The organism is Streptomyces sp. NPDC015661 (genome assembly GCF_043077765.1).
In the GTDB taxonomy this organism is placed as follows: Bacteria; Actinomycetota; Actinomycetes; order Streptomycetales; family Streptomycetaceae; genus Streptomyces.
On sequence record NZ_JBIBST010000005.1, the window covers coordinates 875 to 57,809 of the forward strand.

Consider the following 56,935-nt stretch of genomic DNA (forward strand, 5'->3'; position numbering starts at 1 on the left):
CGAGCGTCCGTCGTTCCGTCGGGACGACCGTCCCTCCTACGGACAGCGTGACGACCGCCGTGACGACAACCGCGGTGGCGGCTTCCGCCGTGACGACCGTCGTGACGAGCGTCCTTCGTCGTTCCGTCGGGACGACCGTCCGTCGTACCCCTCGCGTGACGACAGCCGTGGCGGCGGTGGCTTCCGCCGTGACGACCGTGGTGGCGACAACCGCGGTGGCTTCCGTCGTGACGACCGCGGTGGTGACAGCCGCGGTGGTGACAGCCGTGGCGGTGGCTTCCGCCGTGACGACCGTGGCGGTGACAACCGCGGTGGCGGCTTCCGTCGTGACGACCGTCGTGACGAGCGTCCTTCGTCGTTCCGTCGGGACGACCGTCCGTCGTACCCCTCGCGTGACGACAGCCGTGGCGGCGGTGGCTTCCGCCGTGACGACCGTCGTGACGAGCGTCCCTCGTCGTTCCGTCGGGACGACAGCCGTGGTGGCGGGTTCCGCCGTGACGACCGGGGCGGCGACAGCCGTGGCGGCGGCTTCCGTCGCGACGACCGCGGTGGCGACCGCGGTGGGTTCCGTGGCCGTGACGACCGGGGCGGCGAGCGTGGCGGTTACCGCGGTCGTGACGACCGGGGTGGCTTCGGGCGCCGTGACGACCGGGACCGTGGCGACCGCGCTCCCATCAAGCGTCTGCCGATCCCGCCGGAGGTCACCGGTGAGGAGATCGACCCGGATGTGCGCCAGGAGCTGATGAGCCTGCCCAAGGGGCTCGCCGAGGACGTCTCGCGCAACCTCGTCATGGTCGCCCAGCTCATCGACGAGGACCCGGAGAAGGCGTACGGGTACTCCCGTGTCGCCCTGCGGCTCGCCTCCCGTGTCGCGGCCGTCCGCGAGGCCGCCGGCTTCGCCGCGTACGCCACGCAGAAGTACTCCGAGGCGCTTGCCGAGTTCCGTGCCGCGCGCCGGATGAGCGGCGGTGTCGAGCTGTGGCCCGTCATGGCCGACTGCGAGCGCGGCCTCGGCCGGCCCGAGCGTGCCCTCGCCATGGCCGGTGAGCCCGAGGTGCAGAAGCTGGACAAGGCCGGGCAGGTCGAGATGCGGCTCGTCGCCGCCGGCGCCCGCCGGGACCTGGGGCAGCTGGACGCGGCCATCGTGACGCTGCAGAGCCCCGAGCTCGCCTCCAGCGCCGTGCACCCGTGGACCGCGCGCCTGCGGTACGCGTACGCCGACGCGCTGCTCGCCGCCGGCCGTGAGCGCGAGGCCCGCGAGTGGTTCGCCAAGGCCCTGGAGGCCGACAAGGACGGCGCCACGGACGCCTCCGACCGCCTCGCCGAGATGGACGGCGTCGAGTTCGTCGACGCGTTCGACGAGTCCGACGACGAGTCCGACGAGTCCGATGAGTCGAACGACTCGGATGTTGTCGACATCGAGCTCGACATCGAGGACGAGGACGAGGACGACGAGGACGAGGACGACCGGGACGGCGACAAGGGCTGATCCGGGCCGGTAGTGAGAAGGGCGGCACCCGTCGGGTGCCGCCCTTCTTCGTTTGTGTGCGTTCCTTTGCCTGCGGTCAGTCCAGCGCCAGGCTTCTCAGGACCAGGCCCGTCGCCGGCTTCGGGCCGAACGAGGTCGACTTGCGGGGCATCGTGACGCCCTGGCGGGCGAGGTCGCGGACGACCTCCTCCCGTACCGGGTGCATGAGGACCGCCGTACCGCCCCGGCGTTCCGCCTGGGCGACCGCCGCCTCCGTGTCGTGGATGTAGGCGATGTCCTCGGGGGCGTCCGGGATGTGCCAGACGTGCTCCAGGAGGGTGGAGTGCAGGACCGTCGCGTCCAGGGTCCGCCAGGCCTGGGGGCGGTCCGTGCGGATCGTGCGGTCCAGGAGGGCGGGGTCCGGGCGGTCGAGCAGGTGGAAGGTGCCGTCGCCCGCGAGGAGGAACGCGTTGCCCTCGGCCGTGGCCGCCTCCAGGGCCTCCAGGGCCACCGGCAGCGGCCGGTCGATGCGGCGCACCCGGAAGGAGTCGCCGAGGGCCGCGAGGGCGTCGGCGACCGGCAGACGGTTGAGGAGACGGTGGATGGCGCGGACCCGCAGCGGGTAGCGGGCGGTGTCGATGAGGAGGACCAGGCCGTAGTTCCAGGGGCCGGGTGCCGCGTGTTCCTCGCGAAGACGCAGGTATGTCGCCCAGCGGTGGTGGCCGTCGGCGATGAGGGCCTGATGGCCCGCCAGTTCGTCCGCGACCGCGGCGAGTTCGGCGGGATCCGTGACCGACCAGAGGCGGTGCTGGAAGCCGTCCTCCGTGGTGGTGGAGAGCAGCGGTTCGCGCCGGACGGCGCGCTCGATGACGGCGTCGGCGCCGCCCTCGTCCGCTCCGACGTATGTGAGGAGCAGGGGCTCCAGGTTGGCGGCCGTGGTCCGCATGAGGGCGGCGCGGTCCTCGACGACGTGCGGCATGACGTCCTCGTGGGGGAGGACGATGCCCTCGGCCGGGGTGGAGAGCTCCAGGGCGCCGATGATGCCGCGCTGGAGGATGCCGTCGCCGTACTGCTCGTACACGTAGAGCGCGGGCTCCGGGTCCGGGGCGAGGACGCCGTCCGCGAGCCAGCGGTCGAGGGTGACGGCGGCCTTGCGGTGGCGGGTGCCGGCGGTGATCGCCTGAGGGAGGATCAGCCGGACGATGTTGTGCGGATCCGCGGACTCCAGATGGAGCAGTCCGTCAGGTCGTACGACGACGTCGTAGGGCGGGGACGTCACGGCGGCGAGGCTGCCGACCCGCTCGGGGACATAGCGGAGTCCGCGGAACGGGGCCAGGCGCAGGCCTGTGGCGTCGTCGCGGACGTCGTCGGCCGCGTGACCTGAGGTGTTCATCCTGTCATCGTATGTGGGCGGGCATGAGCGATGATCGGAAGAGTGGGGGAATTCACCCGGTGATCTGAGGAGTGTGCGGTGACGGTGCGGAACGGCCAGGGACGGCGCGAAGGCGGCAGGAAGCACCCCGGTGGCAGCGCGGTCGCGCTGAGCGAGGCGTACGACACGGCGCTCCTGGACCTGGACGGTGTCGTGTACTTCGCGGGCGGGGCGGCGATCCCGTACGCGGTGGAGGCACTGGGGGCGGCGCGGGCCGGCGGGATGCACCTGGCGTACGTCACCAACAACGCGCTGCGGACGCCCGGTGAGGTGGCGGAGCACCTGACGGAGCTCGGAGTGCCGTCGGAGGCCGGGGACGTGATCACCTCGGCGCAGGCGGTGGCCCGGATGATCGCGGACGAGGTGCCGGCGGGGTCCCGGGTGCTCGTCGTCGGCGGCGAGGGGCTGCGGGTCGCGCTGCGCGAGCGGGGACTCGTACCGGTGGAGTCGGCCGACGACGACCCGGTGGCGGTCGTGCAGGGGTACGGCGGGCCGGGGATGCCCTGGGCGCGGTTCGCGGAGGCGGCCTACGCGGTGGGGCGGGGTGTGCCGTGGTACGCCTCGAACACGGACCTGACGATTCCCGGGACGCGGGGGATCGGGCCGGGGAACGGGGCCGCGGTGGAGGTCGTACGGATCGCCACCGGGCACCGGGTGGAGCCGAAGGTCGCGGGGAAGCCGCTGCCGCCGATGCACCGGGAGACGGTGCTGCGGACGGGGGCGGAGCGGCCGCTGGTGGTGGGGGACCGGCTGGACACGGACATCGAGGGCGCGTTCAACGGCGGGGTCGACTCGCTGCTCGTGCTGACCGGGGTGACGGACGTGGCGCAGCTGCTCGCGGCCGTGCCCGAGCACCGGCCCACGTATGTGGCGGCCGATCTGCGGGGGCTGCTCGTGGGGCAGCCCGAGGTCGTCGCCGACGGGGACGGGGGCTTCGTGTGCGGGGGGTGGCGGGCCTCCGTGAGCGGCGGTGAGCTCGTCCTCGACGGCGCGCGGGGCGAGGGGGCGGACGTACTGGACGCCGCGCGGGGCGAGGGGGCGGACGTACTGGACGCCGTGCGGGCGCTGTGCGGGGCGGCCTGGTCGGAGGCGGACCGGCCGGGCGGCGGCGTGCCGGACGCGGGGAAGGCGCTGGCGCTGCTCGGGGTGTGAGATCCCGGCACCCCGGGCAGAGTGTGAAGTTGGGTAGGCTAACCTAACTTCGCGTGGGTCGTGGTCGTCACCGCCGGCATGACCACGGACGAGAAGCGGGAGTGCGGGTATGGACGGTCGGCAGCAGCAGCGCCTGAGCGCGGAATCGGTCACCCTGGCGTACGAGCAGCGGGTCATCGCCCGCGAGCTGTCCGTCGCGATCCCCGACAACTCGTTCACCGTCATCGTCGGGCCCAACGCCTGCGGCAAGTCCACCCTGCTGCGCGCCCTCTCCCGGATGCTGAAGCCCAGCGAGGGCCGCGTCCTGCTCGACGGGCAGTCCATCCACGCGATGCCCGCCAAGAAGGTCGCCAAGACCCTGGGGCTGCTGCCCCAGACCTCCGTGGCCCCCGACGGCATCACCGTCGCCGACCTCGTCGCGCGCGGCCGCTACCCGCACCAGGGGCTGCTGCGCCAGTGGTCTCCGGAGGACGAGCGGATCGTCCGGGAGTCGATGGAGTCGACCGGTGTCGCCGAGCTCGCCGGGCGGTACGTGGACGAGCTCTCGGGCGGGCAGCGCCAGCGCGTCTGGATCGCGATGGCGCTCGCCCAGCAGACGCCGCTGCTGCTGCTCGACGAGCCCACCACGTACCTCGACATCCAGCACCAGATCGACGTCCTCGACCTGTGCGCCGAGCTGCACGAGACGCGGGGGCGGACGCTGGTCGCCGTCCTCCACGACCTGAACCACGCGGCCCGGTACGCGACCCATCTGATCGCCGTCCGCGACGGCGGGGTCGTCGCCGAGGGCCCGCCGTCGGAGATCGTGACCGCCGAGCTGGTCGAGCGGGTCTTCGGGCTGCGCTGCCAGGTCATCGACGACCCCGAGACGGGGACGCCGCTGGTCGTACCGGCGGGGCGGAGGGCGCGGGGCCGGGTGGCCGTGCCGGCGCAGTCCGAGGAGCCCGCCGCGCAGCAGCCCGTGCTGCAGAAGTGAAGCCCCGTGCGGCAGGGGCCCCGCGCTGCGGGGGCGACCGCAGGCGCAGCAGCCCGTGCTACAGAAGTGACCGCAGTTTCAGGAGGTCGCGGAAGCCGGCCTCCAGTCTGACCCGGCCCGCGGCCCAGGCCTTCGCGAAGTTCAGCTCGCCCGCCACCATCGCCACCAGGTCGTCGCCGGTCATCGACAGCCGGATCTGCGCCTTCGTCGTCGGCGGGCCGTCCACCGTCCCTTCGACCCGGATCCGGCCGTCCGCGAGACGGCCCGTGAACGTCGTGTCGAGGTCCGTGATGTGGCAGCTCAGGCTGCGGTCGAGCGCGGCCGCACCGCGCACGCCCTCGTCGGCCCGCGCGAGATTGTCCGAAAGTCTGTCCAGTGCGCCGCGGCACTCCGTGATCGTCGCCATCGCCGTCGACGGTACCCCAGGGCTTCGCGGTAGCGTCGGGGCATGAGCGTCGCCACCCCCGAAGCCCCGCGGGAGCAGGACCCTGCCGAGACGTACGAGCCCGCCGGGCCCGCGCCGCTCGGTGTCGCCATCGAGCTCACCGGCCATCCCGCCGTCGACGCCGGCCTCGCGCGTCTCGCCGAGGTGGACCACCTCCCGGCGGACGGACACCTGGAGGTGTACGAGGATGTACACGGTGGACTGCGCGCCGAGCTGACCTCGCTCGACACGCACCCCGCCCCCCGTCCGTACGACAACAGGAGCTGAACCGAACGTGGCAGGAGTGGCACGCCGCCGTCTCGACGCCGAGCTGGTCCGGCGCAAGCTCGCGCGCTCGCGCGAGCACGCCAGCCAGCTGATCGCCGCGGGCCGGGTGACCGTCGGCAAGACCGTCGCCACCAAGCCCGCCACCCAGGTCGAGACCGCCGCGGCCATCGTCGTCGTCCAGGACGACTCCGATCCCGACTACGTCTCGCGCGGCGGCCACAAGCTCGCCGGGGCCTTCGCCGCCTTCGTGCCCCGGGGGCTGAAGGTCGAGGGCCGGCGGGCCCTGGACGCCGGAGCCTCCACCGGCGGCTTCACGGATGTCCTGCTGCGCGCGGGCGCCGCCCATGTCGTCGCCGTCGACGTCGGTTACGGACAGCTCGCCTGGTCGCTGCAGAGCGACGAGCGCGTCACCGTGAAGGACCGCACGAACGTACGCGAGTTGACGCTCGACGCCATCGACGGGATCCCGGTCGACCTCGTCGTCGGCGACCTCTCCTTCATCCCGCTCGGTCTCGTCCTGCCCGCCCTCGCCGCCTGCACGGCGCCCGGCGCCGACCTCGTCCTCATGGTCAAGCCGCAGTTCGAGGTGGGCAAGGAGCGGCTCGGGACGGGCGGGGTCGTACGGTCCACCGAGCTCCGCGCGGACGCCGTGAAGAACGTGGCCCGGCAGGCCGGCGAGCTCGGCCTCGGTGTCCTCGGCGTCACCGCGAGCCCGCTGCCCGGGCCCTCCGGCAACGTCGAGTACTTTCTGTGGCTGCGGGCAGGCGCGCCCGCGCTGGATCCGGCGGACGTCGACCGCGCCGTGGCGGAGGGACCTCGTTGAGCTCAACGGCAGCAGCACCATCGGGAACAACACGCACCGTCTTCCTGCTCGCGCACACCGGCCGGCCGGCCGCCGTGCGCAGCGCCGAACTGGTCGTCCTGGGGCTGCTGCGCAGCGGCATCGGCGTCCGCGTCCTGGAGGCCGAAGCCGCGGACCTGCCGCTGCCGCCGTCCGTCGAGAAGGTGCCGGAGGCCTGCTCCGACGCGCTCGACGGCTGTGAACTCCTCGTCGTCCTCGGCGGCGACGGCACCCTGCTGCGGGGCGCCGAGTTCTCCCGCGCCTCCGGCGTGCCCATGCTCGGCGTCAACCTGGGGCGCGTCGGCTTCCTCGCGGAGGCCGAGCGCGACGACCTCGACAAGGTCGTCGACCGGGTCGTCACCAAGGCGTACGAGGTCGAGGAGCGGATGACCCTCGACGTCACCGTGTACGAGAACGGCGACGTCCTGCACCGCGACTGGGCGCTCAACGAGGCCGCCGTGCAGAAGGTCTCGCCCGAGCGGATGCTGGAGGTCGTCCTGGCGATCGACGGGCGCCCGGTGACCGGCTTCGGCTGCGACGGGGTGATCTGCGCGACACCCACCGGCTCCACCGCGTACGCCTTCTCGGCGGGCGGCCCGGTCGTCTGGCCCGAGGTCGAGGCGCTGCTCATGGTTCCGATCGGGGCCCACGCCCTGTTCGCCAAGCCGCTGATCACCACCCCCCAGTCGGTGCTCGCCGTCGAGGTCGAGCCGCACACCCCGCACGGGGTGCTGTGGTGCGACGGGCGGCGGACCGTGGAACTCCCGGCGGGCGCGCGCGTCGAGGTGCGGCGGGGCGCCGTGCCCGTGCGGCTCGCCCGGCTGCACCACGCCTCCTTCACCGACCGGCTCGTCGCCAAGTTCGCCCTGCCCGTCTCGGGATGGCGGGGCGCACCGCACTGATCCCCGGGGGTGTCCGGAAAGTCCCGCGCAGTACCCCCCGGCCCGCTCCGTAACGAGTGGTGCTCCCGGGGGTTACGCACGGGGGCGATGTCGCATCCGACCCGGGAAACCTCGTATGGTCTGGGGCGTGCTGGAGGAGATGCGGATACGGTCGCTCGGGGTCATCGACGACGCGGTGGTCGAGCTGTCACCGGGCTTCACCGCCGTGACCGGTGAGACCGGTGCGGGCAAGACGATGGTCGTGACCAGCCTGGGGCTGCTGCTCGGCGGACGTGCCGACCCGGCCCTGGTGCGGATCGGCGCGGCGTCGGCCGTCGTCGAGGGGCGGATCAGCGTGCCCGCGGGCGCGCCCGCCGCCGTACGCGCCGAGGAGGCCGGTGCCGAGCTCGACGAGGGCGTGCTCCTCGTCAGCCGTACCGTCTCGGCCGAGGGACGCTCGCGCGCCCACCTCGGCGGGCGCTCCGTGCCCGTCGGGCTGCTCGCCGAACTCGCCGACGAACTCGTCGCCGTCCACGGCCAGACCGACCAGCAGGGCCTGCTCAAGCCCGCCCGGCAGCGCGGCGCGCTCGACCGGTACGCGGGCGAGGCCGTCTCCGTGCCGCTCGCCGCCTACGGCGAGGCGTACCGGCGGCTGCGCGCCGTCACCGCCGAGCTGGACGAGATCACCACCCGGGCCAGGGAACGCGCCCAGGAGGCCGATCTGCTGCGCTTCGGGCTCGGCGAGATCGAGGCCGTCGCCCCGCTGCCCGGGGAGGACGCCGAACTGGCCGCCGAGGCCGAGCGGCTCGGGCACGCCGAGGCCCTCGCCTCCGCCGCCGCGCTCGCGCACGGCGCGCTCGCGGGCAACCCCGAGGACCCCGAGGCCGTCGACGCGACCACCCTGGTCGCGGGTGCGGGCCGGGCCCTGGAGGCCGTACGGTCGCACGATCCGGCGCTCGCCGGGCTCGCCGACCGGATGGGCGAGATCTCCATCCTGCTGTCGGACGTGGCGCAGGAACTGGCCGGTTACGCCGACGACCTGGACGCCGACCCGCTGCGGCTCGCCGCCGTCGAGGAGCGGCGGGCGGCCCTCACCCAGCTGACCAGGAAGTACGGCGAGGACATCGCCGCCGTCCTGGCCTGGGCGGAGGAGAGCGCCGGGCGGCTCGGTGAGCTCGACGGCGACGACGACCGGATCGAGGAGCTCACCGCCGAGCGGGACCGGCTCCGCGACGAGCTCTCGGTGCTCGCGCAGGCGCTGACCGACGCGCGCACGGAGACGGCCGCGCGGTTCGCCGACGCGGTCACCGCCGAGCTCGCCTCGCTGGCCATGCCGCACGCGCGCGTGTCCTTCGCCATCGCGCAGACCGAGGACGAGGAGGGCGTGGAGGTCGGCGGTCGCCGGGTGGCCTACGGCCCGTCCGGGGCCGACGAGGTGGAGCTGCTGCTCGCCCCGCATCCCGGTGCCCCGCCCCGGCCCATCGCCAAGGGCGCCTCCGGTGGTGAGCTGTCCCGCGTGATGCTCGCCGTGGAGGTCGTCTTCGCCGGGGTCGACCCGGTGCCGACGTACCTCTTCGACGAAGTCGACGCGGGCGTCGGCGGCAAGGCGGCGGTCGAGATCGGCCGCCGGCTCGCCAAGCTCGCCAAGTCCGCGCAGGTCGTCGTCGTCACCCACCTCCCGCAGGTCGCGGCCTTCGCCGACCGGCAGCTGCTCGTCGAGAAGACCAACGACGGCTCCGTGACCCGCTCCGGCGTCACCGTCCTGGAGGGCGAGGAGCGGGTCCGGGAGCTGTCCCGGATGCTCGCCGGCCAGGAGGACTCCGAGACGGCCAGGGCCCACGCGGAGGAGCTGCTCGCCACGGCCCGGGCGGACGCGTGACCCCGGCCCCCGGGACCCGCGCGGGGCGCGGGGGTCCCGGGCGGATCGGGACCTTCGCCGCGGCCTTCGGCGCGTGCCGGCTCGCGTACGGGCGGCTGAGGCGGCGGCCGCCGGGGAACCCGAAGAGCTGGGACCGGACCAACTACGGGGGCCGGCCGGTCTCCCTGCTGGCCGGTCCGGCCGTCGCGTTCGGCTCGGCCGCCGCCGTCCTGCCCGCCGCGCCCGCCGCCTCCCTCGCCGTCGCCGCGGCGGCCGTGTGCGGGCGGTACGACGACCTGCGGGGCGACCACCGGCGCGGGTTCCGGGCGCAACTGGGAGCGCTTCGGGGCGGTGAGGTGACCAGCGGGGCCGTGAAGCTGTTCGGGATCGGTGCCGCCTCGCTCGTCGCCGGGGCCCTCCTCAAGGAGAAGCCCCTCGACAAGCTCCTCGCCGGCGTCGTCATCGCCGGCACCGCGCACCTGGTGAACCTCGTGGACGTACGGCCCGGGCGCGCGAGCCTGCTCGTGCTGGGGCTCGGCGCGCCGGGGCTGCTGCGGGGGTCGCTCGCGGCCGCGCCGATGGGGGCCGCGGCGGCGCTCCTCGGCGAGGACCTCGGCGAGGAGACCATGCTCGGCGACCTGGGCGCGCACGCGCTCGGTGCCGCCGTCGGCAGTGCCGTCGCCGCCTCCAACGGGCGGCTCGGGCTCGCCGCGCACGCGGGCGGTCTGGTCGCCGCCGCCGTGTGGGGGGAGCGCGCGGGCTCCGGCTGAGGGGCGCGCGCGTGGTGCGGGGAGAGCGGGCCGCGTACCGGGGCGCTCACCCTTGTGGGTGAACCCGTGGGATGTGTGGCCGCCCCGTACTCCTTCCGCACAGGGGAACGACGCCACTTCGGTGCCGGAACGTGCGTACGGTCGGGGGCACGGGCTGGCATCCTTGGGCGCGTGACACAGCTCCGTACGGTCCAAGTGCTGGGCGGCGGCGGCGCGGGCAGTAGCGCGCACGTCCGATCACTTGCCTCGGGGCTGGTGGCGAGGGGCGTGCGGGTGACCGTGTGCGCCCCGGCCGAACTCGACCACGCATACGACTACTTGGGCGCCGGCGCGCACTTCGTGCCGCTGCCCCGGCTCGGCGACCCCGCGACCATCACCGCGCTCCGCAACGCCTGCATCGGCGCCGACGTGGTCCACGCGCACGGCCTCCAGGCCTCCGTACGGGCCGCGCTCGCGCTCGCCGGTGGCGGCGGCCGGGCCCCTCTGGTGAGCACCTGGCACAGCCGGAACCACGTCGACGGGGCGCGGGGCGGGGTGCTGCGGCTCCTCGAACGGAAGACCGCGCGCGCCGCGACCGTCGTCCTCGGCACCTCCTCCGAACTCGTCGACCGGGCCAGGCGGCGCGGCGCCAGGGACGCCCGTCTCGCCCCCGTCACCGTGCCCGCCGCGCGCGGGCCCGTCTGCCTCCACGACGGCAAGGCCCGCGCCGAACTCGGCGCCGTCGACCGGCCCCTGCTCATGGCCGTCGGAGCGCTGGAACGCGGCCGGGGGTACCGGACGCTGCTCGACGCGGCACGGCTGTGGCGGGGACTCGATCCGGAACCGCTGCTCGTGATCGCGGGGGAGGGACCCGAACGGGCCTTCCTGCAACGGCGGATCGTCGAGGAACGGCTCGCCGTGCGGCTCATCGGCCGGCGGGACGACGTCGCCGAGCTGCTCGCGGCCGCCGACGTCGCCGTCCTGCCCTCGCGGTGGGAGGCCCGCTCCCTGCTCGCGCAGGAGGCGCTCCGGCTCGGGGTGCCGCTCGTCGCGACGGCCGTCGGCGGCGTACCGGAACTCGTCGGGGACGCGGCCGAGCTGGTGCCGTACGGGGACGCGGGGGCCCTGGCGGGGGCGGTACGGGGGCTGTTGGAGGACGCGGACCGGCGGATGGACCTGGCGGCGGCGGGGCGGGTGCAGGCGGGGTCCTGGCCCACGGAGGACGAGACGATCGCCCACGTGCTGTCGGTGTACGACGAGTTGTCGGGACGGTGACGTCCGTTTCCGTCATGGGCCGCGCCCCGCGCCCGTGTGGGCCATCGTCCCGCAGGGCGGGACGGGTGGGCACACGGGACGGCGCCCCTGGCGGCGCCTCCGCGTTCCGGGCCTGGACCCGCACCACAAGCGGCGGCGCACAACGTGGTGCGGGTCCAGGCACAGAAGCCTCTGGCGCCGGCAGGGCGCGGGTCCGTTGTGCCCACCCTCCCCCAAGCTCTCGGCTTCGCTCGAGCAGGGGGGACCCCCATCGCCCTGGCGGAACGCATGCCCACAACGGGTCGGCGCCTACGGCGTGTGGCGGCGGGCTCTGAGGGCCAGGGAGAGGGCCAGGACCGTCTGGGGGTCGTCCAGGTCCGTGCCCAGGAGTTCGGAGATGCGGGCCAGGCGGTTGTAGAGGGTCTGGCGGTTGAGGTGCAGCTCGCGCGCCGTCTCCGCCTTGCGGCCCGCGTGCGCCAGATAGGTCTCCAGCGTGGGGAGGAGCGGGGGACGGGACGCCTTGTCGTGGTCCCGCAGCGGGCCGATCGCCCGGTCCACGAAGGCCGCCAGGTCCGGGTGGTCGCGCAGGCGCCAGAGCAGCAGGTCGATGTCCAGGCGCCGGGCGTCGTACCAGGGGAGGTCCGAGAGGCCCTGCGCCGCCGTCGCCGTCTCCGCCGCGTGCCGCAGCCCTGCCGACGCCGCCGCCCAGCCACCCGCCACGCCGACCACGACGACCGGCGGGTGCACTCCGGCGCGTTCCAGGCCGGCCCGCTCCACGCCCGCGCGGAGCGCCGCCGCGACCCGGTCCGCGACCGCCGTGCGTTCCGATTCCGAGCGCAGGCCCAGGAGCAGCGGGACGCGCCCCTCCACGGGGCGGACGCCCAGGAGGGCCGGGACGCCCACCGAGGACAGTTCCTCCAGGACCGCCCGGGCCAGCAGCGCCCAGTTGCCCGAGGGGGAGAGCTCCGAGGCCAGGCGCATGACCACCGGGAGCAGGGGGCCGTCGCCCGGTTTGAAGCCCAGGACCCTCGCCTGTGCCGGCGCGTCCTCCGCCGAGATGCGGCCCTCCGCCAGGTCCGTCAGGAAGTCGCCCCGGCCGCGTGCCGCCAGCTCCTCCTCCTGGCGGGCCTGCATGAGGACGACCGCGAGGAGCCCCGCCGCCCGCTCGGCCGCCATCCGGTGGACGGGGGAGAGGGCGCCGGAGACCGCGAGGAGGACCAGGCGGGCCCGCACCGAGCCCGTACCGGGGCCGCCGCCGGGGACGTCGACGAGGACCGTGCCGGTGGGCGGGCCGGACTCGCGGGCCGCCCGCTGGCCGCGCAGCCCGTCCCACACCTGGAGCGGGTCGGCCGGCGCGGACTCGGTGCCCGCCGCGTACAGCAGCTGTCCGTCGGCGGTCTCCAGGAAGACCGGGTTGGCGGCGAAGTCGGAGAGGATGCGGAGGACCTGCGGCACTCCGCCGCCGCCGAGCAGCGCCTCCGTGCACTGCCGGTGGACCTCCTCGGCCTGCCGCTGGAGGGCGTAGTGGCCGTTGACGATCTCGGTGTGGATCTCCTCCGTGACGGCGACGAAGGGGACCTCGCGGTGGAGCTGGACGAGCGGCAGGCCGGCCGCCCGCGCGGTCTCCACTATCGTCGCCGGCAGGCGGGCGAAGCGCGGGCCGAGTTCGACGACGAGCGCCGCGATGCCCCGGTCGGCGAGCCGGCGGACGAAGGCCCGCTGCTCGGCCGGGCGGGTGCCCAGGCCGAGGCCCGTCGTGAGGAGTAGCTCGCCGCCCTTGAGCAGCGAAGCGATGTTCGGCACCTCGCCCGCGTGCACCCAGCGCACCGTGCGGTGCAGCCGGTCCGCGCCGGCCACCACCTCCGGGAGCCCGCCGCGCAGTCCGGGGAGTTCGAGCGCCCGCTGCACGGTGATCCCGCCCTGATTGTCCATGGGGCCGGACGCTACCCGCGTCCGTGTTCCGGCGACATCACCTGACGGTTACGGGACCGGACAGTTCGTACACCAGGGCGACAACTCGTCGCCCCGTGGCGGGAATTGTGCGACCGCATGTCGATTGTGGCCTACGTCACTCGCGAGGATCCTCTCGGCCCATGGCAGAGAATCCCACCCCAGAGGTCCACCGGCTCAAGGCGAACTCGGTCGGACTCGTCGGCGTCGTCTTCATGGCCGTCGCCACCGCCGCCCCGATCACGGCGATGACCGGAAACCTCCCCATCGCCGTCGGCTTCGGCAACGGTACCGGCGCCCCCGCCGGATATCTCTTCGCGACGCTCGTCCTGACCGTCTTCTCGGTCGGCTACGTCGCCATGGCCAAGCGGATCACGGCCGCCGGTGCCTTCTACGGCTACATCTCGCACGGCCTGGGCCGGATCGCCGGCATGGCCTCCGGCATGCTCGCCGTCCTCGCGTACATCGTCTTCGAGGCCTCGATCGTCGGCGTCTTCTCCTACTTCGCCAAGACGACCGTCGCCGACCAGCTCGGCGTGGACCTGCCGTGGATCCTGTACGCGGCGGTCATGCTGGCCGTCACCGCCGTCCTGTCGTACTTCGACATCAACCTGACCGCCAAGGCGCTGGGCGTGATGCTGGTCGCGGAGATCGCCGTCCTCTTCGCGGTCGCCACCGCCGTCCTGATCGCCGGCGGCGGCCCCGACGGCATCCCCGTCGAGCCGATCAACCCGAAGAACGCCTTCACCGGCACCTCCGCCGGACTCGGCCTCTTCTTCGCCTTCTGGTCCTGGGTCGGCTTCGAGTCGACCGCGATGTACGGCGAGGAGTCCCGCGACCCCAAGCGGGTCATCCCCAAGGCCACCCTGATCTCCGTCGTCGGCGTCGGCCTCTTCTACATCTACGTCTCGTGGATGACGATCGCCGGGAACGGCCTCGCCGGTTCCGTGAAGCTGTCCGCGTCCGCGAGCCCCCTCGACCTGTTCTTCGCGCCCACCCAGACCTTCATCGGCGCCTGGGCCGTCGACGCCTTCCAGTGGCTGCTGCTCACCGGCTCCTTCGCCTGCGGCATGGCCTTCCACCAGTGCGCCTCGCGCTACCTCTACGCCATCGGCCGAGAGGGCTTCCTCCACCCGGCGCTCGGCCGGACGCACGTGAAGCACGGCTCGCCGTACATCGCCTCGTACGTGCAGAGCGCGATCGCCGTCGCCCTCGTCGCCGCCTTCTGGCTCACCGGCCAGGACCCCTACATCCACCTCTACACGCTGCTCGCGATCCTCGGCACGATGGCGATCCTCATCGTCCAGACGCTCTGCTCCTTCGCCGTCATCGGCTACTTCCGCAAGAACCACCCCGAGGACCGGCACTGGTTCAGGACCCTCACGGCCCCGCTCCTCGGCGGCATCGGCATGATCGCCGTCGTCGTCCTGCTGGTCATGAACATGGAGACAGCGGCCGGTCTCGCGGCCGACTCCCTCTTCTTCAAGGCGATCCCCTGGATCGTCGGCGCCGTCTTCTTCGGCGGCCTCGGCCTCGGCTTCTACCTCAAGGCCAAGCGGCCCGAACGCTACGAGATCATCGGCCGGATCGTCCTGGAGGACGCCACCGAGCGCACCGACGAAGAAGCCCCCGAACCCGCCTCCGTACCCCAGAGCTGAATCCCCTCACCCTCCAGGAGCGCCCCATGGCACGCACCAACCCGATGCACCTCCTGAAGAACCTCGCCGCCGAGCACGCCGCCGCCCGCCGGCTCGCCATCCCCGTCGACGAGCTCCGCGGCCTGAGAGCCGACGCCCTCGGACGCCGGTCCCTCCTCAAGTACGCCACCGCCGCCGGCATCGCCGTCGGCGTCGGATCGGCCGTGCCCGCCGCGGCCGCCACCACACCCGCCCCGCCGGTGAAGAGCACCGCCCGGATCGCCGTCGTCGGCGCCGGGATCTCCGGCCTCACCGCCGCCCTCACCCTCCAGGACGCCGGACTGAGCCCGGTGCTCTACGAGGCGAACCCGTCCCGGGTCGGCGGCCGCATGTACACCCAGCGCGACCACTGGGCGTACGGCCAGACCTCCGAGATCGGCGGCGAGCTGATCGACACCAGCCACAAGAAGATCCTGGAGCTCTGCCGCCGCTTCGACCTCGCCACCGAGGACTTCCTCGGCGGCGGACCCAACGGCGCCGAGGAAGTCCTCTGGTTCGGCGGCACCTACTACCCGCGCGCCCAGGCCGACGAGGACTTCAACGCCGTCTACCAGTCACTGCGCCGCGACCTCTCCGAGGCGGGCGAGGTCACCTGGAACCAGACCACACCCACCGGCACCGCCCTCGACAACATGTCGCTGTACGAGTGGATCGAGACCCGGGTCCCGGGCGGACACTCCTCACCGCTCGGGAAGTTCATCGACGTCGCCTACAACGTCGAGTACGGCGCGGACACCACCGAACAGTCCTCGCTCGCCCTCGTCCTGCTCATGGGCTACCAGACCAATCCGGGCAACTTCAACATCTGGGGCCTCTCCAACGAGCGGTACCACATCGTCGGCGGCAACGACCGGCTCCCGAACGCCGTCGCCGGGGCGCTCGCCCCCGGCACCCTCCGCACGGGCTGGTCGCTGACCGCCGTACGGGCCAACGCCGACGGCACCCAGACGCTCACCTTCACCGAGGCGGGCGCCACCAGGACCGTCACCGCCGACCACACCATCCTGTGCGTCCCGCTGCCGATCCTCCAGCAACTCGACACCTCCCAGGCCGGGTTCGACCCGCTCATGCGGGGCCTCCTGCGGGACGCGCGCATGGGCTACTGCACCAAGCTCAACATGCAGTTCGGCACCCGGCCGTGGCGCGGCACCGGAGCCTGGCCCGGCGTCTCCGCAGGCGACTGCTTCACCGACACCGAGGTCCAGCAGACCTGGGACACCACCAAGGTCCAGGGCGGCACCGGCGGCATCCTCCTCCAGTACGGCGGCGGCAGCCTGGCCCGGAACCTGAACCCGGCCGGGCCGTTCTCCACCGAGTCCGACCCGTACGTACGGAACCTGGTCACCCGCTACCTGTCCGGCATCGACGCGTTCTTCCCCGGCACCTCCCGGGCGTACACCGGCCGCGCCCAGCTCTCGGCCTGGCACAAGAACCCGTACTCCCTCGGCGCGTACTCCTGCTGGCCCGTCGGCTACCTCCACCGGTACGCGAAGTACGAGGGCACCGCCCAGGGCAACATCCACATCGGTGGCGAGCACTGTTCCTACGACTTCCAGGGCTTCATGGAAGGCGGCGCGACCGAGGGCGAGCGCGCCGCCCGGGAGGTGATCGACGTGCTGCGATGAGCCTGCTCAGCCGGCCGGCACGATGTTCTGGTTGAAGCGGAACACGTTGTCCGGGTCGTACGTGGCCTTCACGGAGGCGAGCCGGCGGTAGTTCTCCTCACCGAAGGAGTTCACGATCCGCTGCTCGCCCTCGGCGCCGACGAAGTTCAGATACGTCGCGTCGAGCGCCCACGGCCGCACATCCGCCCGCACATCGCGCACCCACTGCGTCGCCGGCTCGTCCAGCGCGGGGTCCTCCCAGGTCGCGAACGGGTGCACCGCCCACGGAGCGGTGCGCCACGGCTGCGGAAACCCGGAGGGCCCCGCGGCCACGGCCCCGCCCATCAGGAACAGCACCTGCTGGGTGGCGGTCCCCGCCGGGATCCCCGCGCCACGGGCGCAGAAGACGTCCACGGCCTCGTCGGAGAACTCCCGCAGGTACTCGGCCGACCAGTAGTTCCGCAGCCCCGGCGGGTCGTCCATCATCGACTGCAGGTCCACGTACGGGATGTCCGTGACGATCTCCACCACCGGCTTCAGCGCGAACAGCGGCGCCGCGAACTCGCGGAGCTCCTCGACCGGCCCGGTGTACGTGAACAGCGCCCCGCAGACCAGCTTGCCGACCAGGTCCTCGGGGATGAACGGCTCCGGCGGTGCGGGCATGTAGATGGCGCCGCCGCCCATCTCGTCGGGCGCCACGGCCCCGAGATCACGGAAGGTGCGCACCACCTCGGGCGCGTTGTCCGGCAGGAACAGCAGCATCGAGACGCTCATCCGCGGCAGCGCGTGCAGGCGCATCGTCAGCGAGGTCGCCACCCCGAAGTTGCCGCCGCCGCCGTGCAGCGCCCAGAACAGCTCCGGGTTCTCCTCCGCGTCCGTGTGGACGTGCTTGCCCTCGGCGGTGACCAGGTCGGCGGCCAGCAGATTGTCGCTGGCGAGACCGAACTTCCGCTCCAGCCAGCCGGACCCGCCGCCCAGCGTGAAACCGCCGACGCCGGTGGTGGACACCCGGCCGCCGGTGGTCGCCACGTGGAACGGCTGGCAGGCGTGGTCCAGATGGGCCATCGTGGCCCCGCCCTCGATCCGGACCGTCATGTCCTCCGGATCCACCACGACGCCGTGCATCCGGCGCAGGTCGACGATCAGCGCGCCGTCGATCATGGAGGTTCCGGCGACGCTGTGCCCGCCGCCGCGGACCGCGATCGGCAGCTCGGCCTCGCGGCCGAACAGGATCGCGTTGGACACGTCGGCCTGCGTGGCGCACTGGGCGATCACCGACGGGCGCCGGTCGATCATGCCGTTGTGCAGGGCACGAGCCTCGTCGTAGACCGGATCACCGGGCGTGATCACCTCACCGGCCAGGTCCTCGACCAGTCCGGCCAGGGCGCTCTCGGAGACGTGGGGAGCCATGGGAGCCCCCCTTTCGTACGGGGGGACAAGGACCTTCTCATCGTAGGTCCGGCCCCCTGGGGGCGCCCCTCAGCCGCCGTACGCCCCGCTCGCCGTCAGCCGCAGCGCCGTGTCGATCAGCGGAACGTGGCTGAAGGCCTGCGGGAAGTTGCCCACCTGCCGCTGCAGCCGCGGGTCCCACTCCTCGGCGAGCAGCCCGAGGTCGTTGCGGAGCGCGAGCAGCTTCTCGAAGAGGGTGCGCGCCTCGTCGACCCGGCCGATCATCGCCAGGTCGTCCGCCAGCCAGAAGGAACAGGCGAGGAACGCGCCCTCGTCGCCCTCCAGGCCGTCCACTCCGGCCTCCTCGCCGGCCGTCGGATAGCGCAGCACGAAGCCGTCCTCCGTGGACAGCTCGCGCTGGATCGCCTCGATCGTGCCGATGACCCGCTTGTCGTCCGGGGGCAGGAAGCCCATCTGCGGGATCAGCAGCAGCGAGGCGTCCAGCTCCTGGGAGCCGTACGACTGCGTGAAGGTGTTCCGCTCCTTGTCGTAACCCTTCTCGCAGACGTCCCGGTGGATCTCGTCGCGCAGCTCGTGCCAGCGCTCCAGCGGGCCGTCGGCGTCCCCGGACTCGATCAGCTTGATCGTGCGGTCCACGGCCACCCAGGCCATCACCTTGGAGTGCACGAAGTGGCGGCGCGGGCCGCGGACCTCCCAGATGCCCTCGTCGGGCTGGTCCCAGTGCTTCTCCAGGTAGTTGATCAGCTTGATCTGGAGCAGCGAGGCGTAGTCGTTCCGGGACAGGCCCGTCATGTGCGCGAGGTGGAGGGCCTCCGTGACCTCGCCGTACACGTCCAGCTGGAGCTGGTTCGCCGCGCCGTTGCCGACCCGGACCGGACCCGAGTTCTCATACCCGGGGAGCCAGTCGAGCTCCGCCTCGCCGAGCTCCCGCTCACCCGCGATCCCGTACATGATCTGCAGGTTCTCCGGGTCCCCCGCCACCGCGCGCAGCAGCCAGTCCCGCCAGGCGCGGGCCTCCTCGCGGTAGCCGGTGCGGAGCATCGAGGACAGGGTGATCGCCGCGTCCCGCAGCCAGGTGTAGCGGTAGTCCCAGTTCCGTACGCCGCCGATCTCCTCCGGCAGCGAGGTCGTCGGGGCCGCGACGATCCCGCCCGTCGGCGCGTACGTCAGCGCCTTCAGGGTGATCAGCGAACGGACCACTGCCTCCCGGTACGGGCCGTGGTACGTGCAGTGCTCGACCCACTCGCGCCAGAAATCGGTGGTCGCCGCCAACGAACCCTCCGGGTCCGGCAGCGCCGGCGGCTCCTTGTGCGAGGGCTGCCAGGAGAGCGTGAAGGCGATCCGCTCCCCGGGCGTGACCGTGAACTCGGAGTACGTCGTCAGGTCCTTGCCGTGCGTCTCCACATCGGTGTCCAGCCACACCGAGTCGGGCCCGGCGACCGCGACCGTACGCTCCCCGACCTTGTGCACCCACGGCACGATCCGGCCGTAACTGAACCGCATCCGCAGCGAGGAACGCATCCGCACCCGGCCCGAGACGCCCTCGACGATCCGGATCAGCTGCGGCGCGCCGTCGCGCGGCGGCATGAAATCGATCACCCGGACCGTGCCGCGCGGGGTGTCCCACTCGGACTCCAGGACCAGCGAGTCGCCCACGTAGCGGCGCCGGTCGGCCGGGGCCGCCTCCGCGTCCGCCGGACCAGCCGGGCCCACCCGCCAGAATCCGTGCTCCTCCGTGCCGAGCAGCCCGGCGAAGACCGCGTGCGAGTCGAAGCGGGGGAGACACAGCCAGTCGACACTGCCGTCCCGGCAGACCAGGGCGGCGGTCTGCATGTCTCCGATGAGTGCGTAATCCTCGATGCGCCCGGCCACGTGCTTCACTCCAGTCGTACGGCCACGTCCGCCCCCGAGGGGGCGCTTGCTGCTGATGTGCGTGATGTCTGTGCGATGTCGGCAAGGCCAGTGTGCGGGACGAACCGGTCTGTTCGGCGGGTCGAACGGGCCGGCCCGACGTTTCGAGCGGGTCTGCCCGACGTTTCGAGCGGGTCTGCTCGACATGACGAGCGGGTCTGCTCGACGGGAAGGGCCTGCCTGAGCGGCGGGCGACGCCGGCCTCCTCGGCGGACGGTGTCCGAGCAGAATACGTGCCACCCCGGCGACCGCAGTGATCACACGGGCCGCCCGCTGCTCCACCCGGGTGAGCTGCGCCTTCCCCCGGCCCGGACGGCCGCGTCGCCGTCCGTGAACACCCGACTGCCGCGTGTGGCCGGAAGCGGTCTCCCGATGTCGCTGATACCCTGGTACCCCGTGGACCGGTGGGAAACGGCGACAGCCGAGGACCCCGAAACCGCAGCGACGGCACCCCCCGATTCTTCCGGAGGGGACGCCGGTACGCACCTCCAGAACGCGACCACGGGAGCCCCCTCTTGGCGATGCCGCCCAACACCACGACGACCAAGCACATCTTCGTCACCGGGGGTGTCGCCTCCTCCCTCGGCAAGGGCCTGACCGCCTCCAGCCTGGGTGCGCTCCTCAAGGCCCGCGGACTGCGGGTCACGATGCAGAAGCTCGACCCGTACCTGAACGTCGACCCGGGCACGATGAACCCCTTCCAGCACGGTGAGGTGTTCGTCACCAACGACGGCGCCGAGACCGACCTGGACATCGGCCACTACGAGCGCTTCCTCGACGTCGACCTCGACGGCTCGGCCAACGTCACCACCGGCCAGGTCTACTCGCAGGTCATCGCCAAGGAGCGGCGCGGCGAGTACCTCGGCGACACCGTGCAGGTCATCCCGCACATCACCAACGAGATCAAGGGCCGCATCCGCCGCATGGCGACCGACGACGTCGACGTCGTCATCACCGAGGTCGGCGGCACGGTCGGCGACATCGAGTCGCTGCCCTTCCTGGAGACCGTCCGCCAGGTCCGCCACGAGGTCGGCCGCGACAACGTCTTCGTCGTGCACATCTCGCTGCTGCCCTACATCGGCCCCTCCGGCGAGCTGAAGACCAAGCCGACCCAGCACTCCGTCGCGGCCCTGCGCAACATCGGCATCCAGCCCGACGCGATCGTGCTGCGCGCCGACCGCGAGGTCCCGACCGCCATCAAGCGCAAGATCTCGCTGATGTGCGACGTCGACGAGGCCGCGGTCGTCGCGGCCATCGACGCCCCGTCGATCTACGACATCCCGAAGGTCCTGCACACCGAGGGCCTGGACGCCTACGTCGTCCGCAAGCTCGACCTGCCCTTCCGCGACGTGGACTGGACCGTCTGGGAGGACCTCCTGGACCGCGTCCACAACCCGGAGCACGAGGTCACGGTCGCGCTCGTCGGCAAGTACATCGACCTGCCCGACGCCTACCTCTCGATCACCGAGGCCATGCGCGCCGGCGGCTTCGCCAACAAGGCCCGCGTCAAGGTCAAGTGGGTCACCTCCGACGACTGCAAGACGCAGGCCGGTGCCGAGAAGCAGCTCGGCGACGTCGACGCGATCCTGATCCCCGGCGGCTTCGGCGACCGCGGTGTGAACGGCAAGATCGGCGCGATCCAGTACGCCCGTGAGAACAAGGTGCCGCTGCTCGGCATCTGCCTCGGCCTGCAGTGCATCGTCATCGAGGCCGCGCGGAACCTGGCGGGCATCCCGGACGCCAACTCCACCGAGTTCGACCCGGCCACCGCGCACCCCGTCGTCTCCACGATGGAGGAGCAGCTGGCGTACGTCGAGGGCGCCGGCGACCTGGGCGGAACGATGCGCCTGGGCCTCTACCCGGCGAAGCTCGCCGAGGGCTCGATCGTCCGCGAGACCTACGCCGACGAGCCGTACGTCGAGGAGCGCCACCGTCACCGCTACGAGGTGAACAACACCTACCGCGCGGAGCTGGAGAAGAAGGCCGGCCTGGTCTTCTCCGGCACCTCCCCGGACAACAAGCTCGTCGAGTTCGTCGAGTACCCGAAGGACGTCCACCCCTACCTGGTCGCCACCCAGGCGCACCCGGAGCTGAAGTCCCGCCCGACCCGCCCGCACCCGCTCTTCGCGGGCCTGGTCAAGGCTGCCGTGGAGCGCAAGACGGCGAAGTAGTACGGCGTAACGTTGCCGGGGTGCGGGTCCCTCTGGGGGACCGGCACCCCGGTTTTCGTCTGTGGGAGGCAATTGATGCAGGTGCAGGACACCCCGGAGGAGTGGCGGGTCGTCGCCACCACCACCCCCTTCACGGGCAAGAAGACGAGTGTCCGCACGGACGACGTGGTCATGCCGGACGACTCCGTCGCCCGCCGCGACTACCAGGTCCACCCCGGCTCCGTCGCCGTCCTCGCCCTCGACGAACAGGACCGCGTGGTCGTCCTCCGGCAGTACCGGCACCCCGTGCGGCAGAAGCTCTGGGAGATCCCGGCCGGGCTCCTCGACGTGCCCGGCGAGAACCCGCTGCACGGCGCCCAGCGCGAGCTGTACGAGGAGGCGCACGTCAAGGCGGGGGACTGGCGGGTCCTGACCGACCTCTACACCTCGCCCGGCGGCTCCGACGAGGCCGTACGGATCTTCCTGGCGCGGGACCTCGCGGAGGCGGAGGGCGAGCGGTACGAGGTCTCCGACGAGGAGGCCGACATGGAGCTGGCGCGGGTGCCGCTGGGAGAGCTGGTGCGGGGGGCGCTGGCGGGAGAGCTGCACAACAGCTGCCTGGTGGCGGGGGTGCTGGCGGTGGTGGCGGCGCGGGCGGAGGTCGGCGGCCTGGAGGGGCTTCGCGAGGCGTCCGCGCCTTGGCCGGCGCGACCGTTCACGGCGTAGCGGGGGCCCCACGGCCGTGCGGGCCATCGTCCCGCTGGGCGGCGCCCACCCGCCGGGACGGCGCGCACCCCGCGTGTGGGCGGTCGCCCCGTACCCCGCCCACCCCCGTGTGGGCAACCGCCCCGCACCCCACCCACCCCCGTGTGGGCAACCGCCCCGCACCCCACCCACCCGCCCGTGTGGGCAATCGTCCCGCACCCCGCCCACCCGCCCGTGTGGGCGGAGCGGTTGCGCGCAACGCCGGTGGTGTGACGATCTGCTGATCCGATTGGGGGAACTGTCCGCCCTGCTCCGCCAGGTCCGCCTTCCGCCCTGAACTACGCTCGGGATCGCCCGTGCGGAGCCCCCCGCGGGATCGGCTCGTGCGCAGGTGGACGGGAGCGTGGCCCGTGACGGATCAGGCTGTGGCGGCGGCCGGCAGCCGGCAGTTCTTCGGTCGGCAGCGGGAGTTGAAGGCCCTGCGCGCCGACATCGAGCGAACCGGCCTCGACACCCTCACCGGCCGCAAGGCGCCCCGCGCCCGGGTCCTGCTCATCGCCGGCAAGCCCGGCTCCGGTCGGACCGCCCTCGCCGAGGAGCTGGCCGCCGGGCTCGCCGACCGCTACCCCGACGGCGTCTTCCGCGCCCGGCTCACCGAGCCCGGCGGTGATCCCGTCCCCACCGCGCGCGTCGCCCAGGAACTCCTCGCCGCGCTCGGGGTCGCCGAACCGCCCGGGGCCGGGGAGGACGAGTTGACCGAGCTCGTCAGGGGCGCGCTCGCCGACCGTCGGGCCGTCCTCGTCCTCGACGACGCCGTCGATGCCGAGCAGGCCGACCCCCTCATCCCCGACAACCCCGACGCCCTGGTCGTCGGGGTCGCCCGGGGTCCCCTCACCGGCATCCCCGACGTCCGGCCCTGCACCCTCGGCGGGCTCGACCCGAAGTCGGCGATCGAGCTGCTGACCGCCTTCACCGGCTCCGTCCGCATCACGGTCGACCCGCAGGCCGCCGAGACCCTCGTCGAGGAGTGCGGGGGGCTGCCCGCCGCCGTCGTTCTGGCCGGTGGCTGGCTGTCGACCCGGCCCAAGGCCTCGGTCGCCGATCTCGCCAAGCGGCTGCGTGGGCTCAGCGGCGATCCCCTCACCCGGACCTTCCTCCTCGCGCACGAGGCGCTGCCCGCCACCGCCGCCCGGATACTGCGATTCCTCGCCCTGGCCCCGCTGGGCCGGGCCGACGCCCACACCGCCTCCGCGCTGGCCGGCTGCTCGGTCTCCGCGGCCGCGACCACCCTCGCCGATTTCGCCGCCCTGGGGCTCGTCTCGGTCGGCGAGGACGGACAGTACGAGGTGCGTGCGCATCTCGTCCCCCTCCTTCGCGCTCAGCTGGAGGAGCGCGACCGGCCCGCCGAGGTGCAGCTCGCCCGGGCCCGGATGCTGGAGCGGACCGTACGGCTCCTCCAGTCCTGCCGTGCGGTCACCGAACCCGAGGGCTCGCCCTCCCGCCGCAAGCTGGCGGGCCTGCCGCGCGCCCTGCGCTTCCCGAGCGCGGCCGCCGGCGCCGCCTGGCTGGACTCCCGGCAGGCCGTACTCCTGGCCTCCGCCCGGCTGGCCGTCGCCGACGGAGAGCTCGACACCCTCGCCCGTCGGCTGGTCGCCTCGCTCGTCAGGGCGCTCGCGGCGCACCGGGGCGCCGAGGCCGCCGCCCCCGAGCTGTACGGCCTCCACCGGCTCGTCCTGGACGTGGCCGAGCGGCGCGGGCTGCACCGCGAGCGGGCCGCGGCGCTGCTGAACCTGGCCGATCTCGATGCCAGGACCGGCAGGACGAAGGACGCTCTGCTGCGATATCGGTCGGCTTTGGAGGCCGGACGCAAAGCAAATGACCCGTATGCGACCGGCCGCGCAATGGAATCCGTAGGTGGCTCGTATCAGGAGCTGGGGGACTGGCAGCGGGCCGGCGACTGGTACGGGCGGGCGCTCGCCCAGCGCCTGGCCCGGGACGAGCGCGCGGACCAGGCCCGGCTGTACGCCCGCCTCGGAGCCGTACAGACCTATGCGGGGCGGTACGGGGAGGCGCTGCGGAGCTGGCGCGCCGCCGCGGCCGGCTACCGGAGGCTCTCCGATCTCCCGGGCTACGCACGGGCGTTGAGCGAGGCGGCCCGGGTCCAGGAGTACGCCGGACGGCCCGAGGAGTCCCTGCGGACCTGTGAGGAAGCGGTGGAGTGGGCCCGCCGGGCCCAGGACACGCGGCTCCAGGCCGCGCTCCAGCTGCGGCTGGCCGACACCCTCGACCGGCTCGGCGACCCCGCGGCGGCCGGGCTGCACAGGGCGGCGGCCGAGAGACTCCTGGAAACGGAACCGACAGCCTACGAAATCCGCAGTGGCTCCGGCGAAGATTAGTACTTTGAAAGGCTAGACAGCGGGAACTCCTTCATTAGACTGGGTGCGCCGCGTTCGAACGTGGTCTGCCCCGGTGCGCCGCAGTGCATCCGGGTATGTATCGCAGTGCCCCAGTTATCCCCCTGATTCAAGGACCGTGATCGACGATGAAGGTCGGCATCCCCCGCGAGGTCAAGAACAACGAGTTCCGTGTGGCCATCACCCCTGCCGGTGTCCACGAGCTCGTCCGCAACGGCCACCAGGTCTTCATCGAGCAGAACGCCGGTGTCGGCTCCTCGATCACGGACGCGGAGTACGTCGCCGCCGGTGCCGAGATCCTCGCCACCGCCGACGAGGTCTGGGCCACGGCCGACCTGCTGCTCAAGGTCAAGGAGCCCATCGCGGAGGAGTACCACCGCCTCCGCAAGGACCAGACGCTCTTCACCTACCTGCACCTCGCCGCCTCCAAGGAGTGCACCGACGCGCTCCTGGAGTCCGGCACCACCGCCATCGCCTACGAGACGGTCGAGACCGCGAACCGCGCGCTCCCGCTGCTCGCCCCGATGTCCGAGGTCGCGGGCCGCCTGGCCCCGCAGGTCGGCGCCTACCACCTGATGCGCTCGGCCGGCGGCCGTGGCGTCCTCCCCGGCGGTGTCCCCGGCACCCACGCCGGCGAGTGCGTCGTCATCGGCGGCGGCGTCTCCGGCTGGAACGCCGTGCAGATCGCCATCGGCATGGGCTTCCACGTGACCCTGCTCGACCGCGACATCAACAAGCTCCGCGAGGCCGACAAGATCTTCGGCACGAAGGTCAAGACGATCGTCTCCAACGCCTTCGAGCTGGAGAAGGCCGTCGTCGAGGCCGACCTCGTCATCGGTGCCGTCCTCATCCCGGGCGCCAAGGCCCCGAAGCTGGTCACCAACGAGCTCGTCGCCAAGATGAAGCCCGGAAGTGTCCTTGTCGACATTGCGATCGACCAGGGCGGCTGCTTCGAGGACTCCCACCCGACGACCCACGCCGAGCCGACCTTCCAGGTCCACAACTCGGTCTTCTACTGCGTCGCGAACATGCCGGGCGCGGTTCCGAACACCTCCACCTACGCCCTCACCAACGCCACGCTGCCCTACATCGTGTCGCTGGCGAACAACGGCTGGGTCGAGGCGCTGCGCCGCGACGCCGCCCTCGCCCTGGGCCTCAACACCCATGACGGCAAGGTGGTTTACAAGGAGGTCGCCGAGGCGCACGGCCTCGAGCACGTCGAGATCGCCAGCCTCCTGGCCTGACCCCCGAAGGCCCGTTGACGCCGTCCCCGTCAACGCGTGCCGTCAATATCACGCACCCGGCCGGGCCTTGTTCGACAAGGTCCGGCCGGGTGCGTCTCGGGCCCGCCGAAACGTTCGGGCAACTCGCCTCGAACGTAACCCTTTAACCGTTTCGCACACCCCTGAAACGTGTGGATGCATGCCTGCGCACCCTTGACAGAGACGTGTTCGGTTGCCGACACATCGGGCCGGGTCCGGCGGATTGTGTTGCTGCGGAGCGGTGACACGCCATAGAGTCGCCAACCGTCGGCATGGTGCCACGCTGACCTATCGATAAATGTTCCTGGTCACATCCAAGGAGGTAAGACGACTTGTGAATGAGTCGACATTTACTCCCGGGAGCGGTGCGCCAGGTGCCCCGATCGGCTCCGTCGCGGTGCGGACCTTCGCGACGCACCAGCCCATGACGAGTGCCCACACGATGAAGACGATGGACGGCCTACACGTGAACGCCACGGCCGGCAACGAGATGGGCCGAGAGTCCACCCACTTCGCCGCCTACGACGAGGTGCCCGAGGGGCACTTCTACGACCCCGACGCCGAGTACGAGCCCGACCCGGAGTACGCGGCCACCCTCGCACCCGACGCTGCCCGCCAGCGCCGCGAGCGGATCGGCCCCACCGGACGGCCCCTGCCGTACTTCCCGATCCCGGGTCCCCTGACCGACCACGGACCCGCGAAGATCATCGCGATGTGCAACCAGAAGGGCGGCGTCGGCAAGACCACGTCGACCATCAACCTGGGTGCCGCGCTCGCCGAGTACGGACGACGGGTGCTGCTCGTCGACTTCGACCCGCAGGGAGCCCTGTCGGTCGGCCTCGGCGTGAACCCGATGGAGCTCGACCTCACCGTCTACAACCTGCTCATGGAGCGGGGCATGTCGGCGGACGAGGTGCTCCTCAAGACCGCGGTGCCCAACATGGACCTGCTGCCGAGCAACATCGACCTCTCGGCCGCCGAAGTCCAGTTGGTCAGCGAGGTCGCGCGCGAGTCCACGCTCCAGCGCGCCCTGAAGCCGCTGATGAACGACTACGACTACATCGTGATCGACTGTCAGCCCTCGCTCGGCCTGCTGACCGTGAACGCCCTGACGGCCGCTCACAAGGTCATCGTGCCGCTGGAATGCGAGTTCTTCGCGCTGCGCGGTGTCGCGCTGCTCACCGAGACCATCGAGAAGGTCCAGGAGCGGCTCAACCCCGAGCTGGAGCTCGACGGCATCCTCGCCACGATGTACGACTCCCGGACCGTGCACAGCCGTGAGGTCCTGGCGCGCGTCGTCGAGGCCTTCGACGACCACGTCTACCACACGGTCATCGGCCGCACGGTCCGCTTCCCGGAGACCACGGTCGCCGGCGAGCCCATCACCACGTACGCCTCCAACTCCGTGGGCGCCGCCGCCTACCGCCAGCTCGCCAGGGAGGTGCTCGCCCGGTGTCACGCCGAGTGAGTCTGCCCGGAGCCGACGAACTCTTCCGTACGACAGGGGGGACGGCGCTCCAGGCGTCCGCACCCCGCCGGGCGGTCCCGGCACCGGCGGCCGAGAGCGACACGGCGGCGTCCGAGGGCTCCGCCGAGCACGCCCCGGCGGACTCCGAGGCCACGGAGCCCCGTGCCCGGACGGCCGAGCCCGAGGCGCCGGCCGCCAAGGCCGCGCCCACCGCCTCGGTGCCCGCCCCCGCGGCGGCTGCCCGGCGGCGCGGCGCCCGCACCGCGAACCGGCGGCCCAGCGGCCGCGAGCGCCACGACGAGAAGATCACGGTCTACGTCTCCGCCGAGGAGCTGATGGACCTGGAGCACGCCCGGCTCGTCCTGCGCGGCGAGCACGGCCTGGCGGTCGACCGCGGCCGGATCGTCCGTGAGGCGGTCGCCGTGGTCCTGGCGGACCTGGAGTCCCGCGGCGACGCGAGCATCCTCGTCCGCCGCCTGCGCGGCCGCTGACGGTAGCCTGCGGGCTGCCGTTCTCCTCGTTCCCCCTGGACCCCCTGTGCACCACACCCCTGACGAAACGTCCCGCCCACGCCGCCGCCTCCTGGGCCGCGGCCCGGGCGCGACGGCGGGGGTGCCGGTGCCGGTCCCACAGCCCGCACCCGCCGCCGCGGCCGAGCACCCGGAGGCTTCCGGGCCGGTGGGGACGCCCGAGCCGTCCGAGGCGCCCGAGGTCCCGGAGGTTTCCGGGCCCGCGGAGCCGCCCGAGGTTCCGGAGGTTTCCGGGCCTGCGAAGGCGCCCGAGGTTCCGGAGGTTTCCGGGCCTGCGAAGGCGCCCGAGGTCCCGGAGGTTTCCGGGCCTGCGAAGGCGCCCGAGGTCCCGGAGGTTTCCGGGCCTGCGAAGGCGCCCGAGGTCCCGGAAGTTTCCGGGCCCGCGGAGCCGCCCGAGGTTCCGGAGGTTTCCGGGCCCATGGACGTGCCCGACGCGCCCGAGGGGCGGGACGGGCGGTTCACCGTGCGGCTCTCGAACTTCGAGGGGCCCTTCGATCTGCTCCTCCAGCTGATCACCAAGCACAAGCTCGACGTCACCGAGGTCGCCCTCTCCCAGGTCACCGACGAGTTCATGGCGCACCTGCGGGCCCTCGGGCCCGACGGGGACCTCGACCAGACCACCGAGTTCCTCGTCGTCGCCGCCACCCTGCTCGACCTCAAGGCCGCCCGGCTCCTCCCCGCCGCCGAGGTGGAGGACGAGGCCGACCTCGCCCTCCTGGAGGCCCGCGACCTGCTCTTCGCCCGGCTCCTCCAGTACCGCGCGTACAAGCGGATCGCCGAGATCTTCGAGGAGCGCTGGGAGGCCGAGGGCCGCCGCCACCCCCGTACCGTCGGACTCGAGCCGCACCACGCCGAGCTCCTCCCCGAGGTCGTCATCTCCATCGGCGCCGAGGGCTTCGCCAAGCTGGCCGTCAAGGCCATGCAACCCAAGGCCGAACCCCAGGTGTACGTCGACCACATCCACGCCCCGCTCGTCAGCGTCCGGGACCAGGCCGCCGTGGTCGTCGCGCTGCTCCGCGAGCGCGGGACGGCCGTCTTCCGGGAGCTGATCGAGGACGCCGGCGACACCCTCACCGTCGTCGCCCGCTTCCTCGCCCTCCTGGAGCTCTACCGGGAAAAGGCCGTCGCCCTCGACCAGGAGACCGCCCTCGGCGACCTCACGGTCTCCTGGACCGGCGGCGAGACGGACCCCTCCGGGGCCGTGACCGACGAATTCGACCAGGAGGCCACCGCATGAGCGACCTCAAGCCCGCCCTCGAAGCCGTCCTCATGGTCGTCGACGAGCCCGCCACCGAGGCCCACCTCGCCAAGGTCCTGGAGCGCACCCCGCGCGAGGTGGCCGACGCCCTGCACGAGCTGGCCGACGAGTACACCTCCCAGGGCCGCGGCTTCGAGCTGCGGCGGGTGGCCGGGGGCTGGCGCTACTACACCCGCGCCGCCTTCGCCCCGGCCGTCGAGGCCTTCGTCCTGGAGGGGCAGCAGGCGCGGCTCACCCAGGCGGCCCTGGAGACCCTCGCGGTCGTCGCGTACCGGCAGCCGGTCAGCCGTTCGCGGGTCTCCGCGGTGCGCGGAGTGAACTGTGACGGGGTCATGCGCACCCTCCTCCAGAGGGGTCTGGTGGAGGAGGCGGGCGCGGAACCCGAAACAGGTGCGATCCTGTACAGGACGACGAACTACTTCCTGGAGCGGATGGGCCTGCGCGGCCTGGACGAACTCCCCGAACTCGCCCCCTTCCTCCCCGAGGCCGAGGCGGTCGAGCCGGACTCCCTGGAAGGCGTCCCGTCGTTCGACCCGGACGCAGACGTAGACGACAAGACGGAACTTTGATGCGAAGCAGCAGCGGCAGGAACAGCAGCGGAAACAACGGCGGGAGCCGTGGTGGCAACAGCGGCGGCCGCGGCGGCAGCGGCGGCGGCCGCGGCAACAGCGGCGGTGGCGGCGGGCGCGGGAACTACCGCGGCGCCGGCAACGGCCGCGACGACCGCCAGGGCCAGGGCGGCGGACGTCCCGGCCAGGGCGGCGGGCGTCCGGGCCAGGGCGGCGGCGGCCGGCCGAGCGGCTCCTCCAGCCCGCGCAAGGCGCGCCCGGAGGAGCGCACCTACGACGAGCGGTACAGCCCCTCCTCGGACGGCCCCAAGCGCGGGCGTGGCACGGCCGCGCGCGGCGGCGCCAAGGGCGGCCCCCGGCAGTCGCCGCAGCGCGGCGGCGGCCGTACGGCGCCCGCCCGCTCGCGCGAGTACGACGCCCGTACCGAGGAGCGCAACCGGGAGCGGTACGCCGGCAAGCCCGAGATCAAGACCCCCAAGACCTTCCCCGGCGCCGAGCAGGAGGGCGAGCGCCTGCAGAAGGTCCTCGCCCGCGCCGGCATGGGCTCGCGCCGCGCCTGCGAGGAGCTCATCGAGCAGGCCCGCGTCGAGGTCAACGGCGAGATCGTCCTGGAGCAGGGCATGCGCGTCGACCCGGAGAAGGACGAGATCAAGGTGGACGGCCTGACCGTCGCCACCCAGTCGTACCTGTTCTTCGCGCTGAACAAGCCGTCCGGCGTCGTCTCCACCATGGAGGACCCCGACGGCCGCCAGTGCCTCGGCGACTACGTCACCAACCGCGAGACCCGGCTGTTCCACGTCGGCCGTCTCGACACGGAGACCGAGGGCATCATCCTGCTGACCAACCACGGTGAGCTGGCCCACCGCCTCACGCACCCGAAGTACGGCGTCAAGAAGACCTACCTGGCCGCCATCACCGGCCCGCTGCCCCGCGAGGTCGGCCGGCGCCTCAAGGACGGCATCCAGCTGGAGGACGGCTACGCGCGCGCCGACCACTTCCGCGTCGTCGAGCAGACCGGCAAGAACTACCTGGTCGAGGTGACCCTCCACGAGGGCCGCAAGCACATCGTGCGCCGGATGCTCGCCGAGGCGGGCTTCCCGGTCGAGAAGCTGGTGCGCACCGCCTTCGGCCCGATCGCCCTCGGTGACCAGAAGTCGGGCTGGCTGCGCCGCCTGACCAACACGGAGGTCGGCATGCTGATGAAGGAAGTCGGCATGTAAGGCCCCGCCGTACCCGAGAAGCCCGTGACCGCCCGGCGGTCACGGGCTTCTCCGCGTTTCCGGGACGGGCCTTGTGGGGGACGACCGGAACGCTTTATAGTCAGGATGACTCTTAAGGAGGCGGGTATGAGCCTCGCAGACCTCTTCATCGCCCTCGCCGTGTACGGCCGGCGGACCTGGACCCACGGGGGTGGACCAGGCTTCGACGGCCTCCCGGCGGGGGTGATGGGGACCCCTGAGTCGACGGTGGTGGCGGCGTGAAGCGCTACGGCCACGGCCTCGTCCCCGGCAGGTTCCACCCGCCGCACGCCGGCCACCACCACCTCGTCCGCACCGCGCGCGACCGCTGCGAGCGGCTCACCGTGCTCGTCCGAGGCTCCTCGGCGGACACCCTCCCCCTGGAGGACCGGGTCTCCTGGATGCGTGAGATCCACCCCGACGTGCTGGTCGTCGGCGCCGTCGACGACGCCCGGGACGCCGCCGTCCCCGAGCGCGTCGACGCGGTCTTCGCCTCGGCGGAGGGGGAGGAGTCGCACGGGGAGAGGGAGCCGTACGAGGACGCGCTCGGTCGCCACTTCCACGCGCGGACCGTCCTCGTCGACCCGGAGCCCGCACACCTCACCGACACCGCCGTCGGCGCCGACCCCGCCCGCTACTGGGACCACCTGGAACCGCCGGTACGGGCCGCCCTCACCCGCCGGGTCGTCGTCCTCGGCGCCGAGTCCACCGGCACCACCACCATGGCCCGCGCCCTCGTCGACCACTACCGGCGGCGCGGCGGCGTCTGGGCCCGCACGCGCTACGTACCGGAGTACGGGCGCGAGTACGCCGAACTCAGGCTCGCCGAACTCCGCGCCGAACACCCCGGCGCCGCCCGGTCCGAGCTCGCCTTTCGCTCCTCCGACTTCCCCGTCATCGCCCAGCGCCAGGCCGAGCTGGAGGAGGAGGCCGCCCGGGACGGCTCACCCGTCCTCTTCTGCGACACCGACGCCTTCGCCACCACCATCTGGCACGAGCGGTACATGGGCACCACCAGCCGCGCCACCGGCGAGATCGCCGCCCTCGGCCGGCAGCACCTCTGGCTGCTCACCGACCACCGGGGCGTCGACTTCGCGGCCGACGGACTGCGCGACGGGGAGCACCTGCGGCCCTGGATGACCGCGCGCCTCCTCACCCAGCTCGCCCACACCGGCCGCCGCACCGCCGTCCTCACCGGCCCCCACGAGGAGCGGCTCGCCGCGGCCGTCGCCGCCGTCGACGCGCTGCTGGCCGAGGACCTGCACCTCACCGACCCCCTGCCGGAGCGCCGATGACCGCCCACCGGGCCCCCGAGGGCTACGACCCGTACGCCTTCGTGCCGTTCGCCGTCACCGTCGACCTCGCCGTCCTGACGATCCGCGAGGAGCGCCTGCACGTCCTGCTCGTCGAGCGCGGCCAGGAGCCGTACGCCGGATCCTGGGCCCTGCCCGGCGGCTTCGTGCTGCCGCGCGAATCCGCCGAACAGGCCGCCCGCCGCGAACTCGCCGAGGAGACCGGGCTCTCCGGGGCCACCATCGCCGGCCTCCACCTCGAACAGCTCCGCACCTACACCGAACCGGACCGCGACCCGAGGATGCGGGTCGTGTCCGTCGCGTTCACCGCGCTCGTACCGGACCCGCCCGAACCGCGCGGCGGCGGCGACGCGGCACAGGCCCGGTGGATCCCGTACGGGACGCACGGCGGTCTCGCCTTCGACCACGACCGGATCCTCGCCGACGCCCACGAACGGGTCGGCGCCAAGCTGGAGTACACCTGCCTCGCGACCGCCTTCTGCCCGCCCGAGTTCACCCTCGGCGAGCTGCGGCAGGTCTACGAGACGGTCTGGGGCGTCGATCTCGACCGCCCCAACTTCCGGCGCAAGGTCCTCACCACGCCCGGCTTCGTGCAGGCCGTGGAAGGACCGCCGCGCCTCACCGGCGGACGGGGGAAACCGGCCGCTCTCTACCGGGCGGGCGGGGCCACGACCCTCCACCCGCCCCTCCTGCGACCGGAAGGACGCCCCGCATGAACCTCACCCGCCCCGCCACCAAGCAGGCCGCGACCGGGTCCCTGATCGGGCTCGCGCTCGGGGACGCGCTGGGATTCCCGACCGAGTTCAACGATGTCCCGTCGATCCTCTCGAAGTGCGGACCCTGGCGGGAGATGGCACTGCCCGTCAGGAACGGCAAGGCATACGTCACCGACGACACCCAGATGACGCTCGCCTTCGCCCGCGGCATCCGTACCGCCATGGACCGGGGCGTGCTCGCCCCGCTGCGGCTCGCCCGGCCCGTCCGTGACGAGTTCGTCGACTGGTACCACTCCCCGGAGAACAACCGCGCCCCCGGCAACACCTGCCTGCGCGCCTGCATGCTCCTCGACGGCGACCGGCTCTGGCAGGACGCCAGCCAGATCCACTCCAAGGGCTGCGGCGCCAACATGCGGGTCGCGCCCATCGGGCTCGTCCCCGGGCTGAGCGAGGAGCAGCGGGCCGGTGCCGCGCAGCTCCAGTCGGGCCTGACCCACGGTCACCCCACCGCGCTCGCCGCCTCCGACCTCACCGCCCGCGCCGTGTACCTGCTCGCGCAGGGCGTGGACCCGGCCGGGCTCGTCGGACAGCTGCGCTCGTACGCGTACGAGAACCGCTCCCGGTACCACGAGCACTGGCTCGGCGACCTGTGGACCCGCTCGCAGGACCCCAGCGCCCTGCACTTCGTCCAGCGCGGCTGGGACGAGTGCCTCGCCGTCCTGGAGCGCCTCGACGCCGTCCAGCGCACCGCCGACCCGGAGCTCGATCCCTGCGAGTACACCGGCGACGGCTGGATCGCCGAGGAGGCCCTCGCGACCGGCCTCCTCTGCTTCCTGCTCTTCCCCGAGGAGCCGCTCACCGCCCTTCGCCGCGCCGCCTGCACCCGCGGTGACTCCGACTCGATCGCCGCCCTCGCGGGAGCCTTCGCCGGCGCCCACCTCGGCGCGGACGCCTGGCCGAAGGAGTGGGCGGAGCGCGTCGAGTACCACAGCGACCTGCTGACCTTCGGCGCACTCTGGGACGCGTAGCGGCCTCCTAGAGCTCCTTCAGGGCCGAGGCGCGGCGGGCGCGGATCAGGAAGTCCTGGACGCGGGGTTCGTCCGGGGCGTCGGGGAGCGGGGTCGTGTCGTGGGCACGGTCCGCCTCCTCCTGGACGCGGTTCATCCAGGACTCGACCTCCGGCCAGGACACCTCGCCGCGCTTCACCGCGAGGAGGCGGTCGCGGTCCTCGCCGACGTCGATGCGGAGCTCGCCCGTGCGCAGCAGGTCGCGGCAGCTGGTCAGCAGCCGCAGCAGGTGCATGGCGTGCTTCCAGCGGGGATGCCCGTACTGGCGGACGTCCGCGTCGAGCTTGCGGCGCTGGCCGATCGCGTACCGCACGAAGGTCCGGTGGGCCCGGCGGGACAGGAAGGCCTCGCGCAGCGAGAGCAGCTCGCGGCCCCAGTCGTCGACGTGCTCGACGACGGGGGAGTGGAGGCACTCCAGGACGTTCGGGTTGTTGCGCAGGGCGAGCTCGCAGAAGCGTTCCAGCTCCCAGCTGAACTGATCCTCGCCCGGGCCCTCCACATGGGCGGGGGGCTTGTCGAAGTGCCAGAAGAGCGGCGTCGGGGCGACATAGACACCCCGTACGTCCGTGTCGCTGCCCTCGGTCGCCAGACCGAAGGCGCGCGAGCCCATCACGCAGGAGTAGATCGTGTGCTCGCGCACCAGCTCGTCCGGAGTCATGCCCGGCAGATTACGCGAGGGTGATCGTTTCCCCCGAGACAATAATCTGTTCCGCCGGGAGAGGGCGGGGAGCCGGTCCCGCCGCCACCGAGCCGTCGGCGATGCGGTACTTGGAGCCGTGGCAGGGGCAGTCGATCGTGCCGTCCGCGACCTTGTTCACCGTGCAGCCCTGGTGGGTGCAGATCGCCGAGAACGCCTTGAACTCGCCCGCCGCCGGCTGCGTCACGACCACCTTCTGCTTCGCGAAGACCGTGCCGCCGCCGACCGGGATATCGGAGGTCCTGGCGAGGGGCGCGGAACCGCTCGGGGCGGTTGTCCCGGTCGGGGTGGCCGTGCCGGTCGCGGTGGCCGTGCCGCTCGGGGCCGGTTCGCTTGCCGCCGGTTCGCTCGCGGCCGGTTCGCTCGGGGTCGGCGCGCTCGTGTTCGTACCGCCGTCGCCGCCGCCGCCGTCCGAGCCGCAGCCCGTCGTCAGGGCCGCCGCGGCGAACAGGACGGTACGGCGTGGCGTGGAGCGTGAAGTCATGCCGCCAGCTTCGTCGCGCGACGCCCCCTGGGCCCGCAACACGCCTGCCCGTGCCCGCCGCCTACTCCGAGTGGCGGAGCACCCCGGTTCGGGTGACATTGGGCCTGTTCCGCACCGGACGAAAGGCAGGACCATGGCGGGTAACGACCTCGGCGGTCTCCTCGGGAGCCTCCTCGGCGGCGGCGGCGGCAGTGCCGGGCAGGGCGGCGGCAACATCCTCGGTTCCCTCATGGGGGCCCTCCTGGGCGGCGGGCAGGGCGGCAGCGGCGGCAACGGCTCGAACCCGCTCGGCGGCCTTCTCGACATGCTCACCAGGTCCGGCCTCACCGACCAGACGCAGTCCTGGGTCGGCACCGGCGAGAACCAGCCCGTCAGCGGCGCCCAGATCGCCGAGGCCCTCCCCGACGACGCCCTCCGCAAGGTCGCCGCGGAAGCCGGCCTCACCCCGCAGCAGGCCGCCGACGAGATCGCGCACACGCTGCCGCAGGCCGTCGACAGGCTGACCCCGAACGGCTCGCTGCCCCAGGGCGCCTCCCTGGAGGAGATCATCCGCCAGCAGCAACTCTGACCACGCCCGGACGCCCGCCCTCCGTCTCGGAGGGCGGGCGGCGCGGCGCGCCGCCCCCGCCGCTGACTAGGCTGAACGGAGCACTGACGCAGGCGAAGGAGCACGACGTGGCGGTACGAGCGGTCCGAGGAGCCGTCCAGCTGGAGCGGGACGAGGCCGGACACATGCGCGAGCAGGTCGAGGAGCTGCTCACCGCCGTCCTCGAACGCAACGGGCTCACCACCGACGACCTCATCAGCATCTGGTTCACGGCCACGCCCGATCTGCACAGCGACTTTCCCGCCGCCGCGGCCCGGCACATCGGGATCGTCGACGTCCCCCTGATCTGCGCACAGGAACTCGACATCGAGGGTGCGATGCCGAGGGTCGTCCGTCTCCTCGCCCACGTCGAGACCGAACTGCCCAAGTCGTCGATCGCGCACGTCTACCTCGGTGCCGCGGCCGCCCTGCGCAAGGACATCGCCCAGTGAGAACAGCGCTCGTCATCGGTACCGGTCTCATCGGTACCTCCGCCGCCCTCGCCCTCGCGGGCCGGGGCGTCACCGTCCACCTCCGCGACCACGACCCGGCGAGCGCCCGCACCGCCGCCGCGCTCGGCGCGGGCACCGACGAGACGCCCGAAGGCCCCGTGGACCTCGCCGTCGTCGCCGTACCGCCGGCGCACGTGGCCGCCACCCTCGCCGAGGCCATGACGGCCGGGCTGGCCCGCGGCTACCTGGACGTGGCGAGCGTCAAGGGCGGACCGAAGCGTGAGCTGGAGGCGCTGGGCCTCGACCTCACCGCGTACATCGGCACACACCCCATGTCCGGCAAGGAGCGCTCGGGGCCGCTCGCCGCCACCGCCGACCTCTTCGAGGGCCGGCCCTGGGTCCTCACCCCGACCCGGGACACCGACACCGAGGTCCTCAACCTCGCCCTGGAGCTCGTCGCCCTCTGCCGGGCCGTCCCCGTCGTCATGGACGCCGACGCCCACGACCGGGCCGTGGCCCTGGTCTCCCACACCCCGCAGCTGGTGTCCTCGATGGTCGCCGCGCGCCTGGAGGAGGCCGACGAGACCGCCGTACGGCTCTGTGGGCAGGGCATCCGCGACGTCACCCGGATCGCGGCCTCCGACCCGCGCATGTGGGTCGAGATCCTCTCCGCCAACCCCGGGCCCGTCGCCGACGTCCTCTCCGGCGTCGCCGCCGACCTCGACGAGACCGTGCGCGCGCTGCGGTCCCTCCAGTCCGCCTCCGCGGACGAGCGCCGCGACGGCGCGACGGGCGTCGAGGACGTGCTGCGGCGCGGGAACGCGGGGCGGGCGCGCGTTCCCGGCAAGCACGGTGCCGCCCCCGCGGCCTACGAGACCGTCGCCGTCCTCATCAGCGACAAGCCGGGCGAGCTGGCCCGCATCTTCGCCGACGCGGGGCGTGCGGGGGTCAACATCGAGGACGTCCGCATCGAACACGCGACGGGGCAGCAGGCGGGCCTGGTCCAGCTGATGGTCGAGCCGTCGGCGGCGGGTCCGCTGGGCACGGCGCTGCAGGAACGGGGCTGGTCCCTCCGCACGAGCTGACCACCGCCGAAACTCGTGACCCCGCGCCCCACCGGTACGGCGCCCACCCCGTTGTGGGCGCTGGTCCCGCGGGGCGGTGCCCACCCGCCGCCCCCGTTGTGGGCATGCGTTCCGCCGGGGCGGTGCCCACCCGCCGCCCCCGTTGTGGGCGCTGGTCCCGCGGGGCGGTGCCCACCCACCCGCCCCCGTTGTGGGCATGCGTTCCGCCGGGGCGGTGCCCACCCACCCGCCCCCGTTGTGGGCAGGCGTTCCGCAAGGGGCGGAACGGGTGGGCACAACGGACCCGCGCCCTGCCGGCGCCAGAGGCTTCCGTGCCCTGACCCGCACCCCCGGGTGCAGCGCGGTCGTGGTGCGGGCTCAGGCGCGGAAGGCGGAGGCGCCGCTGAGGGCGCCGTCCCGTGTGCCCACCCTCCCCCAAGCTCTCGGCTTCGCTCGAGCAGGGGGGACCCCCATCGCCCCAGCGGGACGATTGCCCACACGGCGGGTGGGCGGGGGCGCCGCCCCAGCCGGGCGCGGGCCCATGCGGGCGCGGGCTCACACGGGCGGGTCCGCGCGAGCGCGGGGCGCCGTCCAGCAGGGGCGCCGACCCACACGGGCGGGTCCGCGCGGGCGCGGGGCGCCGTCCAGTACGGGTGCGGGCTCGCACGGGCGGGTCCGCGCGAGCGCGGGGCGCCGTCCAGTGGGGGGTGAGGGCGGCCGTGGGCTTGGGTGCCGTGCGGGCGGGGCCGAATGGGTGCTGGGGACTCGGTAACCTTGTGGGGGTCCCTCGCATCCCGCCGGGCCTACCGCTCACCCCAGGAAGGTGCTCCCACCGTGGAATCCGTGATCGTCGCCATCGACGGGCCCTCCGGCACGGGCAAGTCCAGCACCTCGAAGGCGGTCGCCGCCAAGCTGGGGCTGAGCTACCTCGACACCGGTGCCCAGTACCGGGCGATCACGTGGTGGATGATCAGCAACGGCGTCGACGTCACCGACGCCGAGGCCGTCGCCAACGCCGCGTCCAAGCCGGTCATCGTCTCCGGCACCGACCCGGCCCGCCCCACGATCACCGTCGACGGCGCCGACGCCTCCGGCCCGATCCGTACCGAGGAGGTCACCTCGAAGGTCAGCGCCGTCAGCGCCGTCCCCGAGGTGCGGAGCCTGATCACGGAGCTCCAGCGGTCCATCGCCAAGGGCGCCGAGGTCGGCATCGTCGTCGAGGGCCGGGACATCGGCACCACCGTCCTGCCCGACGCCGACCTGAAGATCTTCCTCACCGCCTCGCCCGAGGCCCGTGCCGCCCGCCGCTCCGGCGAGCTCAAGGGCGTCGATGTGCACGCGACGAAGGAAGCCCTCATCAAGCGGGACGCGGCCGACTCCAGCCGCAAGACCTCACCGCTCGCCAAGGCCGACGACGCCGTCGAGGTCGACACGACGGACCTCACCCTGGACCAGGTCATCGAGTGCGTCGTCACCCTGGTGGACGAGAAGCGGGCGGCCGCCAAGTGACCCTGCCCTCCGAGAGGGGCGCCGCGGTCGGCCGCCGTATCGGCATCGGCCTGATGTACGGCTTCTGGAAGCCGCGCGTCCTCGGCGCCTGGCGGGTGCCGGCCTCCGGTCCCGCCATCCTCGCCGTCAACCACGCGCACAACATCGACGGCCCCATGCTCATGGGCACCGCCCCGCGTCCCGTGCACTTCCTCATCAAGAAGGAGGCGTTCGTCGGACCGCTCGGCAGCTTCCTGGAGGGCATCGGGCAGCTCAAGGTCGACCGGGACTCCACCGACCGGACCGCGATAGCGAACGCCCTCGGCGTCCTGGAGCAGGGCGGCGTCCTCGGGATCTTCCCCGAGGGCACCCGGGGCGACGGCGACTTCGCCTCGCTGCGCGCGGGCCTGGCGTACTTCGCCGTCCGCAGCGGCGCGCCGATCGTCCCGGTCGCCGTCCTGGGAAGCACGGAGCGCCGCGGGCGGTTGGTCAAGGCACTGCCTCCGCTGCGCGGCCGCGTCGACGTCGTCTTCGGTGACGCCTTCGACGCGGGGGACGGCTCCGGCCGCCGCACCCGCAAGGCGCTCGACGAGGCCACCGTACGGATCCAGGAGCGGCTCACCGGCCACCTGGAAAACGCCAGGCGTCTCACCGGGCGCTGAGCGAGACTTTCAGTAGTGGGCCCCGGTGACCGGGGACCCACCGACCACGAATGATCAAGGAACGGACTTCATGAACGACCAGCACGACCACGGGGCACTTGGCGACGCCGAGTACGCGGAGTTCATGGAGCTCGCCGCGGAAGAGGGCTTCGACGTCGAGGACGTCGAGGGCGCGATCGAGGAGGCCGGCCACGGCCCGCTCCCCGTACTCGCCGTCGTCGGCCGCCCGAACGTCGGCAAGTCGACCCTGGTGAACCGCATCATCGGCCGCCGCGAGGCCGTCGTCGAGGACAAGCCGGGCGTCACCCGCGACCGCGTCACGTACGAGGCCGAGTGGGCCGGCCGCCGCTTCAAGGTCGTCGACACCGGCGGCTGGGAGCAGGACGTCCTCGGCATCGACGCCTCCGTCGCCGCTCAGGCCGAGTACGCCATCGAGGCCGCCGACGCCTGTCTCTTCGTCGTGGACGCCACCGTCGGCGCCACCGACACCGACGAGGCCGTCGTCAAGCTGCTCCGCCGCGCCGGGAAGCCCGTCGTCCTCGCCGCCAACAAGGTCGACGGCCAGTCCGGCGAGGCCGACGCGGCCATGCTCTGGTCCCTGGGCCTCGGCGAGCCGTTCCCCGTCTCCTCGCTGCACGGCCGCGGCACCGGCGACCTCCTCGACGAGGTCCTGAAGAAGCTGCCCGAGGCCCCCGCGCAGCGCTTCGGCAACGCGGTGGGCGGCCCCCGCCGCATCGCCCTCATCGGCCGCCCGAACGTCGGCAAGTCCTCCCTCCTCAACAAGGTGGCGGGCGAGGACCGGGTCGTCGTCAACGAGCTGGCCGGCACCACCCGCGACCCGGTCGACGAGCTCATCGAGCTCGGCGGCGTGACGTGGAAGTTCGTCGACACCGCCGGCATCCGCAAGAAGGTCCACCTCCAGGCGGGCGCGGACTACTACGCCTCCCTGCGGACCGCGGCCGCCGTCGAGAAGGCGGAGGTGGCCGTCATCCTCATCGACACCACCGACAACATCTCGGTCCAGGACCAGCGCATCATCACGATGGCGGTCGAGTCGGGCCGCGCCATCGTCATCGCCTACAACAAGTGGGACGAGCTCGACGAGGAGCGCCGCTACTACCTCGAGCGCGAGATCGAGACCGAGATGCAGCAGGTCGCCTGGGCGCCCCGCGTCAACGTCTCCGCCCTGACCGGCCGCCACATGGAGAAGCTGGTCCCGGCCATCGAGACCGCCCTCGCCGGCTGGGAGACCCGCGTCCCCACCGGCCGGCTCAACGCCTTCCTGGGCGAGATCGTCGCCGCCCACCCGCACCCGGTCCGCGGCGGCAAGCAGCCCCGCATCCTCTTCGGCACGCAGGCCGGCACCAAGCCGCCGCGCTTCGTGCTCTTCGCCTCCGGCTTCCTGGAGGCCGGCTACCGCCGCTTCATCGAGCGCCGGCTGCGCGAGGAGTTCGGCTTCGAGGGCACCCCGATCCACCTCTCGGTCCGGGTCCGCGAGAAGCGCGGCCGCAAGAAGTAGCCCGCGCGGCAACGAGCTGAATTCTTTTCACGACATGCCGGAGGGCCGGGACTCGACAGAGTCCCGGCCCTCCGGCATGTCTTCGTCCGGCCTAGAGGCCCCTGCGCGGGCCCGGTGGCAGCGCCGCCTGGGCGGGCGGATGCTGCTGCGCCGACCACGCCGTCGGATACGCCGCCGCGTGCCGGTGGACCTGCCCGTAGACGGCGGTGCTCAGCACCGTGCCGAAGGCCCGGAAGCCCAGCTCCTCCTCGCCGCTGCGGTCGCCCGGCAGCGTACGGAACGACCTGCGGTACTCCGAGTACAGGGCGTCGTAGATCGGCGTGGGCGAAGGGCCCGCCGTGACGTCCTGCGCGGGGCGCATCGCAGGGATCGGGCTCGGATACGGCTGCAGGAACGGGTCGTATGGGTGCACATAGGTGCCAACGACACCGCCGCCCGTCGGATGCGGGCGGCTCTCCGAAAGGGGAGCGCTCCGGGGACGCGGCACGGTCGGCACACCCGGTCCCGCCCCCGTCCCGGGGAGCCGCGCCCGCCCTATGCCGGGCCGGCCGTCTTCCATCAGGTGCCGGCCAGCGGCATCGCGGCGGCGACCAGGCGGCCGTTCGCGGCGGCCTTCTCCAGGGCGTCGCGCAGCAGGTCCTCGCGCGGCTGCTGGCCGATCGAGCCCACCGGGGCGGCGAAGACCAGGACCGTGTGCGACTTGTTGGCCGCCGCCCGCCAGCCCTCGGTGACCTGGAGCGGCTGGTGCGCCTGCCACCAGGCGGCCTGACCGGCACCGCCGGGACCCGGCTGGAGCACGGAGTGCAGCTGGCCCATGGCGACCAGGACCGACCAGCCCGGCAGCACCGCCGGCCTCTCGCCCAGGTTCATGACCGGCTGGAAGCCCTGCTCGGCCAGGAGCGGCAGGAACTCGTCGGTGAGGCCGTCCGAACCCGGACGGGCCACCGGCGCGGTCGGCTCCACGACGAGCGCCGGGTGCAGCTCGCCCTCGATCAGGACGAGACCGCTGGTGACCCCGAGCACGGCCTGCTCGGGGTGGGCGGCGGAGAGCGCGTCGGCGGCGTCGGAGGCCGTGATGGAGGCGACGGCGCCCTGGAGCTGCTCCTCGGCGACCCGGACGACCTGCGAGGGGATGCAGCTGGCGTGGGCGAACGCGAGGACCGCGGTCTCCTCGCCGACGAACAGCACCGTGCTGGTGCGCTCCTGCTCGGAGTCCCCCGGAGTGCGGCAGGACGTGCAGTCGTAGCTGCCCGGGGCGTTGTCGCCGGCGAGCAGCCGGTCCGCTTCTTCGTCGCCGATCTCGGCGCGTACGTCCTCGCTGACGTCGAGCATGCGCGGCACGGGGGGCTCCCTGGACTCGGTACGGGGGGACGCCGGGCCGTTCCCGGGCGTCTCATGACGAGTTCAACGGGTCAGCCTCGGCCGGGGTCACGCGCGGAAGCGAGGCAACTTGCCAGTGGCGTGTGCGAGGGGGCGCGTGACTCCGACCGGGTGGGGTGTGAACAGTGTTCCGCGCGGCACGGGCCGGGGGTGCCGGGGGGCTGCCTAGCCTTCCCCGATGTCGAAGATCCGATTTTGGACGGCCGGTTCCCTCGTGGCGGCGTCCGCGGCCGCGCTCCTCACCCTGGCCCCGGCGGCCCAGGCCCGGGAGATGTCCCCCGAGCCCGGGGACCTGCCTGCTGTGGTGGCCGCCCGGGAGGAGGTGTCCGACGCGCTCCAGGGCGTGTCGGACACGCTCCGGGAGGCCGCCTCCGTGCCCTCGTACGCCTGTGCGGGGGACCAGTGGCCGTGGGGCTGTGTCGCCGAGTGCGAGAGCAGCGGGAACTGGCACATCAACACCGGCAACGGCTTCTACGGCGGGCTCCAGTTCTGGCACCCCACCTGGGTCGAGCACGGCGGACTGAAGTACGCCCGGCGCGCCGACCTGGCCACCCGGCAGCAGCAGATCACCGTCGCCGAGGGGGTGCTGCGCACCCAGGGGTGGGGGGCCTGGCCCGTCTGCTCCAAGCGGTACGGCCTGTCCGGCCGGGTCCACACCGTCCAGCCCGGCGACACCCTCGCCTCGATCGCCCGCCGCTTCGCGATCAAGGGCGGCTGGAAGGCGCTGTACACGGCGAACCGGAGCGTGATCGGAGCCGATCCGAACCGGATCGTCGTCGGCGCCATGCTGCGGATCGCCCCGCTCTGAGGCCGTCACCCGTACTCGGCCGGCTCCCCGCTCGACGTGCGGGAGCCGCGCCGCAGCTCGTGCACGAGCGAGCCCGGCGGCAGCCCGTCCGGCACGCGCTGCTCGGCCAGGACCACGGCCGCCCCGTGCTCCACGGCGAGCGCGGCGAGCATCCGGTACGTACGGGCCGCGACCGGCGGGGCCATGCCGAGCGACGGCTCGTCGACCAGCACCACGCGCGCGTGTGCGAGCAGCGCGCGGGAGAGCGCCAGCATCCGGCGCTCCCCGCCGGAGAGGGTCCCGGCGGTCCTGGGCAGCAGCGGGACGAGCTCGGGGTACGGGGCGGTGGCGTCGGGCGCGGGGACCCCGGGGGCGGCGAGCGCGAGGTTCTCGGCGACGGTCAGGCCCGCGTACACCGCCCGCAGATCCGGTACGAAGCACAGGCCGCGGCGCGCGCGTGCGTGCGGCGACAGGCGGGTCACGTCCGTCCCGCGCCACTCCACCCGGCCCGCCGTGAGAGCCACCGTCCCCGCGAGGGCGCGCAGGGCGGTCGTCCGGCCCGCGCCGTTGCGGCCCAGGAGGACGGTGACCGTCCCGGCGGGCACGGGCAGGTCGAGGCCGTGCAGGACCTCCAGGGGGCCGTAGCGGACCCGGGCGGCGCGCAGGGCCATCTCGACGCTCACGACAGGATCCGGCCTCCCTCCATGGTGTGCACCGTGTCCGCGATCCCGGCGACCAGGTCCGGGTCGTGCTCCACCACCAGGACCGTCAGGCCGTCCGCCGCGAGGGCCGCCAGGATCCGGGCCAGCGCGGCGGTCTCGGCGGCGTCGAGGCCCGCGGCCGGTTCGTCGAGGAGGAGCGTGTGCGGCCGCCCGGCCAGGGCGCGGGCCAGCTCCACCCGGCGCAGGGTCCCGGTCGGCAGGTCCGCCGCCGCCCGGTGCCGTACGGGTCCGGCGAGCCCGAACAGCCGCAGGCTCCGCTCCACGGCGGCCGGGTCCGCGTCTCTCCCGCTCTGCTCCTGGCCGAGGCGGACGTTCTCCTCGACGGTGAGCGACGGGAAGACGGCGAGCCGCTGGAAGCTGCGGGCGATGCCGAGGCGGGTCCGGGCGTGCGCGGGCCGGGCGGTGATGTCGGTGCCGTCGAGCGTGATCCGGCCCTGGCCGCGGCGGGGCCGGAGGGTCCCGGCGAGGCAGTCGAAGAGGGTGCTCTTGCCGGCGCCGTTGGGGCCGACGAGGGCGGTGACGCGGGCGGGGGAGAGGTCGAGGCTGACGTGGGAGAGGGCGGTGACCCCTCCGGGGTAGGTGAGCGTGAGGTCGTGGACGCGGAGCCCTTGGCGGGCGGCGGGTGCGGGTCTTCCCGTGGGGGGTTGCGCGCCGTCGGCGGGCGGCGGGCCGTGGGGGTGCGTCCGGACTTCGGCCGGACCGGGGTTCCCGGCCGCACCGGCCGTGCGGATGGTCGACAGAGGTGGGGGTCTTCCCGTGGGGGGTTGCGCGCCGTCGGCGGCCGCCCGGCCTTGGGTGTGCGTCCGGCCCCCGGCCGGACCGGGTTCCGCGCCGACGGTGCCCTGCGGGCCGTGGACGTGCTTCCGGCCCTCGGCCGGTGGGCCGTGGGTGGCGGGCCGGTGGGTCGGCAACAGGTTCATCAGGGGTGGCAGGCGGCCCGTCAACATCGCCAGGAGGCCGATCAGGGCCGCCGCCGTGCCCGCCTGGGGGCCCGCGTCCAGTGTGATCAGGAGGGCCGCCGCGGCCAGCGGGGTCAGGAGGCTGTCCGCGCCCAGGACCAGGACCGCCGCGAACCAGAGCAGGCCGCGTACCGGGTCGTACTGCTCCGGGTCGAAGGCCCGCAGGCCCATGCCCAGGAGCCCGCCGCCCAGAGCCGCCAGCGCCGCGCCCAGGACGAAGGCGAGGAGCTTGAGGCGGGGCACCGGCACGCCCGCCGCCTCGGCGCCCGGTTCGTGGTCCCGCAGGGCGGCGAGCGCACGGCCCGTACGGCCCCGGCGCAGGGCCGCCACCAGGGCCAGACAGCCGGCCAGGACGACCAGCTCCAGGGCGTAGTAGGCGCGGTCGTCGGAGAAGCCCGCCGGGCGGCCGAGGGCCACGCCCGCCGTCGCGTACGGCTGGGTGAGGACGAAGCGGCTCACCGCCACCCCCACGGCCAGGGTCGCCAGGGCGAGCGCCAGGCCGTGCCGCCGGATCGCCGGCCGGCCCGTCACCAGGCCCGTGACCGCCACCATCGGCACCGCGAGGACCAGGGCCAGGAGCGTGGGGACCCCCGCCGCCGCCAGAAGGGCCGTGAACAGGGCGCCGAGGCCCGCGTACGCCGCCTGGCCCAGCGCGATCTGGCCGCCCCGGCCCGCCACCACGACCAGCGACAGCAGGATCACGGCGAGCGCCGGGACCTGGATCGCCGTGTGCAGGTCCGAGCCCGCGAGGCCCAGGGGGAGGAGGAGCAGGACGCCCACCACGAGCCACAGGGCCGTCGGCACGCGTGTGGCGGGCGCCGGCGGCGGGAGCGCGTCCCGCCCCTTGCCGCCGACGCCCGGCAGGACGAGCGCCGCCACCAGGAGCGCCACCACGAACAGGTTCGCCCCGACGGCCTGGAGCAGCGGTCCCGCCCAGCCCTCCGGGTGCAGCCGGGTCAGCTGTGCCTGGGCCACCCCGATCGCGAGCGCAGCCCCCACCGCGACCGGCAGCGACCGCATCCGGGCGATCACGGCGACCGCGATCACCTCGACGACGAGCAGCGGCAGCCCGTACGGGTCGAGCCGTACGTACGGGGCGAGCAGGACGCCCGTGAGCCCGGCCGTGAACGAGCCGAACGCCCAGCCCGCCGCCGCGACCCGGTCCGCGTCGATCCCCGCCAGGACGGCGAGCGGCCGGTTGTCCACCACCGCCCGCAGCTCCCGGCCGAACCGGGTCCACCGGGTCACCGCCCCCACCAGGCAGGCCAGCGCCACCACCGCCGCGAGCTGCGCCCAGGGGTCGTCGCCGAGCAGCACCGGTGCGTCGTCCCGGGCCCCCGGGCCCCACAGCAGCACCGCCCCGCCCACCAGGAGGACGAAGACGCCGATCGTCGCCACCAGGGTCTGCGCCGGGTTCGAGCCGCGGAGCGCCAGGGGACGGAAGACGCCGCGGTCGAGGGCCAGACCGATCGCGGGAGCCACGACCAGGAGGGTGACCAGGGTGCCCAGGGGCAGGGGCCAGCCCCAGCCGACCACCAGCTGGCGGAGCACGTACGCGCAGACCATGGCGACGGCGCCGTGCGCCAGGTTCAGCACCCCCGTCGCCCGGTAGGTGACGACGAGGCCGATGCCGGTGAGCGCGGCGGCGCTGCCGACCGCGAGGCCGGCGAGCGTCAGCTCGTACGTCAGGGAGGCCACGGCTCACACACCGGGCAGGGGGCGAGTTCCGCGTCCCCCACCGGCACGGCCTCCGCCTTGCCCGCCACCAACGGGCAGTCCGGGCGGTGCGCGAGCGTCCCCTCGGGGACCCGCAGCAGGGGGCCGTCCGAGGACGGCGGGGGAGTCTCCTCCGGTGGCGGGGGACGCGGCTCCGGAGGGCGTACGGGAAGCAGCGCGGCCGCCCCCACGAGGACCGCGCCCGCCACCAGGAGCGCCGCTCCCGGCACCGTGCAGGAGGCCAGATAGGGCAGCTGGCGCTCCGCGAAGCGCTCGCCCGAGATCCCGTACCAGCCGAGCGCGCAGAGCACCGCGCCCCCGGCGGCCGCCGCGAGACCGCTCCACAGCAGGATCCGGGATGTCGGCACCGGGGCCTCCCTCGTCTCCGCCCCCTGCTCTGTCCCCGCTCTCCCTCGGTATCCCTTTCCTTGCACTATGCCCCGAACCGGCTCACCCTGGTAACACCAGCCGCTCCGGACTGGCGGGACACCCGGTGGTGAGCCAGATGGATGTCGTACGACGCGGTGGACGCTCCCGTCTCGCGGTCCTCGGGGCCGTCGCCGTCCTCGCCGTGGCGCCCGCCCTCGCGAGCTGCTCCGACGACAACGGCGGGAAGACGGGCGGCACGGCATCGTCCTCCCCACCGACCGCGGGTCCCGCCGATCCCGTGGCCGCCAAGGCCGAGATCACCAAGAACTGGACGGCGTTCTTCGACCCCAGGACCCCCGTCGCCGAGAAGGTGAAGCTCCTGGAGAACGGGGAGCAGATGCAGCCGGTGCTCCGCGCCTTCGCCGGCGACAAGAACGCGGCCATGACCTCCGCGAAGGTCACCGGCATCGAGTTCACCTCCGCCACCGGCGCGAACGTCACCTACGACCTGCTGGTCGGCGGAGCCCCCGCCCTGCCCGGCTCCCAGGGCACCTCCGTCCTCCAGAACGACACCTGGAAGGTCTCCGTGAAGACCCTGTGCGGCCTGGTCGAGCTGAGCGGTGTCACCGTCCCGGGCTGCTGAGGCGGTCGCGGCGCTGCTCCTGGCCGTCCTGCTCGCCCTCCTCGCGGGATGCGGCAGCCGGCTCCCGGAGCGCGCCTTCGAGACGCGGCCCACCGTCAACCCCTCCGGCGGTGAGCCGCTCCGCGTCGGCATCATCACCAGCACCACCAGCCCGGTCGGAGGCGAGACCTTCACCGGCCCGCGCGACGGAGCCCGCGCCTGGTTCGACGCCCTCAACGCGCGCGGTGGCCTCGACGGACGCCGGATCGAGGTCGAGACCTGCGACGACGGCGGCAGCGGCGTCGGCAACAACGCGTGCGTGCACCGGCTCCTCGACGAGCGCGGCGTCTTCGCCCTCGTCGCCACCACCGCCCTGAACTACGCGGGCGCGCCCCTCGTCGCCCGGGCCGGCGTCCCCGACATCGGCGGCCAGCCCCTCACCCCCGCCTACGACACCTATCCGCACCTCTACGGCATCTACGGCAGCTCCGCCCCGCGCACCGGCCGGGCGCCCGGCTGGGGCGGCACGCTGTACGGCGGCACCGAGGTCTACCACTGGTTCCGCGAGGAACTCGGCGCCCGGACCGCCGCCGTCGTCTCCTACAACCAGGCCGCCTCCGCCGCCTACGCCCGGCTCGTCGCACGCGGCCTCCGGGCCGAGGGCTACCGGGTCGTCGAGGAACAGGTCGACTTCGCGCTGCCCAACTTCCGCGCCGTCGCCGCCGATCTGCGGGCCGAGCACGTCGACCTCCTCTTCGACGCGATGGACACCCACGGCAACGTGCGCCTGTGCGAGGCGATGGAGTCACTCGGCGTCCGGGTCGCCGCAAAGGTGACGAACGTGCAGAACTGGTCCTCGGCCGTCCCCCGCGACTACGCACGGGCGCCCGGCTGCCGGGCCTCGCTGTGGGTCACGGGCTCCAGCCGGAACTACGAGGACACCGGGCAGCCGGCGGTCCGTGAGTTCCGGACGGCGATGGGGAACCGGCCGCTGTCGCAGTGGCAGCTGGAGGGTTGGGCGGCGGCGATGTGGTTCACCGACGCCGCCCGCTCCTGCCTCGACCGGGGCACGCTCACCCGGGGCTGCGTCGAGGAGTTCATGAACCGTCCGGAGCCGTACACCGCGCGCGGACTGCTGCTCCCCGTACGGTTCGAGCGCCTGGCCCGGCCGCCCGCCACCCGGAACACCTGCCTGTCCGTGGCCCGTTGGCAGGACGGCCGGGGCTGGGTGAGCCAAGGCGACATGACGAAGAACTGCGCGACCGTCCCCCAGCTCGGCTACCGCCCGTGAAGACGCCACCCGCACCGGCAGTACAGTCGGGCACCGACCGAAACAATGAACACTGACTGACCGGGGGGAACCGGCAGCGCGATGCGTATCTCCTTTCTGCTTCACAACGGCTACCACTACGGCGGCACGATCCGGACCACGTTCACGCTCGCCGAGGAACTGGCGGAACGTCACGAGGTCGAGATCGTCTCGGTGTTCCGGCACCGGGATCGGCCGCACCTCGGCCTCCCGTCGGGGGTGACCCTGCGCCACCTCGTCGACCTGCGCCGGGACAGCCCCGGATACGACGGCGACCACCCCGACTTCCACCGCCCCGCCCAGGTCTTCCCGCGCGGCGACGGCCGCTGGAAGCAGTACAGCGCGCTCACCGACACCCGCATCGGCGAACACCTGCGCGGCGTGGAGGCCGACGTCCTCGTCGCCACCCGCCCCGGGCTCAACGTGCACCTCGCCCGGCAGGCCCGCCGGGGGCCCGTCCTCGTCGGCCAGGAGCACCTGATACTGGACGGCCACAGCTACCGGCTGCGCCGGGACATCGGCCACGAGTACGCGCTCCTCGACGCCGTCACCACCGTCACCGAGGCCGACGCCCGCGCCTACCGGCGGCTCGCCCTGCCCGGCGTCCGCATCGAGGCCGTCCCCAACAGCGTGCCCGCGCCCTCCGTGCCGCCCGCCGACCTCACGGCGCGGACCGTCGTCGCGGCGGGCCGGCTGACCGGGGTCAAGCGGTACGACGTGCTGATCGACGCCTTCGCCGAGGTGGCCGCGGACCACCCCGACTGGAAGCTGCGGATCTACGGCTCCGGCGACGCGGTCCAGGACCTGAAGGCCCCGCTGTCCCGGCAGATCAAGGACCGGGGCCTGGAAGGGAAGGCCTTCCTCATGGGCTCCGTCACCCCCATGGAACCGGAATGGGCCAAGGGCTCCGTCGCCGCCGTGACCTCCGAACGGGAGTCCTTCGGCATGACGATCGTCGAGGCGATGCGGTGCGGGCTGCCCGTGGTCTCCACCGACTGCCCCCACGGGCCGCGCGAGATCATCGAGGACGGGGTCGACGGGCGGCTCGTGCCGGTCGGCGACGTGGCCGCCGTCGCGGCGGCGCTGCGGCAGTTCGTCTCGGACGACGCACTGCGGGCCGAGGCGGGACGGGCGGCGCTCGCCGCGTCCGAACGCTTCGACCCGTCGCGGGTCGCCGCGCGGCACGAGGCGCTGTGGGGGGAGCTGGTGGCGCGGGGTGCGGGGCGTCGGGTGCACTCTGCGGGGCGTGCGCGGGCTCATCTGGCGGTGGGGCGGGTGATCGACGGGGTGTACGCCCAGAAGGCGAGAGTGGGCCGCCTGATCCGCCGCCTCCGCTGACGGCCCCGCCCCACCGGTGCGCCCGCACACCTGCGGGGCGGCGCCCCGGAGCCGCACGCCTGCGGGGCGGTGCCCCGGCCACCCCGTGCGGTCCCGCGCCCGACCGGGCGGCGCCCCCGCCCACCCCTGTGTGGTCCCGCGCCCGGCTGGGCGGTGCCCCCGCCCACCCCCGTGTGGGCAATCGTCCCGCTGGGGCGGGACGGGTGGGCACACGGGACGGCGCCCTTCAGCGGCGCCTCCGCGTTCCGGGCCTGGACCCGCACCACGAGTGCGCCGCCGCCTGCGGTGCGGGTCAGGGCGCGGAAGCCTAGGCCCGGCCAGGGGCGCCGTCCGTTGTGCCCACCCGTTCCGCCCTGCGGAACGATTGCCCACAACGGGGTGGGCGCCGCCCCTTGCGGAACGATTGCCCACAACGGGGTGGGCGCCGCCCCTTGCGGAACGCCTGCCCACAACGGGGTGGGCGCCGCCCCTTGCGGAACGATTGCCCACAACGGGGGGTGGGCGGCGCCCCGGTGGAGGGGGTGCCCACGAGGCGCTGGGAGACTTGGGGCATGTTGGAGACCTCCGCGCGGCTGTTGCGGCTGCTGTCCTTGCTTCAGGCTCATCGCGAGTGGTCCGGGGCCGATCTCGCTCAGCGGCTCGGAGTGACGGCGCGTACCGTGCGGCGGGACGTCGAGCGGCTGCGGGAGCTCGGTTATCCCGTGCACGCCAGTCCCGGCACGGGCGGTGGCTACCAGCTCGGGGCCGGGGCCGAGCTGCCGCCGCTGCTCCTCGACGACGAGGAGGCCGTCGCGGTCGCGGTCGGGCTGCGGTCCGCCGCCGGGCAGGGCGTCGAGGGGATCGGGGAGAGCTCCGTACGCGCCCTGGCGAAGCTGGAGCAGGTCCTGCCGGGCCGGCTCCGGCGGCGGATCGGGGCGCTCAACGCCTTCACGGTCCCCCTGCTCCGTACCCCCGGCGAGCGCGTCGACCCGGCCGTCCTCACCGAGCTGGCCAACGCCTGCCGGGACGGCGAGCGGCTCCGCTTCGCCTACCGTGACCACGGCGGCACGGCCACCCGCAGGACCGTCGAGCCGCACCGTCTGGTCTGCACCGAGCGCCGTTGGTACCTGGTCGCCTGGGATCTGGACCGGGGCGACTGGCGTACGTTCCGGGCGGACCGGATCGAGCCGACCCCGCCGCACGGTCCCCGTTTCCCGCCCCGCGAGCCGCCCGCCGAGGATCTGGCCGCATACGTGGCGAAGGGGCTGTCCGGCTCCGCCTACGCGGAGCAGGCGGTCGTCCGGCTCTTCGTCCCGCTCGAAGAGGCGGCCGCCGCCGTCCGCGCGCTGGACGGGGTCCTGACGGCGGACGGCGAGGACGCCTGTCTGCTGCGGACGGGGGCGCGCAGCCTCGACGTCATGGTGTTCCACGTGGCGTTCCTGGGCTTCGACTTCGAGGTGGTCGAGCCGCCCGAGCTCGCCGAGTCGGTGCGGGCGCTCAGGGACCGCCTGTCCCGCGCCGTCGAACGGGCGGAGCGGGCGGAGAGCTGATCCGCATCCGCTCGTACGCGGCGAACTCCGGGTGGTGGAGGTCGAAGGCGGGCGCCTCGGAGCGGATCCGGGGCACGGACTCGAAGTTGTGCCGGGGCGGCGGGCAGGAGGTCGCCCATTCCAGGGAGCGCCCGAAGCCCCAGGGGTCGTCGACGTCGACCTTCTCCGCGTACCGCCAGGTCCGCCAGACGTTGTAGAGGAACGGCAGCGTGGACGTGCCGAGCAGGAAGGCGCCGATGGTGGAGACGGTGTTGAGCGCGGTGAAGCCGTCGGCCGCCAGGTAGTCGGCGTACCGGCGGGGCATGCCTTCCGCGCCGAGCCAGTGCTGCACCAGGAAGGTGGTGTGGAAGCCGACGAAGAGGGTCCAGAAGTGGATCTTCCCGAGCCGCTCGTCGAGCATCCGGCCGGTGAACTTGGGCCACCAGAAGTAGAAGCCGGCGAAGGTCGCGAAGGCGACCGTGCCGAAGACCGTGTAGTGGAAGTGGGCGACGACGAAGTACGAGTCGGTGACCTGGAAGTCCATCGGCGGCGAGGCGAGGATGACGCCGGTGAGCCCGCCGAAGAGGAAGGACACGAGGAAGCCGACGGACCAGAGCATCGGGGTCTCGAAGGAGAGCGAGCCGTGGAGCATCGTCCCGGTCCAGTTGAAGAACTTCACCCCGGTGGGCACGGCGATGAGGAACGAGAGCATCGAGAAGAACGGCAGCAGCACCGCGCCGGTGACGAACATGTGGTGGGCCCAGACCACCACGGAGAGCCCGGTGATCGCCATGGTGGCGCCGACCAGCGTCGCGTACCCGAAGATCGGCTTCCGGGAGAAGACCGGGATGATCTCGCTGATGATCCCGAAGAACGGCAGCGCGATGATGTAGACCTCGGGGTGGCCGAAGAACCAGAAGAGGTGCTGCCAGAGCAGCGCCCCGCCGTTCTGGGGCTGGAAGACCACGGCGCCGAGGCGCCGGTCGGCCTCCAGGACGAGCAGCGCCGCCGCGAGGACGGGGAAGGCGATGATCACCAGGACCGCGGTGAACAGGATGTTCCAGGTGAAGATCGGCATCCGGAACATGGTCATGCCCGGCGCCCGCATCCCGATGATGGTGGCGAGGAAGTTGACCGAGGTCAGGATCGTGCCGAAGCCGGAGAGCGCGAGTCCCATGATCCACAGGTCGGCACCGACGCCCGGCATCCGCTCCAGGCTGTTCAGCGGGGCGTAGGCGGTCCAGCCGAAGGCCGGTGGCCCGGTCGGGGTGAAGAGCGAGCCGAGGACCAACAGGCCGCCGAAGAGGAACAGCCAGTACGAGAACATGTTCAGCCGCGGGAAGGCGACGTCGGGCGATCCGATCTGCAGCGGCACCAGCTCGTTCGCGAAGCCGGCGAAGGTGGGCGTGGCGAAGAGCAGCAGCATGATCGTGCCGTGCAGGGTGAAGGCCTGGTTGAACTCCTGGTTCGAGACGAACTGGAGTCCGGGGCGGGCCAGCTCGGCCCGCATCAGCATCGCCATGAGCCCGGCGATCAGGAAGAAGACGAACGAGGTGACCAGATAGAGGTGGCCGATCTTCTTGTGGTCGGTCGTGGTGAGCCAGTCGATCAGGATGCGTCCGTGCCGTTGCCGGCCCGATTCGACGGTCGCGGCCGCTGTCCCGTTGCCCATCCCTGCCTCCGCCTCGCCGTGGTCCCGGCTCCGCGTCTCCGGGCGTCCGGCCAGCGTAAGCATTGTGTAAGGGAAGAGTGTGCGCCTCGGGTGCGCGTCGCCGAGGCAATTCGGGACGAGCTTGCGGAAGAGGGGAATTGGAGGCGCCTTACCCGTGCTTCCGAACCCTTCGTGCGAACTGATGGGGGCCCTTCGGAATTACTGGAGAAACGGCCGGAAACAGGCCTCGGGAGGGGTGTCGGACCGGGCAGACATATGTCGAGAACTTGTGACACAAGCGTGACCGCCGAGGGACTAACGTGAGGTTCATGTCACCCACTTCGCGCACTCCCGAACCGCCACGCGACGCTCCCGAGTCCTATGTGGGCCTCGACGCCGGAGGGGCCGAGCGGCTCGCCAGGACCCGCGGCTGGAGCGTCGTCCGGTCCCTGCCGCCGGGCTCGATCATCACCATGGAGTACCTCTCCGGGCGCATCAACTTCGAGGTCGAGGACGGCACCGTCACCCGCTGCTGGCTCGGCTGAGGAGCCGGCGGGACGGCACGCGGAAGGGCCCCGGCCGACTTGGCCGGGGCCCTTCCGTAGGTGCTCCCGTAGGTGCTCCCGTACGTGCTTCCGTACGTGCTCTCGTACGTGCTTCCGCGCGCGGGGCGGGGTGCGGATCAGCCGCGCGTCACCGGTGCGCGCCGGGCGCCCGCCACCCCCACGGGCTCCCGGACCGGCTCCCGGACCGGCTCGTCGGACGCGGGCGGGCGCGGCGGGAAGAACCCGGGGCGCGGTCCTCCGGAGGCCACGGGCAGCGAGGGCACCAGCCGGCGGCGGTCCCGCAGCCGCTCCCGTACCCGGTCGCGCGCGGCGAGGATCCAGGCCTCCGCCACCGCGAGGACCGGCTCGCACCAGGGCAGCGCGAGCAGGACGAGGAGTCCGGCGGCCCAGCCGAGCAGCACGTCGCTCAGCCAGTGCGTGCCCAGGTAGACGGTGGTGAGGCCGACGCCGAGGGCGACCACGGCGGAGAGCGCCGACAGATAGCGCCGGGCCCTCGGGGTGGTCGCCAGGTAGGCGAGGATGCCCCAGGTCACGACCGCGTTGGCGGTGTGCCCGGAGGGAAATATGTCGCCGCCCGCGAACAGCTCGGGGGAGCCGATCTGGGTCGCGTAGTGGGGGCCGAGGCGGCCGAGCCCGAGCTTGACCGCGCCCACCGAGACGTTGAGCAGCAGGAGGGCTGCGCCGAGGCAGAGCAGGGGGCGCAGGGTGTGCTGGCGCCAGGAGCGCCAGCCCAGCCAGGCGGCCACCATGACGGCCGTGGGGCCGCGCTGGCCGAGGACGACGTAGTAGTCGAGGAAACCGTGGATCTCGGGCCACTGCTGGTACGGCCGGAAGAGCATGATCTTCCAGTCGAGGGTCACCAGCCATGTCGACAGCAGGACGGCCACGACGATGGCGAGATAGAACGCCGACGTCCCGCCGAAGAGGGCGAGACGCGTGCGGGTCATCCGCGGGACCTCTATCTTCGGCGGTTCCGGCTCCCGGTCCAGCCGGGCAAAGATGTCGGTACGCACCCAATCGACGTTACAGGGAGTGAGAAGCAGACCCGGTCGTTCCGCTCCCTTCGTGATGATCGTGTGATGTGGAGTGGGTCTCACCGGGTGGTCTATTCCAGGTGTCCGTCGGGAAATCCGATGACCTTCGGCCCTTTTGCCGCGAGGGGTGTTTCCGGATGCTTGTTTGAACGCCCGGGAATTTCCTCAAACAGACGTCCGTGCGGAATTCCATGCGACGCGCGGCCCGCGCCGAGTGGCGTACGCCACACCGCGAGCCCCGCCGGGGTGAGAGCTGCACCACGCGCTCGGGCCTTGAACTCGCGTACGCTGACGGCTCACTCGCCCGTCGATGCCGGGCCGCCCCAGGGGCATACGCCCTGGTCACAGCCCACCGAGCGCGAGAGCTTCACTGGGAGGTACGTACATGCAGCGGACGAACACGGCCCAAGGACCACCGCGTGCCACCGTCGGCGCCGGCGCCAACCGCTGGGTCGTCCTCGTCGTCCTCTGCGTCAGCCTTCTCCTGGTCGCCCTCGACGCGACCATCCTCCACGTCGCCGTCCCCTCGCTCACCGAGGACCTGCGCCCCAGCTCCACCGCGCTGCTCTGGATCGTCGATGCCTACCCCCTGGTCTGCGCGTCGCTGCTGATCCTCTTCGGCACCCTCGGCGACCGGGTCGGCAGACGCAGGATCCTCCTCCTCGGCTACGGGCTCTTCGGCGTCGCCTCGGCGGTCGCCGCGCTCGCCACCGAGCCCTCGGTCCTCATCGGGGCCCGTGCGCTGCTCGGCGTCGGCGGCGCCATGATCATGCCCGCCACGCTCTCCATCCTCCGGACGGTCTTCCCCGACCGGCGGGAGCGGGCCACCGCGATCGGCATCTGGACCGCGACGGCGGCGATCGGCGCCGCGACCGGACCCGTGCTCGGCGGCTTCCTCGTCGAGAACTACTGGTGGGGCTCCGTCTTCCTCATCAACATCCCGCTGATGGCGCTGATCCTGCCGCTCGGTCGGCGCCTCCTCCCCGAGTCCCGGGGCGCCACCGACGGCCCCTGGGACGTGCTCGGCGCGCTCATGGCCGCGGCCGGGGTGCTCGGCTGCGTCCTCGGCGTGAAGCACATCGGGGCCGGCGCCTCGCCGCTCGCCCTGCCGAGTGCCGGACCGCTGCTGCTCGGTGCCGCGCTCCTCGTCCTCTTCGTACGGCGGCAGAAGCGGCGCCCGCACCCGCTGATCGACATACGGCTCTTCTCCCGGGCCGCCTTCACCACCTCGGTCGGCTGCATCGTCATCGGCATGCTGGCCCTGGTCGGCCTGGAGCTCATCGCCGTCCAGTACCTCCAGCTGGTCCTCGGCCTCAGCCCCCTGGAGACCGGGCTCCGGCTCCTCCCGCTGACCTTCGCCGCCATGGCCGCCGGCGCCACCGGCTCGTACACCCTGCGCCGGATCGGTCCGCGCCGGATGGTCGGCTGGGGCTTCCT

Annotated in this window: 51 protein-coding genes and 1 pseudogene (1 of these 52 only partly in view); 38 read left to right on the forward strand and 14 right to left on the reverse strand. The window is 73.1% G+C overall.

Features of this window, described 5'->3' with window-relative positions; translation table 11 throughout:
* Together ACF07V_RS14595 and ACF07V_RS14600 are read left to right on the forward strand one after the other, a co-directional pair.
* A pseudogene (locus ACF07V_RS14595) lies at nt 1-667 on the forward strand (RNA helicase); the annotation flags it as partial.
* 75 nt (nt 668-742) lie between these two features.
* Nucleotides 743-1,489, forward strand: a complete 747-nt coding sequence (locus tag ACF07V_RS14600) for a hypothetical protein (protein WP_392154902.1) — start codon at nt 743-745, stop codon at nt 1,487-1,489.
* 76 nt (nt 1,490-1,565) lie between these two features.
* On the opposite strand, the gene ACF07V_RS14605 is transcribed toward ACF07V_RS14600, so the two are convergent.
* Nucleotides 1,566-2,861: a DUF1015 domain-containing protein gene (locus ACF07V_RS14605; protein WP_392154217.1), complete on the reverse strand. Its 1,296-nt coding sequence runs from the start codon at nt 2,859-2,861 to the stop codon at nt 1,566-1,568.
* A gap of 78 nt (nt 2,862-2,939) precedes the next feature.
* On the opposite strand from ACF07V_RS14605, the gene ACF07V_RS14610 reads away from it, so the two are divergent.
* Complete coding sequence (locus ACF07V_RS14610; protein ID WP_392154219.1) at nt 2,940-4,052, forward strand: HAD hydrolase-like protein; 1,113 nt, start codon at nt 2,940-2,942, stop codon at nt 4,050-4,052.
* A 109-nt stretch (nt 4,053-4,161) separates the two neighbouring features.
* Nucleotides 4,162-5,028: an ABC transporter ATP-binding protein gene (locus tag ACF07V_RS14615; RefSeq protein WP_392154220.1), complete on the forward strand. Its 867-nt coding sequence runs from the start codon at nt 4,162-4,164 to the stop codon at nt 5,026-5,028.
* Nucleotides 5,029-5,086: 58 nt separating this feature from the next.
* On the opposite strand, the gene ACF07V_RS14620 is transcribed toward ACF07V_RS14615, so the two are convergent.
* A complete protein-coding gene (locus tag ACF07V_RS14620) occupies nt 5,087-5,434 on the reverse strand; it encodes an SCP2 sterol-binding domain-containing protein (RefSeq protein ID WP_392154222.1) in 348 nt (115 codons plus the stop codon).
* Between the two features lie 42 nt (nt 5,435-5,476).
* On the opposite strand from ACF07V_RS14620, the gene ACF07V_RS14625 reads away from it, so the two are divergent.
* The 6 genes from ACF07V_RS14625 (at nt 5,477) to ACF07V_RS14650 (ending at nt 11,344) form a co-directional block, all read left to right on the forward strand.
* Nucleotides 5,477-5,740: a hypothetical protein gene (locus ACF07V_RS14625; RefSeq protein ID WP_392154224.1), complete on the forward strand. Its 264-nt coding sequence runs from the start codon at nt 5,477-5,479 to the stop codon at nt 5,738-5,740.
* 7 nt (nt 5,741-5,747) lie between these two features.
* Complete coding sequence (locus ACF07V_RS14630) at nt 5,748-6,563, forward strand: TlyA family RNA methyltransferase (protein WP_030694202.1); 816 nt, start codon at nt 5,748-5,750, stop codon at nt 6,561-6,563.
* The gene (locus tag ACF07V_RS14635; RefSeq protein ID WP_392154226.1) at nt 6,560-7,483 is read left to right on the forward strand and encodes an NAD kinase; all 924 of its coding nucleotides are present in this window, start codon (nt 6,560-6,562) and stop codon (nt 7,481-7,483) included. Before ACF07V_RS14630 ends, ACF07V_RS14635 begins: the two co-directional genes overlap by 4 nt.
* A 115-nt stretch (nt 7,484-7,598) precedes the next feature.
* Nucleotides 7,599-9,341 (forward strand): DNA repair protein RecN, encoded by a 1,743-nt coding sequence (gene recN / locus ACF07V_RS14640; protein WP_392154228.1) that lies wholly within the window; start codon nt 7,599-7,601, stop codon nt 9,339-9,341.
* Entirely contained in the window at nt 9,338-10,090 is a 753-nt protein-coding gene (locus ACF07V_RS14645) for a hypothetical protein (RefSeq protein WP_392154230.1), read from the forward strand. Before recN ends, ACF07V_RS14645 begins: the two co-directional genes overlap by 4 nt.
* Nucleotides 10,091-10,261: 171 nt before the next feature.
* Nucleotides 10,262-11,344: a glycosyltransferase family 4 protein gene (locus ACF07V_RS14650; RefSeq protein ID WP_392154231.1), complete on the forward strand. Its 1,083-nt coding sequence runs from the start codon at nt 10,262-10,264 to the stop codon at nt 11,342-11,344.
* Between the two features lie 288 nt (nt 11,345-11,632).
* Here the strand turns inward: ACF07V_RS14650 and ACF07V_RS14655 are convergent, their stop codons facing one another.
* Nucleotides 11,633-13,255, reverse strand: coding sequence for a PucR family transcriptional regulator (locus tag ACF07V_RS14655; RefSeq protein WP_392154233.1), 1,623 nt, complete (start codon nt 13,253-13,255; stop codon nt 11,633-11,635).
* 161 nt (nt 13,256-13,416) lie between these two features.
* Between ACF07V_RS14655 and ACF07V_RS14660 the strand changes: the two genes are divergently transcribed.
* Together ACF07V_RS14660 and ACF07V_RS14665 are read left to right on the forward strand one after the other, a co-directional pair.
* Entirely contained in the window at nt 13,417-14,931 is a 1,515-nt protein-coding gene (locus ACF07V_RS14660; protein ID WP_392154235.1) for an APC family permease, read from the forward strand.
* A gap of 26 nt (nt 14,932-14,957) precedes the next feature.
* On the forward strand, nt 14,958-16,595 hold the full coding sequence (locus ACF07V_RS14665) for a flavin monoamine oxidase family protein (RefSeq protein WP_392154237.1): 1,638 nt from the start codon (nt 14,958-14,960) through the stop codon (nt 16,593-16,595).
* Between the two features lie 6 nt (nt 16,596-16,601).
* Here the strand turns inward: ACF07V_RS14665 and ACF07V_RS14670 are convergent, their stop codons facing one another.
* Complete coding sequence (locus ACF07V_RS14670; RefSeq protein ID WP_392154239.1) at nt 16,602-17,984, reverse strand: FAD-binding oxidoreductase; 1,383 nt, start codon at nt 17,982-17,984, stop codon at nt 16,602-16,604.
* A gap of 69 nt (nt 17,985-18,053) precedes the next feature.
* On the reverse strand, nt 18,054-19,856 hold the full coding sequence (locus ACF07V_RS14675) for a glycoside hydrolase family 15 protein (RefSeq protein ID WP_392154241.1): 1,803 nt from the start codon (nt 19,854-19,856) through the stop codon (nt 18,054-18,056).
* A 560-nt stretch (nt 19,857-20,416) separates the two neighbouring features.
* Between ACF07V_RS14675 and ACF07V_RS14680 the strand changes: the two genes are divergently transcribed.
* The 13 genes from ACF07V_RS14680 to ACF07V_RS14740 all read left to right on the forward strand — a co-directional run bounded on the left by ACF07V_RS14680 (nt 20,417) and on the right by ACF07V_RS14740 (nt 34,546).
* Nucleotides 20,417-22,066, forward strand: coding sequence for a CTP synthase (locus ACF07V_RS14680; RefSeq protein ID WP_392154903.1), 1,650 nt, complete (start codon nt 20,417-20,419; stop codon nt 22,064-22,066).
* A 75-nt stretch (nt 22,067-22,141) separates the two neighbouring features.
* A complete protein-coding gene (locus ACF07V_RS14685; protein WP_392154243.1) occupies nt 22,142-22,771 on the forward strand; it encodes an NUDIX domain-containing protein in 630 nt (209 codons plus the stop codon).
* Nucleotides 22,772-23,160: 389 nt separating this feature from the next.
* On the forward strand, nt 23,161-25,146 hold the full coding sequence (locus tag ACF07V_RS14690) for an AAA family ATPase (RefSeq protein ID WP_392154245.1): 1,986 nt from the start codon (nt 23,161-23,163) through the stop codon (nt 25,144-25,146).
* A gap of 146 nt (nt 25,147-25,292) precedes the next feature.
* The gene (gene ald, locus ACF07V_RS14695) at nt 25,293-26,408 is read left to right on the forward strand and encodes an alanine dehydrogenase (RefSeq protein ID WP_392154246.1); all 1,116 of its coding nucleotides are present in this window, start codon (nt 25,293-25,295) and stop codon (nt 26,406-26,408) included.
* Between the two features lie 460 nt (nt 26,409-26,868).
* Entirely contained in the window at nt 26,869-27,894 is a 1,026-nt protein-coding gene (locus ACF07V_RS14700; protein WP_030212665.1) for a ParA family protein, read from the forward strand.
* Nucleotides 27,879-28,385 (forward strand): hypothetical protein, encoded by a 507-nt coding sequence (locus ACF07V_RS14705; RefSeq protein WP_392154248.1) that lies wholly within the window; start codon nt 27,879-27,881, stop codon nt 28,383-28,385. Before ACF07V_RS14700 ends, ACF07V_RS14705 begins: the two co-directional genes overlap by 16 nt.
* Before the next feature lie 91 nt (nt 28,386-28,476).
* Complete coding sequence (locus ACF07V_RS14710) at nt 28,477-29,661, forward strand: segregation/condensation protein A (protein WP_392154905.1); 1,185 nt, start codon at nt 28,477-28,479, stop codon at nt 29,659-29,661.
* Nucleotides 29,658-30,251, forward strand: coding sequence for an SMC-Scp complex subunit ScpB (gene scpB, locus ACF07V_RS14715; protein WP_392154250.1), 594 nt, complete (start codon nt 29,658-29,660; stop codon nt 30,249-30,251). Before ACF07V_RS14710 ends, scpB begins: the two co-directional genes overlap by 4 nt.
* Nucleotides 30,251-31,471, forward strand: a complete 1,221-nt coding sequence (locus ACF07V_RS14720) for a pseudouridine synthase (protein WP_392154251.1) — start codon at nt 30,251-30,253, stop codon at nt 31,469-31,471. Before scpB ends, ACF07V_RS14720 begins: the two co-directional genes overlap by 1 nt.
* A 126-nt stretch (nt 31,472-31,597) precedes the next feature.
* Nucleotides 31,598-31,732 (forward strand): hypothetical protein, encoded by a 135-nt coding sequence (locus ACF07V_RS14725; protein ID WP_392154253.1) that lies wholly within the window; start codon nt 31,598-31,600, stop codon nt 31,730-31,732.
* The gene (locus ACF07V_RS14730; protein WP_392154255.1) at nt 31,729-32,784 is read left to right on the forward strand and encodes an AAA family ATPase; all 1,056 of its coding nucleotides are present in this window, start codon (nt 31,729-31,731) and stop codon (nt 32,782-32,784) included. The genes ACF07V_RS14725 and ACF07V_RS14730 overlap by 4 nt, the downstream gene beginning before the upstream one ends.
* Nucleotides 32,781-33,518, forward strand: coding sequence for an NUDIX domain-containing protein (locus ACF07V_RS14735; RefSeq protein ID WP_392154257.1), 738 nt, complete (start codon nt 32,781-32,783; stop codon nt 33,516-33,518). The genes ACF07V_RS14730 and ACF07V_RS14735 overlap by 4 nt, the downstream gene beginning before the upstream one ends.
* Nucleotides 33,515-34,546, forward strand: a complete 1,032-nt coding sequence (locus ACF07V_RS14740) for an ADP-ribosylglycohydrolase family protein (protein WP_392154259.1) — start codon at nt 33,515-33,517, stop codon at nt 34,544-34,546. Before ACF07V_RS14735 ends, ACF07V_RS14740 begins: the two co-directional genes overlap by 4 nt.
* A 7-nt stretch (nt 34,547-34,553) precedes the next feature.
* On the opposite strand, the gene ACF07V_RS14745 is transcribed toward ACF07V_RS14740, so the two are convergent.
* Together ACF07V_RS14745 and ACF07V_RS14750 are read right to left on the reverse strand one after the other, a co-directional pair.
* The gene (locus ACF07V_RS14745; protein WP_392154261.1) at nt 34,554-35,243 is read right to left on the reverse strand and encodes a DNA polymerase beta superfamily protein; all 690 of its coding nucleotides are present in this window, start codon (nt 35,241-35,243) and stop codon (nt 34,554-34,556) included.
* Between the two features lie 10 nt (nt 35,244-35,253).
* On the reverse strand, nt 35,254-35,766 hold the full coding sequence (locus ACF07V_RS14750; RefSeq protein ID WP_392154263.1) for a Rieske (2Fe-2S) protein: 513 nt from the start codon (nt 35,764-35,766) through the stop codon (nt 35,254-35,256).
* A 70-nt stretch (nt 35,767-35,836) separates the two neighbouring features.
* Here ACF07V_RS14750 and ACF07V_RS14755 point away from each other — a divergent pair, with 70 nt between their 5' ends.
* The 6 genes from ACF07V_RS14755 (at nt 35,837) to der (ending at nt 41,537) form a co-directional block, all read left to right on the forward strand.
* Nucleotides 35,837-36,334, forward strand: a complete 498-nt coding sequence (locus tag ACF07V_RS14755; protein WP_392154265.1) for a YidB family protein — start codon at nt 35,837-35,839, stop codon at nt 36,332-36,334.
* Nucleotides 36,335-36,441: 107 nt separating this feature from the next.
* The gene (aroH, locus tag ACF07V_RS14760; protein ID WP_359511260.1) at nt 36,442-36,804 is read left to right on the forward strand and encodes a chorismate mutase; all 363 of its coding nucleotides are present in this window, start codon (nt 36,442-36,444) and stop codon (nt 36,802-36,804) included.
* Nucleotides 36,801-37,889 carry a prephenate dehydrogenase gene (locus ACF07V_RS14765; RefSeq protein ID WP_392154266.1) on the forward strand — a complete coding sequence of 363 codons (1,089 nt, stop codon included), beginning with the start codon at nt 36,801-36,803 and terminating at the stop codon, nt 37,887-37,889. Before aroH ends, ACF07V_RS14765 begins: the two co-directional genes overlap by 4 nt.
* Before the next feature lie 822 nt (nt 37,890-38,711).
* Nucleotides 38,712-39,377 (forward strand): (d)CMP kinase, encoded by a 666-nt coding sequence (gene cmk / locus ACF07V_RS14770; protein ID WP_392154907.1) that lies wholly within the window; start codon nt 38,712-38,714, stop codon nt 39,375-39,377.
* Nucleotides 39,374-40,018 carry a lysophospholipid acyltransferase family protein gene (locus tag ACF07V_RS14775; RefSeq protein ID WP_392154267.1) on the forward strand — a complete coding sequence of 215 codons (645 nt, stop codon included), beginning with the start codon at nt 39,374-39,376 and terminating at the stop codon, nt 40,016-40,018. The genes cmk and ACF07V_RS14775 overlap by 4 nt, the downstream gene beginning before the upstream one ends.
* Nucleotides 40,019-40,088: 70 nt before the next feature.
* Nucleotides 40,089-41,537: a ribosome biogenesis GTPase Der gene (der, locus tag ACF07V_RS14780; RefSeq protein WP_392154268.1), complete on the forward strand. Its 1,449-nt coding sequence runs from the start codon at nt 40,089-40,091 to the stop codon at nt 41,535-41,537.
* A gap of 91 nt (nt 41,538-41,628) precedes the next feature.
* Here der and ACF07V_RS14785 read toward each other — a convergent pair whose 3' ends face one another.
* Together ACF07V_RS14785 and ACF07V_RS14790 are read right to left on the reverse strand one after the other, a co-directional pair.
* Nucleotides 41,629-41,898 carry a hypothetical protein gene (locus tag ACF07V_RS14785; protein WP_392154269.1) on the reverse strand — a complete coding sequence of 90 codons (270 nt, stop codon included), beginning with the start codon at nt 41,896-41,898 and terminating at the stop codon, nt 41,629-41,631.
* 197 nt (nt 41,899-42,095) lie between these two features.
* The gene (locus tag ACF07V_RS14790; RefSeq protein WP_392154271.1) at nt 42,096-42,878 is read right to left on the reverse strand and encodes a hypothetical protein; all 783 of its coding nucleotides are present in this window, start codon (nt 42,876-42,878) and stop codon (nt 42,096-42,098) included.
* Between the two features lie 217 nt (nt 42,879-43,095).
* Between ACF07V_RS14790 and ACF07V_RS14795 the strand changes: the two genes are divergently transcribed.
* Nucleotides 43,096-43,725, forward strand: coding sequence for a transglycosylase family protein (locus ACF07V_RS14795; RefSeq protein ID WP_392154272.1), 630 nt, complete (start codon nt 43,096-43,098; stop codon nt 43,723-43,725).
* Between the two features lie 5 nt (nt 43,726-43,730).
* Here the strand turns inward: ACF07V_RS14795 and ACF07V_RS14800 are convergent, their stop codons facing one another.
* From ACF07V_RS14800 to ACF07V_RS14810, 3 genes are read right to left on the reverse strand one after another with little or no spacing between them, the layout of a single operon-like run.
* Nucleotides 43,731-44,387, reverse strand: coding sequence for an ABC transporter ATP-binding protein (locus ACF07V_RS14800; RefSeq protein ID WP_392154274.1), 657 nt, complete (start codon nt 44,385-44,387; stop codon nt 43,731-43,733).
* The gene (locus tag ACF07V_RS14805; protein ID WP_392154276.1) at nt 44,384-47,083 is read right to left on the reverse strand and encodes an ATP-binding cassette domain-containing protein; all 2,700 of its coding nucleotides are present in this window, start codon (nt 47,081-47,083) and stop codon (nt 44,384-44,386) included. The genes ACF07V_RS14800 and ACF07V_RS14805 overlap by 4 nt, the downstream gene beginning before the upstream one ends.
* Nucleotides 47,071-47,469, reverse strand: coding sequence for a hypothetical protein (locus ACF07V_RS14810; RefSeq protein WP_392154278.1), 399 nt, complete (start codon nt 47,467-47,469; stop codon nt 47,071-47,073). Before ACF07V_RS14810 ends, ACF07V_RS14805 begins: the two co-directional genes overlap by 13 nt.
* 137 nt (nt 47,470-47,606) lie before the next feature.
* Here ACF07V_RS14810 and ACF07V_RS14815 point away from each other — a divergent pair, with 137 nt between their 5' ends.
* From ACF07V_RS14815 to ACF07V_RS14830, 4 genes are all read left to right on the forward strand, one after another.
* Entirely contained in the window at nt 47,607-48,113 is a 507-nt protein-coding gene (locus ACF07V_RS14815) for a hypothetical protein (protein ID WP_392154280.1), read from the forward strand.
* Nucleotides 48,091-49,383 carry an ABC transporter substrate-binding protein gene (locus tag ACF07V_RS14820; protein WP_392154281.1) on the forward strand — a complete coding sequence of 431 codons (1,293 nt, stop codon included), beginning with the start codon at nt 48,091-48,093 and terminating at the stop codon, nt 49,381-49,383. Before ACF07V_RS14815 ends, ACF07V_RS14820 begins: the two co-directional genes overlap by 23 nt.
* 81 nt (nt 49,384-49,464) lie before the next feature.
* The gene (locus ACF07V_RS14825) at nt 49,465-50,739 is read left to right on the forward strand and encodes a glycosyltransferase (RefSeq protein ID WP_392154282.1); all 1,275 of its coding nucleotides are present in this window, start codon (nt 49,465-49,467) and stop codon (nt 50,737-50,739) included.
* Between the two features lie 551 nt (nt 50,740-51,290).
* Nucleotides 51,291-52,268, forward strand: a complete 978-nt coding sequence (locus tag ACF07V_RS14830; protein WP_392154284.1) for a helix-turn-helix transcriptional regulator — start codon at nt 51,291-51,293, stop codon at nt 52,266-52,268.
* On the opposite strand, the gene ctaD is transcribed toward ACF07V_RS14830, so the two are convergent.
* On the reverse strand, nt 52,216-53,919 hold the full coding sequence (ctaD, locus tag ACF07V_RS14835) for a cytochrome c oxidase subunit I (RefSeq protein WP_392154286.1): 1,704 nt from the start codon (nt 53,917-53,919) through the stop codon (nt 52,216-52,218). The genes ACF07V_RS14830 and ctaD overlap by 53 nt on opposite strands.
* A 308-nt stretch (nt 53,920-54,227) precedes the next feature.
* Here ctaD and ACF07V_RS14840 point away from each other — a divergent pair, with 308 nt between their 5' ends.
* Entirely contained in the window at nt 54,228-54,443 is a 216-nt protein-coding gene (locus ACF07V_RS14840) for an I78 family peptidase inhibitor (RefSeq protein WP_369143431.1), read from the forward strand.
* Between the two features lie 137 nt (nt 54,444-54,580).
* Here the strand turns inward: ACF07V_RS14840 and ACF07V_RS14845 are convergent, their stop codons facing one another.
* Nucleotides 54,581-55,411, reverse strand: coding sequence for a phosphatase PAP2 family protein (locus ACF07V_RS14845; RefSeq protein ID WP_392154287.1), 831 nt, complete (start codon nt 55,409-55,411; stop codon nt 54,581-54,583).
* Between the two features lie 472 nt (nt 55,412-55,883).
* Between ACF07V_RS14845 and ACF07V_RS14850 the strand changes: the two genes are divergently transcribed.
* Nucleotides 55,884-56,935 carry the 5' portion of an MFS transporter gene (locus ACF07V_RS14850; protein ID WP_392154288.1) on the forward strand. 700 nt of this gene lie beyond the right edge of the window, so 1,052 of the gene's 1,752 nt are visible here — the first part of the coding sequence; the start codon lies at nt 55,884-55,886; its stop codon lies off the right edge, out of view.

Bases quoted from the DNA above. Each gene is read 5' to 3' on its own strand.
- ACF07V_RS14600 (WP_392154902.1), top strand. From the start codon at position 743: ATGAGCCTGCCCAAGGGGCTCGCCGAGGACGTCTCGCGCAACCTCGTC.
- ACF07V_RS14605 (WP_392154217.1), bottom strand. From the start codon at position 2,861: ATGAACACCTCAGGTCACGCGGCCGACGACGTCCGCGACGACGCCACA.
- ACF07V_RS14615 (WP_392154220.1), top strand. From the start codon at position 4,162: ATGGACGGTCGGCAGCAGCAGCGCCTGAGCGCGGAATCGGTCACCCTG.
- ACF07V_RS14620 (WP_392154222.1), bottom strand. From the start codon at position 5,434: ATGGCGACGATCACGGAGTGCCGCGGCGCACTGGACAGACTTTCGGAC.
- ACF07V_RS14625 (WP_392154224.1), top strand. From the start codon at position 5,477: ATGAGCGTCGCCACCCCCGAAGCCCCGCGGGAGCAGGACCCTGCCGAG.
- recN (WP_392154228.1), top strand. From the start codon at position 7,599: ATGGTCTGGGGCGTGCTGGAGGAGATGCGGATACGGTCGCTCGGGGTC.
- ACF07V_RS14655 (WP_392154233.1), bottom strand. From the start codon at position 13,255: ATGGACAATCAGGGCGGGATCACCGTGCAGCGGGCGCTCGAACTCCCC.
- ACF07V_RS14660 (WP_392154235.1), top strand. From the start codon at position 13,417: ATGGCAGAGAATCCCACCCCAGAGGTCCACCGGCTCAAGGCGAACTCG.
- ACF07V_RS14665 (WP_392154237.1), top strand. From the start codon at position 14,958: ATGGCACGCACCAACCCGATGCACCTCCTGAAGAACCTCGCCGCCGAG.
- ACF07V_RS14670 (WP_392154239.1), bottom strand. From the start codon at position 17,984: ATGGCTCCCCACGTCTCCGAGAGCGCCCTGGCCGGACTGGTCGAGGAC.
- ACF07V_RS14680 (WP_392154903.1), top strand. From the start codon at position 20,417: ATGCCGCCCAACACCACGACGACCAAGCACATCTTCGTCACCGGGGGT.
- ACF07V_RS14685 (WP_392154243.1), top strand. From the start codon at position 22,142: ATGCAGGTGCAGGACACCCCGGAGGAGTGGCGGGTCGTCGCCACCACC.
- ald (WP_392154246.1), top strand. From the start codon at position 25,293: ATGAAGGTCGGCATCCCCCGCGAGGTCAAGAACAACGAGTTCCGTGTG.
- ACF07V_RS14700 (WP_030212665.1), top strand. From the start codon at position 26,869: ATGAAGACGATGGACGGCCTACACGTGAACGCCACGGCCGGCAACGAG.
- scpB (WP_392154250.1), top strand. From the start codon at position 29,658: ATGAGCGACCTCAAGCCCGCCCTCGAAGCCGTCCTCATGGTCGTCGAC.
- ACF07V_RS14720 (WP_392154251.1), top strand. From the start codon at position 30,251: ATGCGAAGCAGCAGCGGCAGGAACAGCAGCGGAAACAACGGCGGGAGC.
- ACF07V_RS14725 (WP_392154253.1), top strand. From the start codon at position 31,598: ATGAGCCTCGCAGACCTCTTCATCGCCCTCGCCGTGTACGGCCGGCGG.
- ACF07V_RS14735 (WP_392154257.1), top strand. From the start codon at position 32,781: ATGACCGCCCACCGGGCCCCCGAGGGCTACGACCCGTACGCCTTCGTG.
- ACF07V_RS14740 (WP_392154259.1), top strand. From the start codon at position 33,515: ATGAACCTCACCCGCCCCGCCACCAAGCAGGCCGCGACCGGGTCCCTG.
- ACF07V_RS14745 (WP_392154261.1), bottom strand. From the start codon at position 35,243: ATGACTCCGGACGAGCTGGTGCGCGAGCACACGATCTACTCCTGCGTG.
- ACF07V_RS14750 (WP_392154263.1), bottom strand. From the start codon at position 35,766: ATGACTTCACGCTCCACGCCACGCCGTACCGTCCTGTTCGCCGCGGCG.
- der (WP_392154268.1), top strand. From the start codon at position 40,089: ATGAACGACCAGCACGACCACGGGGCACTTGGCGACGCCGAGTACGCG.
- ACF07V_RS14785 (WP_392154269.1), bottom strand. From the start codon at position 41,898: ATGCGCCCCGCGCAGGACGTCACGGCGGGCCCTTCGCCCACGCCGATC.
- ACF07V_RS14795 (WP_392154272.1), top strand. From the start codon at position 43,096: ATGTCGAAGATCCGATTTTGGACGGCCGGTTCCCTCGTGGCGGCGTCC.
- ACF07V_RS14815 (WP_392154280.1), top strand. From the start codon at position 47,607: ATGGATGTCGTACGACGCGGTGGACGCTCCCGTCTCGCGGTCCTCGGG.
- ACF07V_RS14825 (WP_392154282.1), top strand. From the start codon at position 49,465: ATGCGTATCTCCTTTCTGCTTCACAACGGCTACCACTACGGCGGCACG.
- ACF07V_RS14830 (WP_392154284.1), top strand. From the start codon at position 51,291: ATGTTGGAGACCTCCGCGCGGCTGTTGCGGCTGCTGTCCTTGCTTCAG.
- ctaD (WP_392154286.1), bottom strand. From the start codon at position 53,919: ATGGGCAACGGGACAGCGGCCGCGACCGTCGAATCGGGCCGGCAACGG.
- ACF07V_RS14840 (WP_369143431.1), top strand. From the start codon at position 54,228: ATGTCACCCACTTCGCGCACTCCCGAACCGCCACGCGACGCTCCCGAG.
- ACF07V_RS14845 (WP_392154287.1), bottom strand. From the start codon at position 55,411: ATGACCCGCACGCGTCTCGCCCTCTTCGGCGGGACGTCGGCGTTCTAT.